The sequence below is a fragment of the Paenibacillus sp. FSL L8-0708 genome, from assembly GCF_038009325.1.
Lineage (GTDB): Bacteria > Bacillota > Bacilli > Paenibacillales > Paenibacillaceae > Paenibacillus_AQ > Paenibacillus_AQ odorifer.
Genome location: NZ_JBBPBC010000001.1, coordinates 575,960 through 632,395 on the forward strand (window position 1 = coordinate 575,960; position 56,436 = coordinate 632,395).

A 56,436-nucleotide genomic window follows, 5' to 3' on the forward strand; every position below is an offset into this window, starting at 1 on the left:
CGGCTTGGGCGAAGGTCAAGCGGAGAGCTGACAAGATGCGGTCCCAGAAGACATACCAAGCTGTGCACTGGACACCAGAGGAAGATCAACGGTTAGTGCAAGTTCTCCGAACCAAGGGAATGACCTATCCGGAAGTCGCCAAGTTGTTTGATCGTTCCGAGGCTGCGGTGAAACGCCGGTTGCATGACTTAGGCGTGAAGGTGCGTCCAGTCCGGTTGGAGAACCATATCAAATATACAAAAGAGGAAGTACAGACGCTACTTCGGATGGCCCAAGAGGGATACAGCTACGAAACGATTGCCTTAACGCTTCGGAAAAGCGCTCTGGGTGTTAGAGGTAAGCTTGAACGTATTGGGTTCGATTTTAAGCGACGTAAGCTTCGAGAGGGATGAAATAATATGATGAAAAAGCCCCTTACGAATCGCCAGGCAGAAACATTGGAGCTTATAAAGGGCTTCATTGATCAAAAGGGCTATGCTCCTTCAGTTTCTGAGGTGTCAGATCTCCTGAAGATAAAGTCCCGCTCTACTGCGCATTCATTAGTAAAGCAATTAGTTGACAAAGGGTACTTAGTGAAGAAGGATAACGAAGTTCGGACTTTACGAGTAGTTGAGCAGAATATTAGAGATTCGCTAGAGTCTCAGGAAGACTTAAGGGAGCAAAATTGGAGGTTACTGCTGGAAAATGTGGAGTTACGAAAGAAGCTTAAACAGTTTGAAAAATACTAAGACATACAAAGAACCCCATATCCTTGGCCGGGGCGGGGTCCTTCTACCAAACTATTCCTCTTGACATTATAGCATACAGGGGGAGTAGGGGAATGACGATGGCATGGGGGATTTTCAAACAAAGTGAACTCTTTCCAAAAGCATCTGAAGAGGAGATCCAACAAACAGAATTCTACCTCGAAAAATACAAGATGATGCGCTTATTTATGCAGGATTTTGAAGATCACGAAAAGGAAATGGCCCAGGTGGCCATTGATGGAGAAGCAGCTCGGAGGATTGATCAAGATGAGCTACACGCTGATAAAACTGCGAACGCCGTAATTCTGCAGGATAAGCAAAAATGGGTTTACTCGCAGTATAAGCTTTTCACGATGCTGATAGATCGGGCTCATAGTCAGGTCATTGATCCGGAGGCGAAGGAAGCAATTGATATTCGCTTCATCCAGGGATATTCAAGAAAGGAAACGATCATGTTTATGCGTAGAGGTGTGGCATCCAGTACCGTGGACCGTCGCATCGAAGCCGGTATTGAATCTATCGCATTCTCTTTAAAATTGACTGGATTCTATGATTATATAAAGAACGAATTTTGACGACATTCTGAGGACAATGCGGTGCATTTCGGTGTATTATGAACACCACTTGACGAGTTTTCCCTGGTATATTGGTAATGTGGAAATCAGGCGAGAGTGACACGCACGGCCGCACATGCGGCGCTTAACCGGGGCGTACCTCCTCTCGCTTTTCCTATTTCGAATAGTGATCTACGATGAGCCCGCCGATCCATCCTATTGAAACTACAATAACTATACGGATCAATGCTTTCTTCATCACTTCTCGCAATGTTTTTGATTCCTCCCTCAGATTCTTTTTAACAGTATAATCCACTGATTGGCATGTGGATATGAAAGAGTTAGAGATTTTGAGGATTCGAGAGTCCGCGCATAAGGAATGGTCAGAAATCGTTTCTAGTCCTTTTGACTCTCGTTTAATGGGCTCAGTAAAATGGTCTTATCCTCCTTTGTAACAATGGAGATAAAGACTTTAAGCAAAGAGCGCAGCGCATTTGCTGCGGATGCGGAGCAAACGCCACTGATCTGGCCAGGATCCAAGCACGAATTAATTTTATACATAATCGAAGTCGCTCATTATTGGGCGGCTTTTTTTATTATGCAGAAAGGATGATCATGGTGGAGATATCTAGAGAACTTAAGGACCTAGAAATGACCTGTGAAGAGGTTGTGTCTGAAATTGCAGGACCCTATAGGCTCAACAAGAAGGAACAGCGCCTACTCGCTTATCTTCTGGATGATAGCAAGAGTAAGAATATTGGTGATATCTGCAAAGCGCTTAAGACAACAGCTCGGACACTGATAGGTAAGACGAAACCTGATCTAGAACGGAAGATTGATGCCGTTGGTTCTGAAGCATGGAAACGAGATCTGGAGGCGGCGCTTAAAAACAGCTCAGTATCCAAGCACGAATTCAGCCAGTGGATATATCTGTTCTCACGAAAGGAAGACGATCATGGCGAGAAAGAAGAATAGCATCCGGCCTCCACTAGTGAAAGAGCATCCGAATCAGCCGGCGAAGTGTGTGCGTTGTATGTGGGGTGAGTGGACAGGGACAAAGCAGTTTTGTTCCAGAGTGAAATGCCAGAAAGTAAAGCCTTCCTAAATATGGTATTGTTAATATTCAGGGGGTGTTGAAGATAGCTTCTCAAGTACTTATGAAGAAGGCACTTGGAATAATTAAGTCCAAAAACGTTCGTAAGAAATGCAAACACTGTCATTATTACAATGTTAATCGTATCTGCTCAAAGCACTTCATAAAAGTCAGACTGGATGAAACGTGTAACCAATTCAACACAGAAAAATTCAAAACACATATTGTTCGTGGTGGTGGAGTATCACCTAAGTAAATACAAGTGGTTGAACAGCTCAAAGGAATTTTTCTTTTAAAAGGAAGAATATCCCTAAACGTCGAAATATGATGTCGAAGGGAGGAATTCAAATGTACGCATTAAAATTAATACGTGATATAAAAAAATTCACTTTGGAGAATTATGACGTACTCAAAAAACCCATTTATGGTGATTATCCCGGACTAAAAGCAGTGGTATTTATGAGTAGAACTCTTTCTTCGCATGCAATTAACGGTGGAGCTGGAGATAGGGACTTGGATCAAACTATTGCGATCAAAGATGGGGAATGGATTAAAATGGAGTTCGAAGCAGAAATAAGCGGAATCGGAGCGCCATTCAAATTAACAAAAGAGCGTGAGGATGTACTTAGCGATGAAGATGTAGAGGCTTATTTGAATGCTTCTGATACCCCTATCGGAGAGGTAGTGCAATTTTTCAAAAAATATACAGAGTTAAGAAAACAATTTGAAAATAACATTCCGAAAATCGACGTCTTTTATGGAAAAATCTAAGAACACCTTCGGGTGTTTTTTTTATGCTCTTATGTGGCCTTCTGTGAGCCATTTTTAGGCTTTATATAGAGCAACGTGTGTTTGTGTGGTGATGTGCAGAAAAGAGAAGGGCGGGCAGGTTCTCTTCGTCTCCTGCTGAGTTTCCGCCTACCCAAAGATGGGAAACCAACTCAACTCAAAGGAGGGTCCTTATGGACATCAGAATCATACCAATTGACCAGCTTAATGCAGCCACCTATAACCCCCGTGTCGACCTTCAACCGGGAGATCCGGAGTATGAGAAGCTTCGCCACAGCCTGGACGAATTCGGATATGTTGACCCGATCGTATGGAATGAACAGACGGGGAATATGGTCGGTGGGCACCAACGATACAAGGTGCTGGTGAATGAGCAAGGCTGCACGGAGTTGGCCGTATCGGTAGTCAACTTGGACCCTGAGCGGGAGCGGCTGCTGAATCTGGCGCTGAATAAGGTGTCTGGTCGGTGGGATGATGAGGCCTTGGCGCAACTGTTGAGTGAGCTACAGGAAGGCGGGGCTGACCTGGGGTTGTCCGGTTTTGATCCGGAGGAGATAGAAGAGCTTATTACAGAGTTTGACGGCATGCCAGACACTGAGATTGATCTGCCGGTTGTTGAAGATAATTTTGACGTCCAGGGAGCTCTCGATCAGATCAAAGAGCCTGAAACACGCCGCGGTGATGTGTGGCAGCTCGGCCGGCATATCCTCATGTGTGGCGACTCTACGGATGCAGGTGATGTTGCCCGCCTAATGGATGGTGTGAGAGCGGCTCTGGTTGTGACGGACCCACCTTATAATGTAGCGGTGGAGAGCGATTCGGTTCGTCTGGCAGAAGCCGGCACCAGCTCAATAATGAACGACGATATGCCCGCAGAGGAGTTTGCGGGTTTTTTGCATGCTGTCTTTGAACAGTATGCTGTAGCCATGGAGTCTACTGCAGCAATCTATGTTTTCCACCCTTCATCCTATCAGCGTGAATTTGAGGACGCGATGAATGCCGCAGGGATTATAGTGCGCTGCCAGTGCGTTTGGGTCAAGAACGTGGCCACTTTCGGCTGGGCACAATACCGCTGGAAGCATGAGCCGGTCTTTTATGGTCATATGAAGGGCAAGGCCCCGGCATGGTACGGCGATCGTACTCAGACTACGGTCTGGCGGTCCGGTTTACCGGCAGAAGATCCTCTCCCAGAAACGGTTTGGGAGGTTTCAAAGGGGGATGTAACCAAGTATGTTCATCCTACACAGAAGCCGCTAGAGCTCCTAGCCATTCCGATCCGGAACAGCAGCCGGCGCGGAGATATTGTTGCTGACTTCTTTGGCGGCAGCGGCTCCACCATGATGACCTGTGAGCAGCTTGACCGCTCCTGCAGAACAATGGAGCTTGATCCAGTTTTTTGTGATGTGATCAAATTGCGCTACCAGGCCGCGACCGGCACAGAGCCGCTGCTCCTTCCTCGTGCTGATCCCGTTGCATAATTAAAAGGAGGACGCGTGAACGTCCTCCCCTTCACCCAGGGTATCCCCCGGCTGAGACAACGGCGCGCCACGCGTGGCATTTCCAGACATCCGCTGTCTCGCATTCCATCATAACGGAAAGTCGAGGGGTACGTAAATGGGAACACAAGATGAAATTTTATTGCAGCATGAGCTCGAAGTTATGGCCGGTATTCTGGAAAGCAAGGCGCAATACCGCAAAATTATTAAAGCCGGCATAGCCAAGTGGGTCAAGGACTTCCAGGACGGCCGGATTGAAATTAAGACGGTGGACGATCTGAAGAAGTTGATTGAGATAGATATTGAGCTTCAAAAGGATGAGCTGTAAGTTCATAGATGCGTTAGAAAAACTACTCTTCTTCCATATACTAGGTTTAGAGACTCAAAGATGGTCTCAAGTATAAGGAGGATTATGATCTATGCACAGAAGACAAGTATCATGTTTCTTAATTGCAGACCACGATAGAAAGATTTTCAACGTGATTGAGTCTGCCAATGGCCACGGATGGCTGCAAGATAGAATCGGTGAACAGCAAGCCAAAGGAAGGGACGTTAGGGGCTATCCCTCGACTAAACCTGCGAGTGAGGTCAGGGAAGACTATCAGAAGAGTTTCGGATACGAGTATTCGAAAGATACTGTCTTGTAGCCTTTGGCGAGAAAGCGTCAGATATCTATTGTTGGGGGTGGTGACATGTAGCATGGCCAGAGAACGCAGTCCCGAGCGGGACAAGGCAAAGCAAATGTGGCTTGAGAGCGGCGGAAAGATGAAGCTTAAGGACATCGCCGCCGCTCTTTCTGTTCCTGAGTCCAGAGTCCGAAAATGGAAGGCTGTGGACCGCTGGCAGGATGATTTGAATGGGAGCGTTGAGGATTCTTTCAAAGGGAGCGCTCCAAATGGAGCGAATGGGAGCGTGCCGAATTCAAGGGGAGCGCCCAAAGGGAACAAGAACGCTGTCGGTAATCGTGGGGGTGCTCCCCCAGGTAATCAGAATGCGAAGGGAAACAGCGGCGGGGGCGGTGGGCCGCCTGGTAATAAGAAGGCCGTCACCACCGGTGAGCATGAAACTATCTGGCTGGATACCCTGACCGAAACCGAGCAGCAGCTTATCGATCAGGTGGACACTGATCCGATCATCCAGGCGAATGAATCTCTGTACCTTCTGACGATCCGGGAGCGGCGTATGATGCAGCGGATCAAAGCTTTGATGGACGGGCTGACCGAAACTGAGCGCAACGTCTTTTATGAGTTGAAGGCTATCAAAGAAGTCGCTACTATCCATGATGAGAAGACTGGCATCACGAAGAAGATCCCTCATGGCCGTAATGAGATGATGGAATCCAAGATCGAGGAGAAGGGTTTCCGCAAGCTTGACGACATCGTGAAGCTAGAGGAAGCACTGACCCGGATTCAGGACAAGAAGATCCGGGCCATTGAGCTGAAGAACCGTCTGATGGACGAAGAGAAACGCGTCCGGATAGAGATGCTGAAACATGAACTGATGATCAAGCGTGGCGGCGCTGAGCCTGACAAAATCGAAGATGACGGTTTTATCGATGCGTTAAGGGGAAGAGCTGCGGAGGTGTGGGCTAAAAATGGCGAACCTGAAGCTTAAGCCCTCCACGTTTAAGTGGAAGCCTTTTTCCGATAAACAGGTGCAGGTATTGACGTGGTGGATGCCTGAAAGCCCTCATCATGATATGGATGCACTGATCTGTGATGGGTCAGTCCGCGCAGGCAAGACAGTGGCCATGTCATTTAGCTACATCGTGTGGGCGACCGAAACATTTCACAGTGAACAGTTCGGCATGGCAGGTAAGACAATCGGCGCGCTGCGCCGGAATGTGATTGGGCCGCTCAAACGAATGCTGGCCAGCCGTGGGTACCAGATACATGACAACAAGACGGAAAATGTCCTGACGATATCCAGAGGGCTGGTAAGCAATCAGTTTTTCCTCTTCGGGGGTAAGGATGAGCGTTCCCAAGAGTTGATTCAAGGTATTACGCTTGCAGGAATGTTTTTTGATGAAGTTGCTCTAATGCCAGAATCCTTTGTAGAACAGGCAACTCTCCGCTGTTCCGTCGACGGGGCTAAGATGTGGTTTAACTGTAACCCTGCCGGGCCGTATCACTGGTTCAAGCTTAAGTGGTTGGACAAACTGTTTGAAAAGCGTGCTGTGCATCTCCACTTTACAATGGACGATAATCTTTCACTGTCCGAGCGTGTCCGAGAGCGGTATCGCAGAGGGTATACCGGAATATTCTATGACCGTTTTATCTTGGGGTTATGGGTTATGGCCGAAGGTGTGATCTTCTCCAAGTTCAACGATGCTCTTCATAAAAAGCTACGTGACTGGTTCCCAGTAGAATTTGACCGTAAGTTCATATGCATTGACTATGGGGCAAATAATCCAACTACGTTCCTGAAATACGGAGTCCTGGGCAGCGTGTATTACGAATTGGATGAGTATTATCACGACATCAAGAAAAAGGGAGAGCGGACGAACGGCGAGTATGCGGATGATCTGCAGCAATTTATTGATGGTGATGAATATGCAATCTTTATTGACCCTTCTGCTAAAGCCTTCATTATTGAACTGAAGAGAAGAGGTATCAACCATATCAAGGCTGCTGTTAATGATGTACTGGATGGCATACAAACCGTGTCCAATCGGTTTCAGAACAACGAGCTGTATATCTGTGCTGACAACACCAACTCACTTAAAGAATTGGTGTCTTACGTATGGGACGAAAAAGCCGCTCAGCGTGGTGAAGATAAGCCAGTCAAACAAAATGACCATACCTGTGACGCCAGGCGTTACGGCATCCATACGGACTATCTGCTACAGCGTGTGAAGCAGCGTAAAAAAGAAAGAGAGGAGCGATCTGATCATGATGTGGGGTGGGTGTAAGGCATGAGTGGCGAGGCACAGTGGTTTCAAATGTCCAAAGCAGAGGACAGGCATATTCCATCGAGCGCACAGCTACCGGATAGCTTTGAAAACCTTTATGATCAGCACGGGTTACTTGCGTTTCCACCAGGCAATGATCCTACCTCCTGCAAACTGCTGGTTAAGAACAGTAACATTATTCCGCAGTGCATCGAGGCGTACAAGCGAAACATTGCTGGATACGGTATTGCTTTGGAGTATCTCCCTGGAGAGAGTGATCAGACCGCGCAGGAGGAGTGGAACAGGGCAGAAAAGTTTTTGGAGACGTGTAATCTGGAGGATACACCAGATGAGATTATCAGCTCATTGATTGAGGATATTGAAAGTAGCGGAAATGCAAATGTTGAGGTTGCTTGGCCTGCCGGTAGTGAGTTTCCGACACTCTACCGGATGAATCCCAAATATGTACGCTGCACTCGGGAAACTGATAAGGTGACAATCAAGAGGAAGCGACTTATCCGGTCATCGAAGAAGGTCGAAGAGTTCTCGCAGGATGTGTATGCCCGGAAGTACGCCATGAAGCGTGGACAGTCGGTGGTGTGGTTCCGACCATTTGGATCCGAGGGTCAAGGCAATCAGATTATTCCCCTGAAGCTAGGTAATGACGGTCCGTATGGGGAGCCGCGTTGGTTTGGGAATGCCCCGGGCGTGGTTGGAAGTCGAGAGGCAGAGGAACTGAACGTTTCTTATTTCAGTAATGGCCGCATGCTCTCCATGCTATTGACGGTCACGAATGGCCGGCTGACCAAGCAATCCATGGAACTGCTACGGAACGTCAAGGGAGCGCAGTCACAGGGCGGCATCTTGTACTTGGAAGCGATTGGGGAGGAGACCGGTGGGCCGCTGGATGAGAAAGTCGAGAAGGTGGCCATTAAGCTGGACAAGCTGAATGATTTGCTCCAGCAAGATGCTTTGTTCCTGGAATACGGAAAGGACAAGAAAGCCGATATCCTCTCAGCGTTCAGGCTCCCGCCGATTCTGGTGGGACAGAGCTCCGACTATAACCGTGCCACGGCACAGGCCGCGCTACGGTTTGCCGAGGAACAGGTTTTCGAACCCTACCGCAAGTGGATAATGGATGAGATCTTTAATAAGCGCTTATTCCCAGCTATGGGCATCTTTCGTGTACGTGCGACATTACGTGGACCTCGTATTATTGATCCAGAAGACCGGAAGGCATTGCTGGACTTTATCGCAGACCGCGGTATTATGCTGGTCAGAGATTTAATACCGATCGCTGAGGAAGTGCTGGATACCACTATTGATGAATCCAAGTACAGTGCAGAATACCTCGATACACCAATCGCCCAACTACTGAGTAGCCAACCAGCATTAACCGTGCCTGGTTCTGACACCGATGTAAACAATCTGCAGGAGCAGGTGTCCGTCATCGCCAAGCGTTTGCTGCGGCAGAGTCATGATGAGGTAGCTGGTCATGTGTAAGGAATGCTGGGAGCTCATCGCCAAAGCGGACGACACTGATTTTCTGGACAGCTTGGAACTGACCAATGCAGAGCGCGCGGTGCTGGAAGAACTCTACAAGCAAGGAGAGAATCGGATTGTTGAGATTCTTGAGCTTCAGGGGAAGGCGCTGCATGATGCGATTCTGGAACTCAGTGAGGAGCTGCTGCTTGATATCGGGGAGCTGGGCAAGGTTATACAGTCCGTACAGTCCGGTGATTTGTTCACTGTCCAGTTTGAACAGGCCGTGTATGATGCTTTCCAGCCGTTATATCATCTGGCAGGTGAAACAGAGCTGAATGCGCTCGATCCTGACAAAGTGTGGTCCGTTGAAGACAAGGCAGCTTCACGTTTTGCCAAGAAGCTTCAAAAGCTGGTGCCTGATATGAACGGGACCAGCAAGGATGTCATGACTCGTGCCTTTCAGAAAGCCATCGATGAGGGCAAGACGAACGGGGAAAGGGCAGTGCTTATACGAGATATCAGCGCCGCAGCAGCTAAAGGCGACGCTGGACCGTTTACCATGGAGCGTGCAGTTACAATAACCAGAACAATGAGTACCGCAGCAGCTAACGGTGGGAAAATGGAAGGTTGGAAACAGTCTGAGATGGTAACCGGGAAGAAATGGCGATCTGCAGGGGGAAACCGCACCCGGAAGACACACAAAAAAGCGAACAAACAGGTGCAGCCACTTGATAAGCCGTTTATTGTTGGAAAAAGCAAGTTGATGTTCCCCGGAGATCCCAGTGGGCGACCAGAGGAAATTATACAATGCCGCTGCACAATGCAATCTGTAATGGAATGAAAAAGGTGATCAACTGATCTTCTTCTTTTAGTTAATATGAATTACAAAAAAAATGGAGGGGATTATTTTGAATGAGGAACAGAAGGCTGAGTAAATAGAGTAATAGACTGATGATCATTAAGCTAACGTGCAGGATAACGGAACAATTTCTTGTACACATAAAACAATTCCAACTGGGGAAATTATGGGTAGGTGATGATATGAATAGAAAATTTATGTCCATACTGGTCCTTTCCATTGGTACTATACTATCCATTCAGTCAGCAAGTGCTGCTCCAGCGAATGGCGAAGCGTCTAAAGAAAAAGATTCGATTGAATGGGTCGCTTTATGGGGATTTCCTCAAACAAGAGAAGAACAACTGGAACGTATGTTAACAACAGAGTTGCAAAGAAGGACACTTCTAGCTCTACAAGAAAAAGGGTACTTGAAGACAGGAAAAGAATACGTTTACTGGTTTGACCCATTTCATGTAACGGATATGAGAGAAGTCGAAGGTGGTTTTATGGAATTAGATATATTGGCAACGGTCCAAAGAGTTATAGACAATAAAAGAGACAAGAAAATCAAGACGTTTACAATCACATTCAATCATTATTACGAATCAGGATTTATCGTGACTAAGGTAAGTGAATTATAACGAGACACATAGTTTGAGCTAACGGGGAACTATAGCTCAATAACACCAGGACGAAGCTGCCGACATGAATCGGTAGCTTCGTTGTGCTAACGGGCAGGATTGCTAAACAAGTCCGTCCGTTGATAAAGACACCATTCTTGGGAAACCCTACACGAATAAACGCATGCGGGGGTGCTAATGATGGTTCTGAAGAAACTGGTCTTAATTTTGTTCTTAACAACAATATCGTTGTTAAATCCTATGAAAGCTTTTGCAAATATTGGATTGGATCAATTAAAAAGTGCAACGGATTTTAAGCTGTTTACCCCACATTACTCCTTAACGAGTTGGAAACTTGAAATCAAGGAACCGTATCCTCTTGATACTGACCGACTAATTACGAAGGTTAGACTCCATTACTTCGATAAATCGGGAAGCGCGTATATGTTTGGGATTGAACAGCATAAAGCAATAGGATACAAAAGCAAGCGATTTGAAACAATAATCGATGTTCGTAGTAAAACAAGTGCGACCAGAGTTATAGAAGAGAATTTTAAATTTGATACGAGTGGTGAGATTGTTAAATTGAACGGAATTGAAGCGAGGTTTGATTATGGAACACTAGGGGGATGTTTGCGGTGGGTGCAAGATGGTACTTATATTGAGATGGATAGTAGCCAATTGTCCAAGAAGGATATGATTGAGGTAGCCAAATCAGTAAAATGAATGGTAACTTTAGTTCAATAAACCAACAGTAGTCTAGGACTTTATTTTTTAGTTTAAGGCAACTGTTAGTTTTTATATTGGAACCCTCAAAACGAGTTCTTTTGGAATTCGCTAGTAAGCAGTATGAGTCTACTGCGATGTATCTACGTACTGCAAATGACAATGGAAAGTGATTAAACTATGGGCAGAATAATTCAATCATTTATGCGGAAAATAACCCAAACATTTATAGGGCGATTCTGTTCAATGTTACGGAGAGGCGTTTTGATTTTTTTAATCTTGTTAAGCGGCATTAATGTAATGAGTATAGCCACAGCATCCACCAGTTCAGGGATCACATTAGTAGACGCTTTCCAGATCGGTCTTACAGAAGCAAGAAAATGGGATGCTCAGGCGAATCTAATCTCAATCACGAGTGTTGGTGACACAGGCTCAACACCGCCATCTACTCTTGGTAATGATGGCAAAAGAGAAGTTTGGAATTTGCTCTTTGGAAATGGTCAAAGAAATCAAATTTTAATCATTAACATAAAAAAAGGTAAGATTGCGATTATGCGAACTGTACAAGAAGACATTCAAGATTTTGAAATTATTCCACAAAGTGATCTCATACTTGACTCACCTAATATGGTGCAGATTGCGATTAAAAACGATGTCAAACCAGGGGAAGGATGGGCTAAAGGATATCATTTCAACGTTATAAAAGACCATCAAGCCTTGTTTTTTGGAGTGATTGGGCAGAACAAGTGCGGTATGATGACAAAACTGTACATGGACAAGATAGGGAAGGTTCTGGGTTCCGAAACGAAAAATGAAGGTCTGAAATAACTTTTCCTCCATGAACTCATTGAACTAACGGGGAACGTTAGTTCAATGAAACAGCGACAGTCTAGGACATTATCTTCTCGTCCTTTGCTGTCGCTGTTTCAATTTCTAGGTCAGTCTATTATTTAACGAATTTTGGCGCCATTACAATTCAGAATCTGCAAGGAGTCTTTTAATTTAGCTTTTTTTATTGAAAGGAGGTGAGAACAGAATATGAGTTACAAACTGAAAGACGCTAAAATCACACATATCTCCCTGGTAGACAAGGGAGCGAATGGCGTTCCGTTTGCCATCATCAAGTCTGCAGGGAAGAACGCCATCCAGAAACAGGTGCAAATCGCTAAGATTGATGATGACAAGCGGATTGTGAAAGGCGTGGTGTATCAGCCGGATGTAGCAGACGCACATGACGATCAAATGGATGAAGTCGAGATCGAGAAGGCAGCTCATCTCTTCATGGAGAAGCAGCACACCTACAACATCGACAAGCAGCATGATCTCGAAGTTGATAAGGGGTTTGTAATTGAGTCTTACATTGCTCCTTGCGACATGACGCTCGGTGAGCAGCAGATCGTGAAGGGCTCTTGGGTGGCAGCTGTGAAAGTGACGGATGAAGATACCTGGGAATCCATTAAGAAAGGCGAGATCACCGGATTTTCGATGTGGGGTGTGGGTAAGCGGGAAGAGATTGAGGAGGAAGAGGAGGTATCCAAGGGAATCTTGAACAGGATAGCCAAAGCGCTGGGCCTGATTGAGAAGGGAGCCGTCGCAGACAAATATCATAAGAATCGGAAGAACCGAGAATTTTGGGCGGCACAGGATGCCCTCAACTCGGTTCTTTTTAATTGGGACAGCTGGCAGAGTGGTCTGGAGACTGACCCAGAGACCATCCGGGAGGCGCTACAGGATTTTGTAGATATTGCTGAGGAAGTGCTGACCAAGGAGGATATTGTGAAAGCCATCGGTACCCCGCTTGAGCAGATTGCCAAGGCTGGGAAGAAAATTTCCGCAGGTAACTTGAAACATGTGGATGATGCGATCGCCGCATTGACCGAACTTAAAAATAAAACAGCTCCCGTAGAAGAGGAGCCCGAGGGGGAAGACGATTTGAAAGCTGAAGATATTGCCAAGGCTGTAACGGCCGCAATGGCTCCGATCGCAAAGCAGGTGGAAAGCCTGACATCAGAGATTGCGGAGCTTAAGAAAGATGAGGGCGTTGAAGGTGACCAACATACAGGCACTGCTGCTCCGGCTACTAATTCAGAAGAGACTGCAATCAATGACGCAATTGCCAAGGCTCTTGCGCCATTGAGCAAGCAGATGCAGACGCTGGCAGCAGATGTGCAACTGGTAAAGAACAGTCGTGGTGCTTCCGCACAAAGTGATGAGGAAGAAATCAGCAAATCAGAGAGCGCCGTTAGTTTCGGACGCTTCCTGTAATCGAAGGAGGAATGTAAAACATGAGAACAAACGGTAACATCGCCAGAACTAGTATTCAGAAATCCACTATTGTGACCACAATGGATCAAAACGCTTTGAATTATGAAGAGGTAGAAGCTTTCACCGATATGGCGTATGAGGCTAACGGTTTTCTAAAAGGGATTCGTCATGAGAATCGGAAGAGCTCCAAAGGGACCATCGATAAAGTCGGAGTACGAGGCCGGAATATGCGTAGTAAAAAAGAGAATATTATGGCTTCCAACACGCCTGGTCTGACCTTTCCGCAGATCCCTTATTCAGTTGAGCCTGTAATTATTCCATTTGATATTACCGAAGAATTTATTCGCCAGACTCAGCGGGTACGCGGTCAAAATGCCGAAGAAATTATCATGCGGGCTATGGCAAACAACTATGGTGAAAATATGCAGGATATCGGCTTTAATGGTGATACTGCTACCCTGGACACCGATCCAGACTATGAATTTTTGAAAATTAATGACGGTTGGTTGAAGAAGGCTCGTAACACTGGTCATTACTTGGACTGGGCAACCCTTTCAGCAGCTGAGAAGAAGGGAATATTGTTTGAGGTAGAACGGGCGATTCCAACCCGATACAGAGCCGGCGGCGTGTTCAAATATTTCATGCATCCCAACACCTTCAGCGAACGTCTACAGATGCTGGCCGAGAAAGACACTAGCGCATCAATTCAGCTACAGATCATGGGCGGCGTGAAGAAGATAAACGCCTATGATGTCGAAGAAGTCTGGAGTATGCCAGAAGGTGCGATCCTCTTTACGTATCAGCCTAACTTTGCAATGGTTCACACCTACGATATGCAGATCCGGAAGACGACTGAGGGCAAAGAGGCAATTTGGACGGATAAGCGTTTCTATGCGATTCACTCCGATTTCGATGCTATCTTCGAAGAGCCGCAGGCACTGGCTTACGTGGAAGGGGTGGAATTCTAATGCCATACGTAACCTATCGGGGCAATAACACCTCCCTGCGCCTACACAGTATCCGGTTTGAACCAGCTAAGCCAGTGCTAGTGGAAGATGAGACGGCACTGAAGCATTTACTTGAGCACCCTGATTTTGAGGTCAAAAAGGAAAAGATCATTCCACTGGAGGATTTGTATCTACCACAACTGAAGGACAAGGCGAAGAAAGCAGGCGTTGAAGGCTTCGCGGATATGAAGAAGCCCGAGCTCATCGCTGAATTGAAGGCGCTGGAAGGCGGCGGTGTACCGGATGCTGGTAGCGACACTCCTTAAGAAACGTAGCCGTGTCAGTGCTGTACAAGAGGCAACTGACGATCAGCTTGAGCAGTACATTGATGATGCAATGACACGAATCGAACTGTATCTGCCCGTCCCGTTCCCGGAGGTGGCGGACAAGCAACTCATGTTGGCCTGGGTAAAGCTTGCGGAGTCACTCGCTCTGCAGGACAGCGAGGAATACCTGGCTTCAGTCGCCCGTGGATACTCAGCGGAGAGTGATGGAGCTTGGACATACACCCGACAGGCAGTTGAGGGTAAGACCACGGGTAATGCTGATGTGGACTCTATCCTCTTCCTGTGGGTCAAGAAGCAGCAGTCTGGGCCGGATGATGGGAATATCATGGCCTATTTGCTATGAATCACCGTATGAATACCCTGCTGGAGGTATACCGGGTCGGACGGCAGAAGGATGCGGACGATCTGTTCAGCGATCGTAAATCCGGAAAAGTCGCAGATTTAAAATGTTTTGTTGTTAAGACCCAGACCGATGCCAAGGCAGAATCAACTCCCGTCATATACATTGTCAAAAAGACAATTGGTGTACCGAAGAATGCAGACGTCCGAATTAGCGACGAAGTGTTACTGTTCGGACGTAAGTATCTGGTGATAGACTCTAATCCACGCCGTTATTGGCGTGAGTTATTGGTGACATGCGAGGTGAAAGGTAGTGAGCGTGCATGATTTTGACGGACTCGCTAAGAAATTCAAGAAGCTGAGCGATGAAGGTATTAACCAGATCCTTAAGAACATTGCTGAGGCTGTGGGTGAAACCCTTTTGAACCTGGTCATCGATGAGATTGATAAACAGGATCTGATTGACACTGGATTGATGTGGAACTCTTTTACTCGAGGAGCAGACAGTAACGTCTGGGAATGGGATGTTGATCGCAATTCTATTACTATTGAAGTTGGTTCCAACCTTCCTTATGCGCGCCACCTCAATGATGGATACACCATCCGTAAAGCACATTATGTTCCTGGATTCTGGAAGGCAAATGGTCAGTTTGTATATGATCCGGCTGCAAAGACAGGGTTTATGGCTCGACCGCGTTCCTTTATCGGTCGTCATTATTTTGATATCGCTGTGAAGGAACTGGAAGGTGGTATGAACGCATTGATTACGAAGCGGTTGGAGAAAGAGCTGGGGAGGATGCTGTCATGATGGATGTGGGATTGAAAGCCTGGGCTGATATTGTGAAGCGGGTGTACCCTGACTTGCCGATCCTGCGGGAAAAGTCGAAATGGTTGGCAGGTCAATTTGATCGTCCTAGCGTTTTTATTGAAACAGACCTTGTGTCTGATAAGACGCATACACCCCAATCGAATCGGATCATCGAGGATGTGGGCCTAGTCTTTCATTACGATATCGAACGTATCGGGGATGAGGACAAAGGAGAACCGATCCCTTTAGATTTATCTCCTTTCTTTCTCTTCCTTCGCCAGCGGCGGTTCTGTGTGGTTTCAGAGCGCTTTGGGGTGATGCTTGTCGTTGAGACACCGCGCACGCGGCCTATGAATGACCAAATGGAAGTTACATTTCGGTATTCATACCTGCTGCATGTTCCTAAGCTGCTTGTAAATAGTGATGGTAGTCCAGTATCTAAGATTAATGATTTTTATTCTGATTACGAAGGGGAGGAACATCAGGCATGAGCAGCAACAAGCGATTGCAGCGTCTGTTACCGTCAGGCTCGCCAGCGGTACCGGACGATGTAAACAAGAGAAGTAAGCAGGAATGGATTGAGAGCGCAGTGGTTTTGAAGCGGGAACGCTTTGAGATCGCTGGCGCTCTTTTTGATTGTCCGGATGATGCCCTGTTGTCACAGCAGGAAGTCATTCAGAAAGTGGAGGCCTATTTGGGTCTCACAACAAAGGAGGAAACAGTAAATGTCGATACAACGGAGTAGATCCGGCGCTTATGTGGAGCTGCAGGCGGTAGCCGAGTCCCGCGTCCTGTCGGTATCCGGTCGGGTGTTGGTGCCGTACCAAGCGGAGTGGGGCCTGCCGAACAAAGCCGTGGATATGGCGGATCAGTCAGAACGGTTCAAGGAGAGCGGTCTGCAGGTTGATGAGCTGGAACTGGCAGCGGAGAATGGGGCGACCGTTGTCGGGTACCGCGTTACCAATGGCAATGAGGTGGAAGCTTCCGTTGCAGTGGCCAGCAGCTACACAATTGAGGCCCGTTATCCCGGAACGCGGGGGAACGATTTCGAATATATGATTCGGGCGAGCTTGGTGGACGCCGCGAAGAAAGAGATCTTGATCCGGGACGTGAAAGGAATTTATGATACCGAGACCTTCCTGGTAGCTGATAAAGCAGAGGCAGTGGAGACGCTGAAAAAGTCTAATATGGTGCGGTTTAAAAGTACCGGATCAACAGCGTGGGCTGATGTGGCTTATACCAAGCTGGATGGTGGCGTTACCGGCACTGCTACAATCACCGCCGCTAATTGGAGCAGCATTTTCAATCGAGTAGATGGCCTGGTGTTTGATGTTGTGTCTCTGCCTTCCTCGGACGCAGCGGTACAAGCTGCTGCTAAGCAATGGCTGCTAGATCGGCGTAGCAAGGCTCGCAAGTTAGCGCAGTTGGTCATTGCAGGAGCACCGGGATCTGATGATGACATTGAAGTTCATAACACGCGTAGCCGCGCTGCTAATGCTCGTTTTATCATCAATTGCTCTTTGGCTGGCGAACATTCCAACGGAAAGACTTATACTTCCCTGCAGTGGGGAGCATGGGTAGCTGGTTTAGCCGCTGGAACACCTGCTAATAAATCCTTTACGGGTGTTAAGGTACCAATGACTGAAGCGCTAGTAGATTGGAGCCATAGTGAGGTTTTGAAGGGTTTGGCTGAAGGTACCCTGATGGCTACACGGGATGGTTACGACTATATTATTGAGTCCGCAGTGAACACATTGACCACGCTTGGTGCAGGGGAGCGGGAGGACTTCGGCAAGATTCGAGTTTCCATGACGATTGACCAAATCCTGAATGACATCTACGCTGCTGGCAAAGCAAACAAGGCTAAGCTGGATAATGACAAGGATGGTCGGGGTATGTTTATCGCAGCAGTCGTTAGTTATCTGAAGACTCGTGCTGAACAAAAGGCGATTGGCTCAGAATTTACATTTACCGAGCATCCAACAAAGAAAAGTGACATGGATTATGCTTACTTCTCTCTGTCGGCCAAACCGCTCGATGCGATTGAAATCTTCAATATTGATTGGGAGGTGGCGTAATAGATGGAACGCGAACTTATTGGCCGTAATTTATCCGTGCAGGATGACAATGGCGACTCGATTCAGACCATTAAAGAAGTAGAGGTTATTCTGAAACCAGAGACATTGGATATTATCCGTGCGAGGAAGATGTCTAAGACGAAACAGATTGTCGGGTATGAGATCACTGTAAAGCTGGTTATGTCAAAACTGGAGTCCTCTCTTCGTTACAGGCTCTTGGCTGATTTCAAGGCAGGTAAGACGATGTTCCTAGACCGGATCACAGGCTCTCTTGAGGACATGCAGACTGGCAATGTAGAACGGGTGATGATCAGCGGTGTGCATATTCATGATGAAATGGATTTGCTGGTTGCCAAGATTGACGACAACAATGGCATCGATATCACGCTTTCTGGTACGGCGAATGATTTTGATTTTATTGAACAGTTCCCGGATTATATGGCATAGGGACGGGTAACCGTCTCTTTTTCTTTATTTCATATCAATAAAAAAATTGGAGGAAGAATCACTATGAGCGATAAATTAGAAAAATACCTATCCAAAGGTAAATCAGGTCGTAAAGACGATACCATTACTGTGCCGGCAGACGGGGAAGAATGGTCTGTGCGCCGCCTGACCACTATTGAGGTACGCCGAGCATATGAGTTGGCCTATGAGGAAAATGGTGATCCGAAAGATTCCTATAACGAGATCGACGTCATGATCGTTAAGGCAACCGAACATGAATTTGATTGGAACAATAAAGATTTACTACTCGCCTTCAATTGCACCAGTAAATATGAGCTGCCACCGCGTATTCTAGACAATCCTGCTGATTATTCGGAGCTTAGCAAAGCTGTGCGTAATTTCCAAGAAACAAAGGACGAACTTATGAAAGAAGCAAAAAACTCATCAAGCAAGACGGAGAAGCAAGCTGGGTAGCATCCTTTTGGATTAACCAGAAGCGGCTGCCGGCTGAAATCCTACCGTATGAGGTGGATAAACAGCGGCAGTATTATTTCTGTCTTGCCGCGGGGATGATTGCTGAAGAAGAAGCCAAACGCCTGGCTAACAAGAAATAGGCAGGATGGAGGTGAACAACCATAGCAGCGACAACAAAAGTGACGGTCCCGTTCGAAGCGCAGGACCTTATTTCCGGTGCTGTCCGGAATATACGAACAGCACTCCGTGGAGCCACAGATGATTTGCTCGACTTCAGGCGTGCCGCAGGACAGATGGGGAATAACCTGGTATCTGATCTTCGGCGTTCCCGGAGCGCAGCGGATGATTTGGGGAGCCGGGTCGGTAACGCATCAGATGAGGTACGTCGACTGGGACGCGCAAACGTTGATGATATCTTTCGCCGCGCTCAATCAGGAGCAGATGAATTGCGTCGCTCAGCATCTCGTGCGGATGCTGAAATCCGCGGTATGAGCGATTCGCGGGTGCATATACAAGCGCAAGATGGGGTCAGTCCAGTCATTGACGGAATTTCCTCAAGATTAACCACTTTGGCGGCAACAGCTGGCGCAATTCTGATCGGCGGCGGAATCAAAGACGCCTTATTCGGAAATGTCATGGACTACTATTCCGAGGCCTCCCGCAGTGCATCGGTCCTACCTGAAAAGGACCGGATCAATGCTCTTCAAGTAGGTAATCAGCTGCATGCCAAAGGACTTGTGGCTTCGCAAGCTCAGGCAGCTGGAATGCTGGGAGATTTAGCACCAATGGTTCGGGATAAATCACAGGCGGGTGACATGTTGACCTCGGCTGCACAACTCCAATTTCTTATTCCAGATGCTAGTGTTGAGGAAATTGGGAGAGGACTCTCGCAATCCGCGAATACCTTCAAAGAATCTTACGCTTCTGTTGCAGACAGTATGGCATACGCCTACAGCCAGGTAGGCGATCCACAGAAAGATCTCTTCGATACATTCTGGGAGTATTCCGGATATTTCAAAAATACCGGAGCGAACTCCGGGCAGATGGCCAACTTCTTGACCCAAAGCGTCAAGGAGGGAGCTTTCAATTTTGACAAGCCGGCGGACTTCATTAAGGAGACGTTTGGTGTCAAAGCACTCGACTCGGGTGATATGGAGAAGTACTTCACTTTGCGCGGAGCGGGTAAGAACGATGCAGCGAAACAAGCTGCGGCATTTACCAGTGATATAAATTCTGGTGATGAGCAGCGGGCGAAGGGCGCTCTGATGGCTCTGGTCGGGGACCTGGCCAGTCAAACACAGAGCCAGTTGAAAGCTTCGTTAGTTTCGCTCGGCTCAGCTACTGCAGAGGACAACGGGAATGCTATTCTGAAGACCTTTCAGGTTCCATTTCAGCCGGCTCCTGCAGAGATTGCAGGAACTACCGATAGGATGGTCAAAGCTCAACAAGATGCCAACCCAATGACCAGTATCATTCAGACCCGTGCAGAGATTGATCAACAGATGCAGGATTTGGGGGCAAACCTTTCGACGGCTGTCCTACCTGTACTGAAAGAATTCAATACTCTTATTACTGAAAATAAAGACGAAATACAGGATATGGGTACGAAGATAGTCGGCTTCGTAAGTAAGGTGACTAGCATCTATAGTGATCATTTTTCAACAATAAATGGTGCTTTAGGAGTTGTTGCTGGAGGGTTAGTAGCAGTGAAAGGAGGGAAGTTACTCCAAAAGGGCTATACAAGTGTAAAAACAGCAACAGAGTGGATTGGTCAGAGAAGAGGACAAACAACAACTCCAATCGACGAAGTAGGCACTCCTACCCGTCGTAGATTTACACTCCGACGTGGTACAACGGGTGGATCAAGTGGAGGTTTGGGTGGCAGCCTGAACTCTTTATCATCCATGACTGTAAATGCCAGTGTGGTATATCTCAACGAGGCTGGAGGGCTCGGTGGGCAAAATGGCGGTGGAAGAAATAATAGAGGTGGTCAGAGACGGGGGCGACGCGGACGATCTGGGAGCGGTGGTGCAAATGCCCGACGTGGCCGTAACTCGAATGGATCTCTCTCTGCACGTCGTAGGACGAGTACACCGAACCTCCCTGATATTGATACTCCAGATGTTGGGCAACGGCGCACAGCCCGTGTAACCTACCGGAACACTAATAGGCTTCCAACTGGCTCACCGATCCCAGATGTTATTCCTGACGCACCGGGCGGCAGGGGGATCAGGGGGTTATTTAAAGGTGGAAAGAAGGCTCTTAAAGCTGCCGGTATTTTAGGAACTGTAGCCGGGGTTGGTCTTACTGGATATGATCTCTACCAAGCTTCGAAGGAAGACGGTTTAAGGGCAGGGATATCTTCGACTGGCGGATCAATGTTAGGTGGTACGGCTGGAGGGGTAGTCGGAGGAATAGTTGGATCTATCGCCGGTCCGCTTGGAACCGTATTGGGTGCAACAGCGGGCGGATGGGTCGGCGATAAATTGGGTTCTCTAGCCGATTCGAGCGGGGTTACCAAGTCCGTTGTTGATGGAGTGGTTTCGGCTGCTGGCGGTATTAAGGATGCGGCAGCTTCAATAGGTGGTTGGCTCGGCTTCGGTAAAAAAGAAGAGAAAAAGCCAGAGGTTAAGCCTCCGCCTGAATCCAAGGTAACCTTTGGGAACTTGACACCGGAACGAGAAAAACAATTACAGGAGACCTTCAACGCTTTCCGGGCCAATGTCGCCAAAGATGGATTAAAGACCGCATTGACCAGTGCTGTTAACGAGAGCGGTGTAAAAGAAACAGTCGATAAGATTAAGAATACATTTGTTGGTGCGTGGAAAAGCACAGAATCGGGCAATGCTCAGCAAAATGTGCAAGCTGTTGGAGTAGTTGCACAGAAAACAGCTGGACAGACCCAGCAGTTGGGTGTGACCTCGAAAGCCAGTACTGCTAGAATTGTTCAGGGTGCTGGTTCAGCGGGAGCGAGTATGCTCGGGATCGGGACTGCAGTAAAGACGGCGACGGATGAGACGAAGCAGCAACTGCTATCGATAGAAACGGTTACGAGTCAGAGTGAAAGCTGGGGCAGTACCATTATTACAAGGATTTCCAAGGGTATGCAGAGTAAATTCCCAGAACTTAAGTCGACAGCAATCGGTGCTATGGGTATTCTGAATACCCTGACTGGAGCAGGGTCTACGAAATCATTTGGTACACCAAGTCTTTTGAAATCCAGTGGTGGTGCCGCATATGCAAACGGCGATATTATTACTCGACCTCATATCGGTTTGGTCGGTGAGGCGGGACCGGAAGCTATTATTCCTCTCTCTGCAGGGCGCCGGCAGCGCGGGGTGGAACTGTGGGAACGAGCTGGTGCGATGCTGGGTGTCCGTGCGTATGCAAATGGAGGCATTGTTGGCGCACAGCCTTTGCGAACTCAAGCTTATAAGGCTAAAGCCTACATCGATGATAATAACGACAGAATAGGTTATGGAGCCGGCTATGCTGAAGGCATCCATGGCTCACTTGAAATGGTGAAGAAGCAAGGTTTGAAGCGTTACACCAAGGCCATGAGTAAAGCGAGCAGCCTCACTGATGCTTATAAGATACGCTCAACGGGTCATCAATTGCGTAGGCAGGCTGCCAAGATGAAAGCCTTTGCCAGAAGTACGAAACTACTTGGCAAAGTGGTTCGACCTGTTGGCTACGCCATGGATGCTTGGGATATCCTCTTTGCTGGCAAAGGAAAGCGCGGGCGACAGACTGCTAAAGTAGCTGGTGGAATTGGAGGCGGGATCTTAGGTGGCGCGGCAACAGGTGCAATGCTTGGTACCTTCCTCATGCCTGGTGTAGGAACAGCCGTTGGCGGTGCAATCGGGGGGCTGTTAGGAACAATCGGCGGTGAGAAGTTGGCCACGAAAATGTATGATGGCATTTCTGGATTCTTTGGCCGTCGAAAAAAGCGCAAGAAGAAGTACGCTGATGGTGGACTTATCAGTGCTCCACATATGGGACTGGTCGGCGAAGCTGGTCCAGAGATGATCATTCCACTTTCGCGGCAGCGGAGTAAACGAGGAAGAGCATTGTGGGAACAGGCGGGGAGCCTGCTTGGTGTTCGTCCCTACGCAGATGGTGGTGCGGTAGGTATGAGATCTTCCAGTATCCCGGTAGCGAAGACATTAGCGCAGGCACCTGCAGCGATCCGCGATATCGTAATTGAGAACATCAACATCGATTTTGGTGAACTGGCCAAGGGAATTACCAACTTTGCTGAATTCGCTAAGATGCTGACCAGCCCGCAGGGAAGAGCGTTGTTCCGCAAGGTTTTCGGCGAAGAGTTGTACAATGCTCTGGAAAGTGGGGGATAAATCATGCTGACCATGATACGTGATAAGAATCGCTTCGCCTTTCCAATTACACCGGCAGAGATACAGATCACTAGCAGCAATGAGATAGATTCCTTTGTTGTAATTACAGGTGAAGAGAAGACAAGTAAGAGACTCACTTCGAAGCTGAAGCGAGTCTCTTTTTCAGTCATTTTTCCGCGGGCCTGGCAAGAGCTTTGGGAAACTGGCAAGGAGACGGTGGCTTACCGATCCCCGGAGCAGGCTTGGAAGCTGATGGAGGAATGGAAGCTCAAACCGGTTGTTATTAATTTTGAATCACTCTTTTCGCAAACAATGTGGTTTGAGAGTTTCGAAGCCACTTATAAAGATGGCCAAGCTAATTTACACATCACATTTAATTTCGTTGAGTTCAACCCAGTTAAAATTGTTTCGTATTCCAATACAAAGCAACTCTTAAAGCCTGGTGTAATCATAACCAAGTCATCCAAAAGTCGACCTAATACAACCGGGAAAACGGATAAGAAGAATGAGACAAAGAAAAGTGAAAAATTGAAGAAAGCGGAAGAAAAAAAGAAGAAAAATGAGGAGAAAAAGTCCACAGCTAACGCTAAAGGAAATTTTGATTATCTGGCTCAAAAGGAGCGGATTTTGGATAAGAACTCTAGTGTTAAATAAAAGGCGGGATTAAAATGGATAACTTTGCGATCATTTACGGAAAGGAGAGTAATCGGCAACTGTTGACGGATGCTGCTGTTGAATTTTCCTGGTCTTCAGCACGAGATGAAATCGCACGTAGTGCCACTGTTCGACTCCGTGGTGCTACTGATCTAAAAGTAGCCGGTATGCTGATGTGCTTTTCACAACGATTAAAAGGTGTGGGTGTGCTTCATCACAAGAACCAATTCTTTCATGGTCCCATCATCAAATATGAACAAAATGAGTTCACGGATGAATGGGAGGTTGAAGTTCGGGAGATGAGTTGGTATTTAGCGAAGAACAAAGGCACACGCCCATACCTAAAGGGTGAGGCCGGTGCTGAGCTTCAGCGTTATATCAAAACTACCGGAATTGATTTTCGATGTCCTGCATTAGGGTTTAACCTAGATGAACGTTATGGCACGATGTTCCATTCAGAAGTTATCTTGGATGTGCTGCAAAAGGCATATGAGCGTAGCGGCTACCGTTATCATGTAGATGTAGTCCGGACGGATACTAGTTTCTACCTGCAGGTAGTTCGGGAGGGGACGAACACCCTTATTCCAGTCTTCATTCCGGAACAGATGGAAGCCAGCACCGCTGGTTATAGCATTGAGGAGACTTACACGGTTGTTACCGCACAGAAGTATAAGGACGATAAGTTGGCTTCCTCCGTTACCAAAATAGCAGCAGGTGCAGTTCAAGCCATGGGCAGGATGGAAGAGATCATTGAAGTGGAAGAAGATGAGGATCCGGCCACGATTGCTACGCAGCGCCTGAAGGCCTTGTCGCAGGCGAAGCAGATTAAAAAAATCACTGTAAAGCATGAAGACCATACGTTGACAGGGCTTCGGGCTGGATGGATGGTGTTGATCAAAACGGACCATACCTCCAAGTGGATTGTAGAGTCTGCAGAAAGCAGTTTTAAGAATGGGTTATACACTGTGAAGCTTGAACTGGAAAGGAGGGAATAACGTTGCTAAATGACGCATTGAATTTGTTGAAGGAAAAGACGAAAGGTCATATTGACTCTCGAGATACCGAACGAGCGACATTATTGAGTTGGCCAGGTAATCCGAAAATTCAGGTAGAAGGTGACCCGGAACCTTATCTTGCAGATAAACTGGTCTTTGCAGAATATCTGCAGGAACGCCGTATCGATGCAGTCTTTGAGGTTGAGCAACTTGAGGTTTCAAAGTTAACCGGTGTCCTAACGATCCCCAGCCCTCTGAAGGTTGGAGATCAGCTTATTGTTTCTCGGATGACAGGCCAGCGGTATTATGTGCTCGGGAAGGATGTGGGCAGTAGTGGCGGATAGTTTTTTTCCTGAGTTAGATATATCGGACATTGGAGAAGTCGAACTTACTGAATCTGTTGTATCGGCTACGAAATGGACGTACTTAATCGATTACCGTAATCGGCGCGCCGTTCTTACTGAAGATGGTTACCCGAAGAAGACCAGCACTTATGAAGAATATCTAGTTCAGACAGCACTCAAGATTCTGAATACTGAGCGTTTCAGGTATGTGTTATACGGCGAGGAGGTTGGCGTGGAGAGATCGGAGTGGTCTACTTGGGAGGATGTAGAGATCAAACGAGATATGGAGGAGGCTTTGACTGCTCATACCGAGATTGTGCGTGCTGAGGTGCGATCGATGATTCGAGAAGGACAGGAGATGCATCTTAGAATATTGATAACTGGCTTAGCGGGTCAAGTGGAACTGGAGGAGGCGATTAGTGTATGACCATTAAACTGAGTGATTTACCGTCACTCCCCTACATGCCTATCCTAGAAGAAGAGCCGGAGGAAATCTATCAACGTTGGGTTAACCGTGCCATAGCCTTGGCGCTTGAACGAGGGCTACCACCGCCGCCAACAGGAGAAGGAGAATACTTTTATGATCTTTGGTATCCACTTGCGTTAGAGCTTGCGGAGCAGCAAATGCTATGGACTTATGGATTCGTTCAAGGGTTTCCAATTTGGGCAGATTCCGAGTATCTTGATGGTCACGGATGGGCTGCAGGTCTTATCCGCAAGGATGGGGAGAGTGACGATACATTTCGCCTACGGATGTTGGAGCGTGCTGCTACCGAAATTGGGAGCGGACGTCGCAAAGATTATGAAACCTGGGCCACGGAGATGGCCGGTGTTGGTGGAGCGATAGCGCGTGAAAAAGAACGCCATGATAACTCCATCGATCTTTATTTAACCAACCTGGATGGACAGCCCATCACAGAGGATTTCGCTGAGATGGTCAAAGCATGGATGTGGGAGGAGCGGCGGATCGCTGGGCATGATTTATTGGTACATCCGGCTCCGGTCTTTAATGTACGCTTAGAGACACGCTTGCTAACGTCTAGCGGTACAGATCTGACTGTGCTGGCGGCAACCATTCAGCAACGTGTATTGGATTACGCAAACGGACGCTCCAAACTAATATACAATTACGTGGCTGCCTTGCTACTGCTGCCAGGCGTGGATGATTACGAGAGTTTGACCCTCAATGGGGATGAGGAGGATATTGTTCTCCCCTTGTCGTCTGTTTTGAGAGTGGAAGTGATCCTGCTATGATTCCGCTTAGATACCGCGAAATGCTGCCACCGTATTGGTATGAGATCGATATGGCAGACCGTCATTTTTCAGTTTTTGAGAAGGAAATGGACGATCGTTTGCAAACTATAGACGATCTGAGTAATCAGTTTATTCTGCGAAGATCGACCTGGGCGTTGTGGATCTGGGAATGGATGTACTTCCGGAAGACTCAAGAGGGAAGTGATGATGAGCGTAGAGAGGCGATACGCCGGAAGCGCTGGGGCGATAGACCTTTTAAGCTACCTCTATTGCGGGAACTGGGAAATCAGCATGGAAAGCTGAAAAATGTTTCAGAGGACTTTTTAGCAAAAGAGATCCACTTTGAATTTTCCTTAGTTCAACCGTTTAACATGGCAGGTCTGCAGGCTGATTTTGAATACGTGCATCCGGTTCATATTCGTCGAGCAGTATTTAGTTCAGCAGTTCCGACGCAAGTTATTAATATAAAAGGTACTGGCTACTCGCATGGAGTGGACTTCCCGATTTGCGGGTTTGAAGTTCCGTTTGGAGGAGGGGAGTAATGGCAGACGTTATTAAGCAGTTGCTTCTGGAGAAGTTGATTTTGAATTTGAATGGCCACATCGTCAGCGCGCGGGTAAATATAGGAGGCGTTCAGACGACGTATCCTATTTACAAAACAATAGTGTCTGGTATGTCTGTTCGAAAGTACATTTATATAACGGAGACTCAAGCCATCGGCAAACAACTTTTAGGCGCATCCTTGCTGGATGCTGAAGGTAATATACTGGCAGACCAACCCCTTACCGTTACAAAAAACGATAAGGGGTTTTTGATTGCCTTTGAAATAGTTTTGAGATTGGAGGCGAATGTTGGTGGCGTATAACAAGCAGCAATGGAGGGACGAGATTCCCGATCTGACCAAGCCGATTAAGGATGCCTCAGGAAAGCAAAAGACTGATCCACAGACAGGGCGCCCGCTTTATGAATTAGTCCAGGAGGGTACGAGGATTACATCGGCACGCTTGAATCATATTGAGGATGGTATTGAGACCGTCAATGAGCTTGTGGATCAAAATACTGCAGATATTGATACGCATAAAAAAGATGCGGTTAAGCACATAACGGCTGCTGAAAGAGCGGAATGGAAAGCCAAGGAGACACCTGCAAGTGCTCAGACTAAAGCAGATGCTGCTCTATCATCTGCCAAAACCTATGTAGATACTGCACTACTTGCAAAGGCAGATAGATCATCCACTTACAGCAAAACAGAGACTGACCAGCGTATTCAAGCTGTGGTCGGTGCTGCACCGGATGCTCTCGATACACTTAAAGAAATTGGGGACGCACTGAATAATGATCCGAACTTTGCAGCCACGGTCACCAATCAACTCTCAGGCAAAGTGGACAAGGTATCAGGCGAACAACTTTCAACAGAGGATTATTCTTCTGCAGAGAAGGCGAAGTTGGCCGGGCTCACTCCTGGAGCTGGTGCTGCGGGATCGGCTACAGATGCAACGATAGGTAACCGTACAGCTGATCCTTCGATTACTACTCCCTATAGCTTGACGGGCACTATCACTCAGTGGTTTTCCTGGCTTACCAAGTATCTCAAAGCCATTACAGGCAAAGCTAATCCATTCGACACACCTGACATAACACTCTCGCAAACTAAGACCCACGTTGATAACACCGTAGTACACATCACAGCATCAGAACGTACTGCCTGGAATGCTATGCCAGGTACTGCTGACGGTAAATACATTCCAAAAACCGACAGAAATGTGGCTAATGGTGTTACAGCTTTAGATGCGAATAGAATGGTGGTTTCAGATGGTAATGTGTTATCTAGTAGAATATCTGAACGCGTTCTTGGATTTTCATTCTCAAACAGCGTAGCTAATCAAAGAATTGACTTATTTACAACTGGTGCATTGTCAGGCTACATTGAGGTGACTGTGACGGCTAGTTGGAATGCAGTGAACGCAGCTGGTAAAATGACGAAGCGTTTTAATGTGGTTGCTGCTGCTGCTACTACCCTAAACTATCAGAGCACGCAATACCCAGAAGTAACGGGTCTTATCAATCAGCACATATCTATATCTGATATTAGTTGGGACGCCACTAACTCTCGTTGGAAAATAAGTATAGAAGCACGACATGCGCCAGGGGCTGCTATTGCCTTTGCTGTATCTGTAAAGCATGCGAGCCCTACTGCGCCACCAACGTGGAATCTGAGTGCTGTTTACAGCGGCGCAGCACCTACTGCACTACCTGTAGCAGTACAGACAATTCCCGACGACACCGTGCTTCAGTCCGGGCAGGAGTTCCAGAAGTACAAGCTCACTGATAACGCAGGTAAGGTCATCCGCCTAGCTCCTAGTACAGACCTGAACACAGTTAACCGTAACGGTCAGTACGATGGGTACCCTCTTATAAACGCACCGGGTAACAACACAGGTGCTTGGTTCTTTATCGAAGTATTCGCACACTCACAAAACCCTGACTCTATCTTTTTCCAACGAGCAACTACGTTCTCCACTGTCCCTCGCACTTACATTCGAGAGTGCTATAACAGCGTTTGGGGTGAGTGGAGAGAAGAAGAAAACGCTAGCCGCAAGAACGTGGCGAGCGGATACGCTGGGCTGGGTTCGGATGCTAAGTTTATGGATGCTCAGATTCCTCTGTACTTGGCGCGTAAGGCGGTCACGCTTGCTGACGCTACGGACTTGAACACTCTAGGAGAAGGAGAGTACTGCTGCCCTAGTAACGCCAGCGCGGCGACTATGTTAAACCTCCCAGCAGCAGTTGCTGGGCAGTCCTTTTTCCTGAAGGTCACCAAACACGCAGGGTTTAACCAGACATTCACGTCGTACTCACCCGGTGTTAATATGCGTGTGTTCACACGTAACATCTATAACGGGACCATCTCCGAGTGGTACGAGCTAGAGCATTCCGGCAAAAAGAACGCCAACAACGGGTATGCGGGACTAGATAGTAATGGATTTGTAAGTGCGAATAATCTGCCATACGGTGGGGTTGTAAACTTGCTTGGGGATTCCGGTAGATTTTTCGGTATAGATGGAGACCCTAGATCACTTTATGCTACCACTAACTTTGCAAACAACTCCTTTTTCTCTCCATATAACGGTACTAGTGTAGCTAGTGGAGGTAAGTTCTATCACGATAACTCTACTAACGGTGGAGCTTCTGGAGCATTAACGGAAGATGTGTCTAGCCTAACAACTGCTATGGGTCTTGGTAATTTGAGGTACGGCACTGAATTTAACATAGCCTCTTTTACAATGGGTTCTGGGGTAGCTACTGCGGGAGCCCTTGCGGGAACATATTTAATGACTGTGAACAACAACTTTCCTGCTGGCGGGGTCGATAAATTATTTACCGTGTCCTTCTGGATAAGGGTCAAGTCCGGCAAAAATGCCGTCATAACCAAAGAGGCAAGGTTACGAAAAAATGGTGTTGCCTTGTCCGCTAATATTACTTTGACTCCTGCTGATGGATGGGTACACATCGAAAAAACATTACCCTCAGGGAATGGATATAATAATGCCGCACCGAATATTTTCGCAACGTCGGGGGACGTAGTGCAAATTGCTATGCCCGTAGTTATTGCGGGCGGTATTGGTGTTGGCGTCCACACTGCGCCTGTTATGGGTTCTTCGTTAGGTTTCGTCCCTTTGCCAGCGACTTCATACACTGCTGCTGATATTTTATTAAAGTTGCTTACAGTGGATGGGGTAGGTAGTGGGCTGGATGCGGATTTACATGCTGGAAAAAACATGGGGGAAATCGCAAACGGTACCTTAACCTATGCTGGGTTAACTAAAGGTACAGCTCCAGCATTAACGGCAAGTATCGCGGGTGGTGTCATAACATCTCTTATAGCTGGAGATCGAATATCTTTTAAAGCACATGCAGCTACAACAGGTCCGGTTACACTCAATGTAAATGGTCTGGGCGCTAAATCTATCAAAAAGCCAAATGGCAATAACCCGCCTTTGGCTCTTGGTGGTGTCTATACGGTTGTATACGATGGAACGGCTTTTATCTTACAGGGTGAAGGGGGTGAATATGGAACAGCTACAGCAGCGGAAGTCTTGGCGGGAAAAACGATAGGAACAGAAAACGGACTGGTGAACGGGACGATGCCAGACAATCGTTCCGTCGCTAAGGATGCGGCGGGCGCAACATTAAGCGGGTATGATTTGTACCTAAATACACCGGAGGGGTACTACAATACCACTTCCTCTATTCGTGTAAGGGAGGACAACTTAGCCAATCCTAGTAATTGGAGAAGCGACAGAACGATGTTCGGAAAACAGGGGACTATGCCTGTTATAGCTGGGGTTGATGTAGCTTCGGGTGTGGGGAGATGGGGAAACGGTGATCTAGCTGTCTACCCACTGGAAGGTTATAGAAAAGGCGGGATGGGTGCTGGAGAAATAAAAGTGACTGTAGCCCAACTGAATTCTGCTGGACTACCACAAGTTGCCTCCGGCACGATTGAATCTGGTGATCTTGAGACGTACACAAGGGCTGATGGTAGCACAGTTATAGCCGCATCACTAATCGTTTCGGGACTAACCTTCAAGCCCACAGTGATCATTATAAAGAATGGTAATGCATCCAACACAAACAAAGACCATATCGTGTATGACGCTAGAATGGATGCGAACTACAGAATCACAACACTAGGTGGAAGAACATCAACTCCAGACCTTAACATATTCAGGGAGGCATCACCTGTATATGTGAACAGTACGGGTTTTAAACTACCAGTTATAAACGGATACTATCCTTATACATGGATTGCAATACAGTAGACAAACCGCTAGATATTTTATTGGGAGGGATTATGATGGAAATTGGCATGAAAATATACTTTGAAAAAGCAACAGGAAACGTGGTAGTAAATACGGGTGAACAGGTAGGTAGGTTGGTAGTGGAGACAACCGAGGATCAGGACTTTGCAACATATAAGGCACTGGCTGAGCGGGTCCGCGATACCATTGGAGTAGTTAAGCTTAAATACGGTCAGTTTCGGCGAGAGTTCGCTGAGTGCAACGGCTACCGCGTTAATCCAGATACGGAGGATTTGGAGTTTACCTATCCTGGGGAAGTGCCGGCAGATGTGCTAATTAAACGAATCGAAATGGTAGAGGGAGAAAATGCTAAAACGGTTCAGGAACTAGAACAAACCAATAAGAAACTTGTAGAGACCTTGGAAAGACTTGATCAAACCGAAACACAACTGCAAGAAGCACAGCTTGCTCTTACAGAAAATTATGAAGAGTTACAGACTGCCAAACAAGAGGCGGCAGACGCACAATTGGCACTCACAGAGCTTTATGAGCTGGTACTTGCCGGACAACCCGTAGCACCTACAGAACCTGTAGTGGGAGGTGAAGAAGTCAATGCCTAAAGTATATGCAAGCTTGATTCGTAAAGGACTTAAGAAGTTAGAGCAAGTACCGGAGATTATCCGTGAGGATGTCGCAGCAGAGCTAAAAGAATAGATTAAATTGCTAGCGCCACATAGTAGGCGTTTTTATTTTGCCCTCGGATCCCCGGGGGCTATTTATATTGGGGGGGAATTGCATTGACTAAATCTCAAATCGCTGCGTCAACGATAGGTGCAGTACTTGTTCCGACATTTGATTTTTTATATGGGGAGGCGGACGCGGTCGTAACCATCATGGCTGCACTTTTATTTTTTATTATCATGGATTGGTTATCTGGTATTAGAGCCGCCAAAAAGGATAACACATATGCCAGTAAATATGGAATTGATGGAGTCTTTCGTACGTTCTTCATGTTGCTACTACCCGCAGGTGGACATCTGCTTGATATGGTGTTTGGGTTGCCTGGAGCGATATTTGGTGCATTATCTATTGGAACCTTGTACCACGTTTTGCAGAGTATGACAGCAAACTCAATACGGGCAGGTTGGGGGGATTCACTCCCATTGCCAGTCTTGGATGTAGTACTTAAGTGGGTGGGGAGTGAGCTGGATAAGAAGGTTAAACGCGCTGCCAACAGAAAGGGGGACGATGAGTAATGTCTCTCACGCTGGATCAAGTAAAGAGTAAATCATCTACGAGAATGATAGGATTGCACCCGGTAGTAATGGCTGCTGCGACAGTTTTAATTGAGCGCTGTTACACTCGGGGAGTTCCTATCTTGATAACTCAGGGGTTGCGGACAATAGCTGAGCAGAATGGACTACTTGCTCAGGGACGGACGCAAGCAGAGCTTAATGTAGCTGGATTATCGAGCGTTAAGGCACAGCCGGACAAACCAAAGGTCACCAACGCCAAGGGCGGGACCAGTTATCATAACTTTGGACTAGCCATCGACTTCGCATTATTACTACCAGATGGGAAACAGGTATCATGGGATTTAAAACGTGACGGTGATGGTGACAAGGTAGCTGATTGGACGGAGGTAGTTCAGGAGGCTAAAGCTCTTGGTTTTGAATGGGGCGGTGATTTTGTCTCAATTAAGGATGCACCGCATTTTCAAATGACTTTTGGGCTGACAACCTCACAACTACGTGCTGGTGCTAAGCCGTCAGAGATCGCTATGGCAGAAGCATCGGCTGTTATAGATCGACTAAAAGGGGAGGCAGATGAAAATATGAGTAGAATCGCAGAACTGGAAGTACAAGTAAAGGAACTAGCGAAAGTAGTATCTGGATTGACCAATAGCAAAGATGTACTTAAAGAACAGTCTCTTAAGCAGGCTGCAGATATTAAGGAACTGAGGATTATACTGTTGGAATTGACGAATACCAACCCTCCTGTATGGTCCAAGGAGGCTTTACAGGCGTTTGCATGTACGCCGTCAGTCCTCAATGGTAAGCCAGTTATTGATACACCGGGATCAGCAACATATGCTGAGGCGCGGTTTATTACAATCCTTCATCGTCTCGGGTTGGCATCACAACAAAAAGGGGACAAGTAAAGTATGGTCAATCAAAACTTAACGGATGTACTGGCGTTCGCTTCGGTGATCGCCGTTCTTACTACGGTTTTGGCTCAAAACGGAATCGTCGATGTGGATAATGAACACTCGTACCGTGTAGATGAAATAAGCGATTGGAAACCCTCTGCGATGTGAAGTCTTAAGATATACAAGAAATAAATCTATGAAACTTGTATAAATTATTTAATTATTGTAAAGTTATTACATAGAAAATTATGGAGGTGATTAGTATATTTTCCTTATAAGGAATGATTAGAGGGCAGGATTCGCTTCTTCTACCAAAAGTAAGTATATTATTATCATTTATAGGAGGAATATTTTATGAAAAGAATTAAATTATTAACTTCTATTGTTTTATGTGCTTCAATGGTACTTCCATTTTCAGCAAATGCCAGTTCTTTAACTCCTAATGATGAGAACATTCAAATTGAAGGCAAGAAGATAGCAGATGCATATAGCGTTGGAGATAAGCTCTCTGAAGCAGATCTGAAATTCATTCTTGATAATGCTTATTCGGTAGAAAATACCGCTAGTAAAGCTGAATTTTCAGTGGCCTCTGCTGATAGTTGGAGCATTTATGGTATGAAACGGAATAGCAATAATACTGTGGAAGGCGAAGTGGGTGGCAGTGTTACGGTTGATGTTGGATTGATATCAATTAATGTGTATGGAAGTTTGCAGGCTAATAAGGTTCGCGGGTCTGTTGATTCGACAGTAGCTAATTATAGATTTGTAGCCTACGGTCCAATATCAACGGAAGCACCATATGTCGGGAAAGTTGCTGATTGGACTCAAACAGCAAGTGGAACTAGCTCGGCGTCCTTAGGTATTTCAAAACTCACATACGCAAATGTTGTAACTTATATGATGTATCCGGAAGGTATCTTAACTTATTCTGGCGGGACTCTTAATGTAACCGGGACTGCTACGAAACAATAATAACAAAATTCACTACGTAAACAGCTATGCCAGAAAAATAAATTCTGGCATAGCTGCTTTATGTGAAGAAGGATGAGTGCTTTGAGCAGAAAAATTATACTAGCTGTTTTATCCTTGATGTTTATGTTCTCTACATCTGCCTGTGATTCTTTAAATCCCAATAATAAACTCGTAGAAACTCTCAAAGATACTTACTTCGAGGATAATCAAGTATCTGGCTTTATAAGCACACTTACAAACCAAATTGATATTTCATCCACGTACTATACTTTCGAGATTAATCGCTTTTACGGAAATTTAATTCAAATAAATAAAGAAAAACTCAAAATATTAGTGTTAACAAAAATTTCGAGTATGACCCAAGAAAAAAATCTTAGTAGAGCACTTATTGAAGAAAAAGACACGATCTCTCTTGCAAAAGAGTTAGAGATTCAATTAGACGAAGACTTTAAAAAAAATATAATTAATTCTTTGGAAAAGCATCTGAAAGATGAATCAAAGCAAACCCCAAATACAGATCAAACCACGATTAATATTAATCAACAATATAAACTGCAGATTCACTTTAATTTTTTATCTATAATTAATTCAATGAATATGAAAATATCTCCATCTATTAAGGAGCTTATAAAGAGTAATTTAACAATGGTTGAGAGGAGTTTAACACTTTCAGAGCAAAAAAGTATTAAAGCTATTTACTATACCTACTTTGTTAAAAAGTGGTTAAGTATACCTGTAGATGAGCAAACTGTAACTGAAAAATTAGATCTTTTAAGACTCGCCGATCACAGCTATCTTTTTCTTCCGATCAAGGATCAGATGGAATTAAAAATTAATGGTAGCGATAATGGAGATATTTCGTCTACAAGATTAGCAAATGAAATATTGGTAGATCTCTATGGGATTAAGAATTTGAAGAATAAAGAGGGAACGCTAAAATATATTAGTGATTATATTGAAAAAATGAATAATTTGACTTATGAGAGTTCAACTATATATATTAATGATATGTACGAAGTCGTTTATTTATCAGGGGTAATGGGATATCATGAATTTAGAAAACTTAAACGCTGAGACGGAGGAATAAGTTTGGAAATAGTTTGGACTAATTTAATATTAACTGTGATTATTTCGGGGATACTAATATTTTTAATTATTAAAGGCATCAGTTCATTAGTAAAGAGTTATAAATCAAAGAAATAACTTTATAGACGAGTATAGTATGTCATGGTTATATTTGCGAGTCTCTGACTTTAAAAAAAATTATCAAAAATTGTTGACAAAAAAACTGAATTTCAAATCACTTACCCTGCTGCTATGGTGGGGTATTTCTTTGTGATAAGGAAAATTTTCCTTATCAGTGTACATATACATGATGTTCCAAATGAATTAATCATATACTTATGAATAATGAAAACTATCAGTATAGAGAGACTTACTTTTACGTGGGGAATCCAGTAATTCTATGGATCACCATACTTGGCTTGGTGTTGCTGGGATTTGTTTTGTTTTATTTGATTAAGAAATACATAAAGCAGAGAAAATGAGAGACAGGTATTTTATTCATAGGAGTGATCATGTTGAGTAGTGTATACAAGGTCCTAAAGACAGACTCTGAATTCCTTACGGCTGCTTTGTCACAGTCACAGGTAGATATACTTGAACGCCGTGGTGATCTGGCAGGGTGTATAGTTGATTGTGGTGGCTCGATTCAGAAATGGAGTCCTGTTAGTGTTAAAGTTGCTGATTCTTATTATATGAGAAGTGAATTTGAATTTAGGATGGTTTTAGCATAATCGACAGTTAGTAACGACAAATTTAAGTAATAACCCGCCAGTCTTCTACCTGGCGGGTTTCTTGTATTTATATTTCAATGCCTAACTCAATTAATTGGTTCTTAACTAGGGGCATTCTTTTTAATCGTTCAACCTGACCTCGTAAAGGTTGTTCTAAAATCTCTGTTTTCAAAACTAACTCAGGTTTCTGTGAAATAGTTTTCAATAAAATAAACAAAACAATTAAGCCCTTTTCACCAAAGTTTCGAGACTTAACTAAATCCGCTGGAGAAGTATTTACAACATCATCAATTGTCATATAGTTATTTTCTTGAAGTGAGTTGAGAATTCTGGAGATACTTTTGCTAGATGGCTCTGGGGCAGCGATTCGTAAGAAATGAATAGGAAATGGGTAGAAAACTTTAGGAACGGGGAATAAAAACTTCAATGTTGCATTTTGCTTCATCTCAATCCTCCTGATGTGTAATTATGTGACACTTAAACACGTATATATAGATTAAAACTTTAAGTTTAGATTTAAATCAGATATTAGGTCGGAAAATATTACAAATTTGTACATACGGGAAGAATGTCTGATAGGTTCAAGCAGATAGTAGATTACCGTAAGTTTAGTATTACGCAAGGTTCGGTCGACCTTAAGAGATCGATGGATATTTTTTTACATTGATTTACGAACGCATGTTTGGTTATAATACAAACAAACGTTCTTATTTTTGGGAGGTTATCAACATGCAAATGCAGATTGGTCAAACCGTTGAAATTGTTTACTTAGATAAAGTCGGCAAGATTACTCAGCGTAAGATCGAGGTCCATAGTATTTGTGACGGTCGTATCAGGGCTACATGCTTGACCGCCAACTCGCCCCGAGTATTCCTAGAATCCAGTATCCTGTCATGGCACCCCATACAGGAGAGACGCTATGCTTAGCGATACGGCCCGCAAGCTGCTGATGATTATGCGGCATTGCTCGGTGCATCATGGATACATGCCTACGCTAGAGGTGCTGGAGACAAAGAGTGGGCGAAAACCAGAAAAGATCCAGGTCGGGCTTCAGGAATTGGCAGAGGATAACTACATTCTGTGGGAGTTTGGGAGACCACCAGAGAGTGTAGTTGTAATTGAGGGATGGGAACGAACTGAGGAGCGATCTACATCAGTTACATGGGGCGTTGATGGTGGCCATATAGATTATTGGACAAATTACTAGGAGGATAGGCATCATGGTAAAGAAATTAGGGAGTATATTTGATTGCAGTAGAATGATGCTGCCAGAGCACAAACAGAGAATTATTACTGATGAGCGTATGCAGAGTCTGCGTAGTAAACCAGTGCTGGATGTACAAGAGTGGGAGCTGATTGATCATGTCCTTACTTATTCCTAGCGATATAATGAGCAGGAAACAATAACGCTCTTTGACCCAAGGCATGACATTGAGATCAGAGGCATTGTGCTAGCTGTTGATCGACAACTACGACAGATCAAGTTCCAGATGGAGCATGATTGCGATTTGATAAAGATAGACAATGTAATTCAGGTCATTTCATAAAAAATGCCCGCCGGATTTATTCTGACGGGGTTTTACCTTATGTAAATATGATGAGATCCAATATTTTTTGAGGGGATTACTTTTTCAGGAGGTCGTCTAAGCTACCTCCCTTTTCAAATAGAAACTACTCTACCCAAACCATAAATAATGTTTTTCCGTCAATTAGTTGCTCATCTGCGAAGATATTAGAAAACCGTTGATTTTCTCTATTTTCTCTTACTAAGTGAAAAACTAAAGAAAAGGCTAGTTTAGGATCTCCTGTCATGTAGCCATCAAATTCGGTTCCGATCTTATTATAAGCATCACCGTTATAAACCCAATGTTCTGCTTCTCTTAAGGTGTCAAATGTAATCATTTCTTTAAACCAATTAATTTTTGAAAGATCAACTTCTTTAGATTCATCGTGAGTGGTATCTTTCAAAAAAAAATACTCCGAATGAGTATTTTGCTTATCGCCCATTTTGATCCCCTTTCTATAGGAATTTATTATAGTATACTCCAAAGAGTTTATATAAAACAAAAGAGAGGCTTCTCCTCTCTTTTGTTTTATATATTTATTTATGGAACTATGCAAGAAACAGTGACTAATGCACCAGCTTTAGGGCTATCGAGGTTGAATGTAATACTTAGAGTGTCACCAGATTCAAGATATGCGTTCCCCCCGCCTGAGATATTGTATCTTGAAAGGCTTCCGTGAAAAAGATAATTCGAAGGTTGATTGTGAGGTGCATAAATACTTGCTCCAGGAATACTTACTGGAAACCCTGAACCAGCTAGAGTAACTGTTCCACTCAGTGCAGAGACTTTAACTGTTGGTCCAAATGCTAAAATTCCCGCTGGTAAAAGTTGTAACCCCCAGGATAGTGTTTTATTAAATGAATACTGTGAAGTGAATTGAGTGAGACCATAAGTACCCCAGGTGCTTGCACCACAAGATTTTATATCATTTGCGTTGAAATTTTGAATTTGAAACGAATCATTTTCTGTATTGGCATTGTCTGTCTTATCATTGAAATTTTCCAAATGAGCGTCCGTCTTAATATTCAAAATTTCTAAATGAGTACCAGTTTGTTCAATTGATTCTGCTGAAGCTGAGAATCCAAATGAAGAGAAAATAATTGCAATCGTCAAAAATAGAGAAAAAGTGTGCTTCAAAATTCGCATAATAACCTCCAGTAATTTGGTTTTTATTTCCTTGTTATGGGATAATTAGAACACAATTAATTCTATTAATCAACAAATTTAGATATAAATAGGACTTTGATAATAAGAATTTAAATTTAAGGACTTTATAACTATAAACGTAAATAAATGGGGATTATGTGTTCTTTTTTTGGTATATTCTAAGGGTTACACAAGGGGAGAACTTAGGCTTTATATTTGGATAGCTATATAGAAAAGAGTAGAAAACTATATTAACAATGAGAGTCAGTACCAAATTAACAATGTTTGAGTCTCGCCCTTGCTTCCGCGAGCTCGAACGGGCAACCGATGAGCTCAAGAACAAGTATGATGATGCATTGATCTGCAGGGCAGCATTCTTTTCAGATGCCGGATTGCTCAAGGATCGGTCGGTAAGATCGGAGTACACTAAAAAAATGCCCTGCGGATCGTAATGATCTGCAGGGCATCTTTTTTTACTATTAATACTTGAAAGGAACTTGAGTTTTACTGGAAGATAATATCAATAATTTGTTGTATTTAGGGTTGAATTGTTTTCCTTTACTTCTCTCGGTTACCCGATTACTTTTTATTCGGTGTCCTCCTCATCCTTTGTATATTCAATTAATTCTGAGATATGGGTTAGATTAAAAAATTTCAAAAGAGTTTCCAAATGCCCCGGAGGCCAATGCTTTGCAGTGTTCTTCTCCATATCGCTTAATGTGTTCCATCGAATACTTGTGGCTTCACTTAATTGGCGTACACTCAGCTTTTCCGCTTCTCTTAATTCTTGAATTTTTAATCTCAACATACCTTCTCACCTCACCATAACTATACAATAGCTTGCAGATAAGCTCAACGTTTTTAGTTGATATTCAACGATATTCGTTGTATAATTATAAGTGTAGAGGGGAGGTGAACAGAGCTTATGAAAGATTGGGCAAACTTAGCAGTCTCCATTGTGAATTTGGCAACAGCACTAGTCCTACTGAGGAAAGCGACAAAGGAGACAAAAGAAAAAGGAACCAAACGCCGCCGGGCAGGCAAACGTAAATAGGTTCCCGGAGAGCAGGGGTTGCGCCCCCTGCTCTCCGCCCAATCATAACATAAACGGTTTGAACGATACAATCAGCCGGCGGGCATACGCGGAGGGGTACGATGAATAAGAGCGAGACAGAAAAAGCGGTAAAGTCAGCCAATGGGCTGAAGGTGGCATACCCATTAGATGAGATTGAGCAGCTATTTGAGCAATACGAAGAAGCGGCCGATGCTCTGCAGGAAAAGATCGACCGCTTGGAAGGCATGGAGGAATTAGGAGAAATGCTTCAGGAACGACTTGATAAATACAACGAGCGAATGGAGGCGCTGGAACGTGCAAAAGAGGCTCTGGAAAGCTTACGGGATACATTCTCAGAGTTTGAAGAAGCTTTAGGGGATTTAGAGAATGCAGTATAATATGGGGCTATTCCCCGTCAACATGAAGGAGGAAGTGAAAATGCTGAATACAATCACCTATATCATTATTGGTGCCGCACTAGTCGTCTCTGTGGTTGCACTAATTAAAGCACGCGGTCGGCGCTAATGTCGCCCGCATCCGCCTTGTTGATCTGCAGCTTGTTCTTACAAGGGACGGACTGGTACAAGACCAATCATTTTCTTCTAACATTTCTTCTAACCAAACTTCTAACGGCTACTAAATATCTACAAACCCTTATAAGTATCTAAACAGCATTTCTCGTATATAATTCAGTCTTGCAAACCCTTATACTACCTTATAAATACTTGCTTGGTCGCACTCGTAATGCGTAGGCCGGGGGTTCAATTCCCTTCACCAGCATCCCAAAAAACCATACGTGGCGCGGATTCTTGAAATTTGGAGAGTCGCGCTTTTTTGTTTCTTCTACCATTAATATTACAAAGTGATTTTACAAGTGTTTGGGAATATGAAAAACCCCACCAGTTTAAGGTGGGGCTTTTGTTACCAAGTATTATAGTTCGATTGATACTTAACTTGCTTATTCACATAGCTCTCATTGGGGTAATCACTTCTGACAGACTGCAAGTAACCTGAAATTGCAAATGCTGCAATAAGCCCTCCTATAATTCCTGTGATGAAGCTGAATGTTGAAAATCCGAATGTGGCAACTACTCCAATGGAAGACAATGCTACAAGCAATAGACTGAATATTTTCATCTTTATACACACCTCCATTTTGTATATGTAGTAATTTGGAAATTAAGATTGATACGTTACCTTGTTTGATCGGTTTCGATAAAAATAATAAAAATTCAGCAAATCTTTAGACGGGCTTCATACTTATTTAAGCTAAGAGGATTATAGTAATTACATAACCCCCTTATAATATAGATCTAGACCCTGCCGGAAGTTGGTGGGGTCACTTTTTTGCACAGAGTAATTTTATAAATATGGTTGCCCAATATAGAAGAGAAACAAGAAATATAAAATGTAGAGAATGGGTAGCTTTATTTTTAATTTCTTGCAGGAATTTTTGAATTTTTCTGAGGTCTTGGACAGATTCTTCATCACATATCCATAAATGAGGAATTGTCCAATAATAAAGAAAATGAGCTTAAGGGGAAAGTTGCCCATTTTTATCTCAGTGAAAATAATAGTGAATGTGACACTCACAAAGGTTAGTGATACAACTTTTAAAAACTGTTCATAACGATCTTGTGGTTCTTTGATAGGATCCTGCTGCCCCCATTTTCTCTCATCAATTTCTGTCATGGTAAACCTCCAATCTACTGAATGTTATTAGTATTTCACCAGATTGAGATGCTTTTTGAACAGGGAGAATTAATTGGGAAACCATTATGAGTATAGTTGTCTGTTGCATCTTGTTGAAAGCTTACTTGTTGTGGAGATAGTACATTGCCTGAAGTTATAAGCTCCTATAGTTGTTACATCGTAAGGTTTCAGTAATTCCAACAAAGAGTGAACTCCCAAATGCTTGGGATTATGCCCACTGGCTTCGGCTGGTGAGCTTTTTTTCGTTTACAGAATGTCCCGGAATTATTATATTCAGATTATGTAAATGTTTAGTCCGGGATAGATTATTCATAGTAAATATTCGGAAGGGTATTTCTGCTTCGGAAATTCCCGTAACAGAGATGTTGAGAGTATATAATATTCCATATTATATACTCTGATTTCTCTTTAAATCTACTATAAAGAAGCGCCGTCCCTTTTGGAGACGCCGCTTCTTTATAGTAGATTCTATTCTTTTTGCTCAATTCTTGATTTTGGTGATCTTTTTGGCGGTAACTTGTGCAGGGAATGAATCATCACTTACTTCAAAAAATACTTTAATCTCATCGCCTTTTTTATATTTAGAAGGTGCAACTTTATTTACCCAAATGGCTTGAGAGTACTCATTAGATTCGAGAATCTCCTTGTATTCCTTGTTCAAGTCTTCTTCTTTTAATTCAGAAATTACTAAAATTCTTTTATTTTCTACATCTATTGTGTGTACAATTCCTTTCAAAACTTCATTATTCTTACTACAGGCGGTGACGAATAACAAAAAAACAAAAATAAGAGTCCATTTAATAGTAGTACGTGGTTTTTGAATCATGGACCTTCCCCTCCAGTGGTTACGACATTAGTTTAAAATCGGTTGCACAGGCATAGCATTTAGTACATTACCAATATAAGAATAAACAGCAGCCTTTCCATTATGACGACCTTTATTGATTCTGGGGAGTTACAGGTGAATGTCTGTAGTATTGATATTTTCATAAGAACTTTTGTTTGTATATAATAAAAATAAATGTTCTTATTTTAGAGGCGATCAATGATGGAAATGAGTATCGACCAAACGGTTGGGATTATTTATCAGGTCAAGGTGAACAAGATTACACAACGCGAGATCGAGATCCGTGGCATCCGTGAAAAACGTCCAACATAAACAAAGGGGATAAATATCATGCGGTGTATAACAATACGGCAGCCTTGGGCGACCTTAATTGCTCTTGGTGAAAAAGAGTTTGAAACTCGTTCATGGAGAACAGCCTACCGCGGCGAGTTAGGCATCCATGCCGGAATGAGGATTGACAAAAAGATTTGTGAACAGGAACCGTACAAATCAGTATTGGCGAAACATGGCTATACAGCGAATAATTTGCCGACAGGAGCTATTATTGCTACAGGTCAGCTCGCGGGATGTTATGTGGTTACTCCAGAGGTGGATTTAAGGGAATGGATCAATGGGAATGAATATGATTTTGGCGACTATAGTGAAGGACGGTTTGCCTGGAAGCTTGAAGGGGTTCATCCATTAAGCCATCCAATTCCAGCTAAAGGTCGGCTAAGCTTGTGGGAGCACTCTAATCACTTCTGAACGGCGAACAATATTTTTAATGTAATTTTTATGTGCCTATCAGCTATTTTTCAGGTTCGAGGTATATATTAGAGACACCAAACACCCCCCAGTGTTTTGTGGTATATCTCTCTCAGGTCTTGCCAACTCCCATGGTAAGGCCTATTTTTTTGTTCACTAATTGATTGGGGGGAGAGAGCGCAGCGGCTTCTATACAGCTTTACTTAATCTGGTACTGTTCTTCGTAACTCTTAAAAGATGAAATATCCAGCCCTAGGTATCTGCACATATGGATGGCAGCTTGAGCCGCAACAATGTCATTCAACAGCAGCATTCGTTCATGATAGCCACGACATATATACTTGGCTTCAATTCCAGTATTAAGTCTGTTTTGCTCATACACCTTGATTCCCCGTCTTCTCATTTCTGCACGAACATCCCTTAGATCTGTTGTAGCTACTGCAGCAGCTGTTCCAAGCACCTCCAGATAAGGGGCGGGTGTTCGTAAGTGTGTAGATAAAATGGCGGAGTCCCGTTCGAAAGCTGATAAAATCATCGGAAGCAATAAATAAGATTTCACCAGCATGTTGTCCCTGCTTTCTGCTCTATGCATGAATCTCATCACCTCTAATAGGAACGTATATTCGTATTCTACCCCGATATTCCAAAAATAATCAATGGTATTTCTAAACAGCTTATCCAATGTGATTAAATTCACAACTAAATAACGAAGAATAAATTATATTAAAAATTGTAATAATAAAAATTAATGTATCGAACGCAAATAAAGGAGAATTATGATGGAAAAAGAGGGCAGCCTCCAGCGTGGATTGTTTTTTGGTTTAATTCTGAGTATTCCCTTATGGATATCCATATTGGGCTATATACAGTTACTTTAAAATTTAATGAAAAACCTTATGCGAAGCGCCTTCAGGCGCTTTTTTTGTGTGGTACTAATGCGGGGAATTATCGAAAGGAATTGATTGACAATTGTGGGTGTCGGGCGCTAAACTGTTATTAATTCAAAAGTATTAAAAGTCATAGACTGTTATTGGATAGAATGCTTCAGCTACCAGTTCTGGACTTGCAGTGTAATACATATATATAGTCATGATAATAGCAAACCGTCTGAAAGGGCGGGACGCAAAGTCCAGGAGTCTAAAGTGTCTTAAAGGCACAATGACCGTCCGACTGCCATGAGAAGGGAATTTCACTTCTTTTTGGCGGTCTTTTTTGTTGTTAGGTCCTTTAGAGTTTCTGGTAATTATTCTGATTAATATAAATCATAGTTTTAGGAGGTGTGCCATTTGAAAAGAAGAATAAAACCGTTACTCTCGCTTGTATTAGCTGGGATTTTGACGGTAGGTAGTGGGCTTTCCTCATTGGGAGCTGGAGTTGCTGGAGCTAGTAGTTCTTCTACATTGGGAATTGCAGCGGTCTACAACGTGTTTATTCTAGGGGATATAACAACAGTTTCGGATACGGAAGGAAGGTTTGCTGCTGGAGGTAACGTTAACTTAACCAACTATAGTGTTGGAGATAGGTTGACCGCTGCAGAGGTTTCCCTGACTGACACACTTGTTGTTGGAGGGAATCTTACTTTCAACGGAGGTACTGTTTATGGGAATATCGTGCACGGGGGAGATTTTTCAGGGAATGTAACGCTCCTCAAGGGTGGTACAAAAAGACAGGGGAGTACGATTGACTTTTCAGCAGTAGGTCAGTCTTTGAAGGACAAATCAGCAGAACTTGCAGCATTGCCGGCGAATGGAACAACAGTGTACCAATATGGCAACCTTATCCTGACAGGTACAGATCCTGCGGTCAATGTTTTTAATGTTTCAGGAGATAACGTCTCTAATACCTACGGAATTACAATAAATGTTCCTTCAGGATCTACTGCAATTATTAATATTGATGGTTCTAACGTAAAAATGAAAAACTTCGGATTTCTACCTAATAACGTGTTGAACAGCAAGAAAATTTTGCTTAACTTTAGCCAAGCTGCGTATCTTGATATGGCAGGCATAGGTGTAATGGGAAGCATACTTGCCCCCTATGCTCATGTTGATTTTATTAATGGTCAGATTAACGGTACTTTAGTGGCGGCTTCACTCAAAGGTACTGGTGGTGGTGAATTTCACCACTATCCATACGATGGTGATGAACCTGGACCAACACCGACACCAACGCCGACAGTGACGCCAACACCGACACCAACGCCAACAGTGACACCAACGCCGACACCAACGCCGACACCAACGCCGACACCGACGCCAACGCCGACGCCAACGCCAACGCCGACAGTGACACCAACGCCAACACCAACGCCAACGCCGACAGTGACACCAACGCCGACGCCGACAGTGACACCAACGCCGACACCAACACCGACAGTGACACCAACACCAACACCGACAGCGACACCAACGCCGACACCGACGCCAACACCATGTCCGACGCCAACACCAACGCCGACAGTGACGCCAACACCGACACCAACACCAACGCCGACGCCAACGCCGACACCGACGCCAACGCCAACGCCGACAGTGACACCAACGCCAACACCAACGCCGACACCGACGCCAACGCCAACGCCGACAGTGACACCAACGCCAACACCAACGCCGACGCCGACAGTGACACCAACGCCAACGCCAACGCCGACAGTGACACCAACGCCAACGCCGACAGTGACACCAACGCCGACGCCGACAGTGACACCAACACCAACGCCAACACCAACACCAACGCCGACGCCGACAGTGACACCAACGCCGACACCAACACCGACGCCAACACCGACGCCGACAGTGACACCGACGCCAACGCCGACAGTGACGCCAACACCGACACCAACGCCGACAGTGACGCCAACACCGACACCAACGCCGACAGTGACACCAACACCAACGCCGACAGTGACACCAACACCAACGCCAACAGTGACACCAACGCCGACAGTGACGCCAACACCGACACCAACGCCAACACCAACGCCGACACCAACACCAACGCCGACGCCGACAGTGACACCAACGCCGACACCAACGCCGACAGTGACACCAACGCCGACACCAACGCCGACAGTGACACCAACACCAACGCCGACAGTGACGCCAACACCAACACCAACGCCGACGGTAACGCCTGAGGCAACACCGACACCGACGGTAACACCAGAGGCAACACCAACGCCGACGGTAACGCCTGAGGCAACACCAACACCGACGGTAACGCCTGAAGCAACACCAACGTCGACACCAGAGACTTCGGTGTTCCCGACACCAACGCCATCATCCGTAATTGGCACTATAGTTCTTGCAGAAGATCCTGTGCCGCTTGGGCCTGTAGCTTCGCCGACACCAGCGCCAGTACCAACACCGTCGAATAGCACAGAAGTACTTGTTGATGATGATGAGATCCCATTAGGTCCGGTACCGGCAGTGACACCAACGCCAACACCAACACCTGATGAAATCATCGTAGTGGACGATACGATCCCATTAGGAAAGCCACCTGTGAAGGAATTGCCAAAAACGGGTGAATCAAGTCCTGCACCTTACTATGTAGCAGGTTTAGGTTTTGCACTTATCGGATTATTAATGAGAACCAAGTTCTCCAAAAAGAATAAATAATAAAGGGTAGATCAACATAGAGTCGCTTTCGGGAGTGTTCCGATGGCGGCTCTATTTGTATGTCATGATTGCGATAGTTTGGTGCATTCTAAGTAGATGGTATACTCTTGTTGCAAAGGAAATGAAGAGGGGATGGCGAAGGCGAATTGATATGGTTCATTATTAGCGCTGTAATCATCATAGGGATTCTAATCTATGTGGGATTTTTCTTCTATGGTATTGCTATTAAACGAGCGCCAAAGGTATTTCTAAGTAATAATCCTAATCTGAAGGCTGATCCTCCGGTTGCCGGAGCTTCTTGGGGGGAGGGGAAGGATTGGGTCTCTCGCCAGAGCTTCGAGAATATTGAGATCGTATCTGCAGATGGACTTAAACTAAGAGGTTACTTACTCCGATCTAATCGTGCTGCGGGACGCACAGCCATTCTAGCCCACGGTTATTCAGGTAAAGCAAAGGATATGGGGGCGTACGCCAAAATCTACTACGAGAACTTAGGCTTTAACATCCTAATTCCCGATGCAAGAGGGCATGGAGATAGCGCAGGGGATTACATTGGTTTTGGTTGGCCGGAACGAAAAGATTATTTGCAATGGATTGAATACATGATTAAAAAGACTGGGCCTAGTGCTCAAATTGTGCTTCACGGTGTCTCTATGGGTGGTGCTACAGTGCTAATGACCTCAGGGGAAGATCTTCCGCCGCAGGTAAAAGCTATTGTTGCGGACTGCGCTTATACCTCAGTAAAAGCACAATTATCTTACCAACTACGACGCATGTATCGCTTGCCAAGTTTCCCTTTCGTTCAAAGTGCAAGTCTAATCACCCGCTTGAAGGCGGGGTATGGCTTTGGTGAAGCCTCTGCATTAAAACAAGTGCGGAAAGCGAAGGCTCCGATTCTTTTTATTCATGGGGATGCGGATAACTTTGTACCTTTTGCTATGATGAATGAATTGTATGAGGCATGCCAGAGTCCAAAAGAGAGGCTCATAGTGCCGCAAGCGGGGCATGGATTGTCTTATGATACGGATAAGGCGGGGTATACAGATGTAGTAACAGCTTTTATAAGTCGATATGTAAAATAAGTCCTGAACGTAGACAGCGCCCGATATCCGCTAGGTAGCGGTTATCGGGCGCCTATATTTTTCCACACATGACGTAGTCCTTGAATAAGGATCGTACCGTCATGCTTTCTCGTTATATTCATCCCCCGCCGTTCGTGAGTAACGGGTGTCTTGATTCCTTGTTATTTCCAGCAGCCGTGTGGCGAGAATAATCCTTCCAATACGACAAAAGCCCTACCTCTCTTTTGCCCTTGCGGCTCCATTGACCGCGCCAGTGTGAATCGGAATGCTATATTTCGAATTTAATCTCATAAAAAGGAAGAGTACTGCAAGAAAACATAAAGCCTCTTTGTCCAAAATGCCGATGTGTATAATAGTCGGCCTGACATCTTCTTGGTGGGGATATTCAATATATCGAAAAACAAATACCATATAAATATAACACACTATTGTTTAAAAGGCAAATATAATAATGAATTCCAAGATAAGGTTTATTTGATTCTAGAGAGGAACAAACCTCGATAAGGGGCGCTTAGATTTTGAAAGTAACTTAAATTGGGTTAATTGTGAATTATTCCGGAAAAGCTAGTAAACCAGAGGAGATGGGCGATCTCGGTGCAAATGGGCTAAAATGTAAGTTGGATTTTTTTGCAAACGCTACAAACTTCAACTGAAAATGCCAGAGACGAATGGGTTGTGTCTGCTGGGGTTATTTTGCGTGCCTATTTTGTGAACAGCTCTCTAAAACTGACAATAAACTCCAACATTGATTGAAGGATTGAGGGTAGACCGTTATAATTAATAAGTCTGGATTTTAATTAAAAAATAAGGGAGATTTTTATGAAACGCGCAGATGTGTGGCTGATTTCCATCGTATTGATTGCTGCGCTCGCTTTTCTCGTACCGAGATGGTTTTCGGACAATGATGACAAAGGTGGGGCCGGTAAAAATCTCATAGCCAATGTAACGGTGGACGGTGAGTTATTTAAAACGGTAAAGCTTACAAAAGAAGAACAAACCATTGAGGTCCGCACGGAACGCGGCTATAACATTTTGAAGGTGCATGATTACGGGATTGAAATGTACGATGCCGATTGCGCTGATAAAGTTTGCCTAGGTTTTGGTTTTATTACCCTGCCCAAACAGACGATTGTCTGTCTACCGCATAGAGTATTAGTCGAAATCACCAGTGCGTCGGGGGAGGATGATATAGATGCCTATGTCCAGTAGTGAATCTGCAACAGCTTTAAAAAGAACAGTGATTATTGCGATTTTCGCCGCAGTGGCAGTAGTGTTAAGTTTAATAGAGGCACAGATTCCGTTATCCGGGATGGGACTGGTGCCGGGTGCTAAGCTCGGACTGGCCAACATTATGATTTTGACTTGTATTTACTTTTTACGTGGACGGGATGCTTTGCTGCTTGTCATCCTCAAAACACTGCTTACTGCATTTCTGCTAGGTACCTTCTCAAGCTTGCTGTTTAGTTTATTTGGTTCACTTTTTAGCTTTGTTGTTATGTTTGTGCTGATGCTGATTAGTGGCAAAGGTAAGAGTATAAGCTTGATCGGAATTAGTATAGCCGGTGGGATTGCGCATAATATCGGTCAGCTGCTGGCAGCTTCTATGGTATTTGCATCACTTAGTATTTTTTATTATCTTCCCATGCTGCTGATCACTGGGGTAGTAACAGGAATTGCCGTGGGCTATGCAGTCCGTTATTTGGTGGCGTCATTGTCAAAAATATCGCTGTTTGAAGAATTTTTGGACTGATTAGTCACATCAGCGGAAGGATGACTAACATGAATGAATCATACGAAGGTCAAGACTTAGAGGGAGAGGGACAAGCAGTCATCTCTCTGGATGGGGTATCGTTTGGCTATGATCCCGAGCATCCGATTCTTCAAAATATAACGTTATCTATCTCTCAAGGACAATGGGTCAGCTTGGTTGGTCCTAATGGCTGCGGGAAGTCTACGTTGGTCAAGCTGCTCAATGCTCTGCTGCCTAAGGGGGCTGGTGAGATTGTGGTTAGTGGCATGCTGCTTAGTGAGGAAACGATCGGAAGCATTCGGCAATGTATCGGAATGGTGTTCCAAAATCCGGATAATCAGTTTATTGGAGCCACTGTAGAGGAAGATATCCTATTCGGCCTGGAAGGGCTTTGTTTGCCGTACGAAGAGATGGCTGAACGTTTGCACTCCTATACGACGAGACTAGGAATAAATCATCTGTTGTCCAAGCATCCGGGTGAGCTGTCGGGAGGTCAAAAGCAGCGTGTTGCTATCGCTTCCATTCTTGCTATGGAACCAGGCATCGTCATTTTTGACGAGGCCTCTTCTATGTTGGATGAAGGAAGCAGAAATGACCTTCTCGGTATTCTGCAGGTTATGCGGGCAGAAGGGAAGTACACAATCCTCATGATTACGCATGATGCAGATGAGATTTTGGCATCGGATCGGGTGCTTGCGCTGCATGGAGGTGGTTTGGCTGCAGATGTTACACCGGCGGAGTTGTTCCGGAACGAGGAGCTTCTGGAAAAATGCCATCTGCGTGAACCTTATCCTTGGCGCCTTGCACGCGAGCTGCAGAACCAGGGTATTCATGTGGATGTTCCGACCAGTGAAAAGGAGCTTATAGACACGTTATGGCCATAGAATTACAGCAAGTAAGTTACACCTACGCTGACCGAAGCCTCTGGAAGCTGACGGCGCTCCGGGACATTAACCTCAGTGTACCCATTGGCTCGATGGTTGGTATTGCGGGGGCGACGGGCTCAGGTAAATCGACGCTTCTACAATTGTTTAACGGGATACTGAAACCAACCGAGGGTACGGTAAAAGTGCTTGATGTAACTATTCAGGCTGGTGAGAAGTCACCTAAGCTAATGCCACTGCGCCGCCGAGTCGGATTGGTATTTCAATTTCCGGAGCAGCAGATGTTCGAAGATACGGTCGAGAAGGATCTCATTTTCGGTCCCCTTAATTTCGGCATGAGTCTCGAAGAGGCAAAGTCACGTGCACGTCAGGCCATGTCAGATATGGGGCTGGATCTCGCACTGCTAGAGCGGAATCCTTTCCAATTGAGCGGTGGACAAATGCGTAAGGCGGCTATCGCTTCCGTGCTAGCTATGGACCCTGAGGTCATCGTTCTGGATGAGCCCACGGCAACGCTTGATCCCATTAGCCGTGCAGAGCTAATCAGCTTGCTGGAGAGATTATGTCGTGAGCAGGGCAGAACGATCATTATCGTCACGCATCGGATGGATGAGTTATTGCCCTATGCGGACAGCTGGGTTGTACTTAAAGAGGGCAGCACGGCGTTTCAGGGCAGTGTAAAGGCACTTGCAGATGATCCTTCAATTCTGGAACAGTGTGGTTTGACGGTTCCGCAGTCCCTTCGTTACTGGCGTGCAGTTGCTGATCATTTAGGTCTTGTGGATGAAGCCCCCCGCTTGACGGCTGAGAGTCTGGCAGAGTTTATAGCTTCGCTGCCAGCGGAATCAATAAGCACTGGTAAGCCCGATGGAAAGAGGGATGACCATGAATGAGAAACTGATCTTAGGCAGGAGTATTGAGACCGGTTCGTGGGTGCACAAACTGGATGCTCGTGCCAAAATCACTGGCATGCTATTATACGTAGCTGTTATCCTGCTCTCACGTTCGTGGATGGCCATGGCTGTGCTGGCTATTTTTTCGATAGCCGTTATGGCTTCAACGCGGATTCCGCTTAAATACTTCCTGAAAGCAGCTAAGCCTTTACGTTATTTAATGTTGTTTATCTTTATTGTGCAGGTGGTGTCTGTAAAGACAGGGGAGGTAGTGCTGACTCTTGGTTCCTGGTCTATCTATGAGGGAGGGCTAAGATTAGGGGCATTTTCGGTCATCCGCATGTTCTTTCTTATCACCTTTACAGCGCTTCTGACCTTCACAACAACGCCGGGGAAGCTGAATCAAGGGCTGGAGGGGATCTTGACACCCTTCAAAAAGCTTGGCTTATCCCCTGACCGTATCACGCTGATGATCAGCATTTCACTTCGTTTCATTCCTACGATTCTAGATGAATCGCAGATCATAATGAAAGCGCAGGCCTCAAGGGGAGCCGATCTGAAAGAGCTGCCTTTGAAGGAAAAGGGACGGATGTTAGTCTCCCTGCTGGTCCCGATTATCGCCAGTGCTTTTAGGCGTGCTCAGGATCTGGTGTATTCCATGGAGGCCCGCGGTTTTCGCATGGATGCTCCCCGCAGTCGGTATCACCGCCTAAGGTGGGGCAAATTCGATACTGTTTTTATTGGGATGTTTGTGGTCATGGGAATTGCAGTAGCTTTGTTATAATACTCATTCCCTATTAGTAGTATCAACTTGGGAGGGAACTTGAATGGCACGTTATTTTAACGGTAGAGAAGTCGAATTACTCGCACCCGCAGGAACGTTTGAAATTTTCAAGGAAGTGATCCAATCACGGTGTGATGCAGTTTATTTTGGTGGACCTGTATTGAATATGAGAATGATGCGTAAAGGTTATAATCTTACTCATGAAGAGATCGTAGAGGCACTTGATATCGCACACCGTCTAGACAAAAAAGTGTATATCACTGTGAATAATCTTTTTAGTGAGGAAGATGTGGAGGAAGCTAGAGAATACTTGCGTTTCCTTGATGGTGCTCGGCCAGATGCCTTGATTGTTCAGGATATGGCAGTGTTGGAGCTTATTCGGGAGATGGAGCTTAACCTTCCTATTCACTCTTCCGTAATGATGAATGTTCACAACCTGGAGATGATCTATGCGCTGCGTGATCTGGGTGTAACTCGTGTAGTTACCCCGCGGGAAATGGACCTGCAGACAGCTAAGCTGCTTGGTCAGCGGAGTGGTATGGAGCTGGAATATTTTATTCACGGGGATATGTGCTCTGTGCATGGTGCAAATTGTTACTTCAGTTCCCATGTTTTTGGCATGAGCAGCAACCGGGGAAAATGTATGAAGCCTTGCCGCTGGGATTATCGGGTTAAAAAAGACGGATATGTATATCCTGCTGAATATCCACTGGCTGTCAAAGATATGTTTATGTATGAGCATCTTCCGGAATTGATTGAATCAGGCATTACTTCCTTCAAAATAGAAGGCCGTATGCGTGATAAGGATTTTATGGTGATGCTGGCGAATAGCTACGGCGAAGCCATTGACCGATATATCGATGATCCGATTGGCTTTGATCGTACGGTTGATACTAAAGAGCTGTACAATAACCGCAAGCGTGACTTTTCGACAGCTTATGCTTTTGGTAAACCAGGGTTAGCTAACATTAACCGTCGTTATGAAGGTACGGGCAAATTCTATAGCACTGGAAAAGTTTTTAGCACCCCAACCGCAGAACGTGAGCTATCTGAAAAACGTGTAGAGGAATTGCGGGAACGTTTGGCACAAGAAAAGAAACCAAAGACAACAAAAGCTAAGCTGGCTGTACGTGTGAATAATATGGAACAGGCGCGCGTAGTATTGGAGCTGGGTGTGGATAGTTTATACTTGCCGGGGGATGTATTTGAACCGGATAGACCTTTTACAAAACGTGATATTAAGGAACTTGGTGAGCTAAAAGGCGATAGCAAAATCTATTTAGGGTTGCCACGCATGATGACCGAGCTGCATTTCGATCAATATGATCAATTGCTTGGTGGAGAACGCTTGCCGATCGACGGTCTAATCGTTACTAATTTGGGAGCGATTCGCAGATACAGTTCTACAGGTTATCCGTTAATTGGAGATGGTAGTTTAAATGTCTACAATCATCTTTCAGCCCAATTATATGCGAAATTAGGTTTAACTCAGCTTTCGGTTTCACCGGAAATGACGCTGGGTCACTTTGCTACCTTTGCCTCACGTTGTGACACGCCTTTGGAAGTTGTTGTACATGGTACACCTGCACTAATGTATATGGAACATGATCTTTATGAGAATACTGAAGTAATGGAGCCTATCGCTGAAGAGGATAATCAATATGTGCACAATAATGTATTGGTTCTAAAAACAGACAAAGGTGAAAATCCGGTATATCGTGATCAGCACGGCCGTTGCCATCTTTTGTTCGCGAAAGAGCTCTGCTATTTACCGTTGCTTGGTGAGATGATTGATCTAGGCATATCTAGTTTCCGTATTGAAGGAGCGACATATAGCGCTCAGCAGTTGCGTGAAATTATAATTTCTTATCAACAAGCTATGAATCGTACTGAAGTGAAAGATGATATGCTAGGTGGTCTTGAGCCCATTTATGCGGGTTATACTCTAGGTTCGCTGCAATTTAACTAATTCTATTTTTTGGGGTAAAATACCGTCTGCTAGTAAGAAGAATGCACAGTACTCTATGAATAAGTTACTATTTTCACAAGAAGAGAGGGAATCAATCATGGAACAACAAGAATTCATCGGAAGAGAAGCCGTAGCGGCAAAGCGTAAGCAATATTTCTATCCGTGTACACAGCATTTTTACCGCGATGCGCCTCAGCTTGTGCGAGGTTCGATGCAGTTTGTGTATGATGAACATGGCAAACAATATACAGATTTCTTCGCAGGTGTATCTGTAGTTGCCTGTGGGCACTGCAATCCAGCCATAACTGGACGTACGATTGAGCAACTGCAGCAGCTGCAGCATACGTCTACGATCTATTTAACTCAGCCAAATGTGGATTTGGCTGAACGTCTGGAAGAGGTTATGCCAGGCGGTCTACGCCGAACCTTTTTCGTGAACAGCGGCTCAGAGGCAAATGAAGGCGCACTGCTGCTCGCTCGGATGTATACAGGACGCAAGGGGTTCATTGCACTGGAAAGTGGTTTACACGGCCGTACCAATCTAACTATGAGCGTGACAGGTCTGCCGATGTGGCGTACCGATAAATACTTGGATCATGACGTTGAGTTTATTCCTCGCCCATATCATCCAGAACTATCTCTGGAGGAAGCCGCTGCACTATCCTTGGAATCTCTGGAGCGAGTGCTTGAGGAGAAGGGGAATACTATCGCCGCAATGATCGTAGAGCCAATCCAAGGCAATGGTGGTATGATTATGCCAACGCCAACCTATTTCAGTGAGGTCAAAATGTTGCTGGAGAGATACGGCGTGCTTCTGATCGCTGATGAAATTCAAACTGGATTTGGTCGTACAGGCAAAATATTTGCTATGGAGCATTTTGACGTAGTGCCCGATATTATTAGTATGGCCAAGGCACTGGGGAATGGAATTCCGGTGGCAGCCTTTGCGACAACGGATGAGATTGCACTCGCGCTGAACCGTCCGTCGGCTTCCACCTTTGGAGGTAATCCGGTATCTGCTGCAACGGCGCTGGCTGTGCTTGATTATATTCGCGATGAACGGCTTCCTGAACGCTCAGTGCTGCTCGGAGAACGATTGAAAGCAGGGCTAAAGACCCTTCAAGACCATTATCCTTCGCTTATTGTGGATGTACGGGGAATTGGGCTTATGTTGGGAGCGGAGCTTGCTGGTGAGGATGCAGAAGGCTCTGCGGCGCTTACAGATCAAGTACTGGAAGCGATGAAAGACAGAGGATACCTGATCGGCAAAAATGGCATAGGACGCAACGTACTAGCCTTTCAACCGCCGATGATTATTACGGAAGAGGATATCGACGGGCTGCTTAACAACCTGAATGAAGTCCTTGCGGAGCTTAATGACTAATATAATGAATTTCAAGTAGCGAAGAAAGAGGAAAACGAATGGCTATTCTAAACATTTTTAAAACTGCAGGCCTAAAGCTTAAAATGTTCAGTGAACTGGTGATGTTCTCTCATACGCTTTTTTCGCTGCCGTTTGCCATTATCTCGATGGTGTGGGCTGCTGGGGGCTGGCCATCAGGGCATGTGATGATCTGGGGTCTGATTGCATTGATCGGTGCCCGTAATGGCGCTAATGCATTCAATCGGCTGGCAGACCGTACGTTTGATGAACAGAATCCTCGTACGGCACATCGGCATTTGCCACAACGGTTATTGGCAGAAAAAGAAGTGGTAGTCTTTGTTATTGTCAATTATGCCATCTTTATTGTGGCTTCAGGCATGCTGAACTTGCTCTGCCTGCTCTTATCGCCGGTAGCAATCGTGTTAATATCGACTTATTCTTATACAAAACGTTTTACCTTTCTAAGCCATTTATATTTAGGCTTTGTTATTGCTTCCGCACCGATTGGTGCATGGTTTGCCGTAACCGGAAATATCGCATTTACCCCGTTTGTGATCGGGACGGTAGTTATGCTCTGGATTGCCGGATTTGATATTATCTACGGCACTCAGGACATTGAATTTGACCGGCGGCATGGGTTATGGTCTATTCCGAGCTTCTTTGGATTAGAGAATGCGCTGCGTATCGCCAAAGGTCTACATTTCATTATGATTATGCTGCTATTATTTCTATACGTAT

The 56,436-nt window shown here is 45.1% G+C and carries 67 protein-coding genes and 1 riboswitch (2 of these 68 only partly in view); of the genes, 59 read left to right on the forward strand and 8 right to left on the reverse strand.

The annotated features are described in order from the left end of the window. From NYE58_RS02630 to NYE58_RS02835, 42 genes are all read left to right on the forward strand, one after another. A protein-coding gene (locus NYE58_RS02630) for a sigma-70 region 4 domain-containing protein (protein ID WP_076138561.1) crosses the window boundary here: on the forward strand, positions 1-392 show its 3' portion. Its footprint begins 385 nt before the window's first position; the window shows 392 of its 777 coding nt (coding positions 386-777); the start codon falls outside the window, past its left edge; its stop codon occupies positions 390-392. A gap of 6 nt (positions 393-398) precedes the next feature. Continuing rightward, on the forward strand, positions 399-728 hold the full coding sequence (locus NYE58_RS02635; protein WP_076138562.1) for a LexA family protein: 330 nt from the start codon (positions 399-401) through the stop codon (positions 726-728). A 92-nt stretch (positions 729-820) separates the two neighbouring features. Then, positions 821-1,321, forward strand: coding sequence for a hypothetical protein (locus tag NYE58_RS02640; RefSeq protein ID WP_076138563.1), 501 nt, complete (start codon positions 821-823; stop codon positions 1,319-1,321). Positions 1,322-1,915: 594 nt separating this feature from the next. Beyond that, complete coding sequence (locus NYE58_RS02645; RefSeq protein WP_076138565.1) at positions 1,916-2,275, forward strand: hypothetical protein; 360 nt, start codon at positions 1,916-1,918, stop codon at positions 2,273-2,275. Positions 2,276-2,741: 466 nt separating this feature from the next. Further along, a complete protein-coding gene (locus tag NYE58_RS02650; protein ID WP_076138566.1) occupies positions 2,742-3,164 on the forward strand; it encodes a hypothetical protein in 423 nt (140 codons plus the stop codon). A 191-nt stretch (positions 3,165-3,355) separates the two neighbouring features. Next, the gene (locus NYE58_RS02655; protein WP_076138567.1) at positions 3,356-4,660 is read left to right on the forward strand and encodes a site-specific DNA-methyltransferase; all 1,305 of its coding nucleotides are present in this window, start codon (positions 3,356-3,358) and stop codon (positions 4,658-4,660) included. 136 nt (positions 4,661-4,796) lie between these two features. Further along, entirely contained in the window at positions 4,797-5,006 is a 210-nt protein-coding gene (locus tag NYE58_RS02660; RefSeq protein WP_042188687.1) for a hypothetical protein, read from the forward strand. Between the two features lie 371 nt (positions 5,007-5,377). Beyond that, complete coding sequence (gene terS / locus NYE58_RS02665; protein WP_076138569.1) at positions 5,378-6,292, forward strand: phage terminase small subunit; 915 nt, start codon at positions 5,378-5,380, stop codon at positions 6,290-6,292. Further along, positions 6,273-7,589 carry a PBSX family phage terminase large subunit gene (locus tag NYE58_RS02670; protein WP_076138570.1) on the forward strand — a complete coding sequence of 439 codons (1,317 nt, stop codon included), beginning with the start codon at positions 6,273-6,275 and terminating at the stop codon, positions 7,587-7,589. Before terS ends, NYE58_RS02670 begins: the two co-directional genes overlap by 20 nt. A gap of 3 nt (positions 7,590-7,592) precedes the next feature. Continuing rightward, positions 7,593-9,071 carry a phage portal protein gene (locus tag NYE58_RS02675; protein ID WP_076138571.1) on the forward strand — a complete coding sequence of 493 codons (1,479 nt, stop codon included), beginning with the start codon at positions 7,593-7,595 and terminating at the stop codon, positions 9,069-9,071. Next, a complete protein-coding gene (locus tag NYE58_RS02680) occupies positions 9,064-9,894 on the forward strand; it encodes a phage minor head protein (protein ID WP_076138572.1) in 831 nt (276 codons plus the stop codon). Before NYE58_RS02675 ends, NYE58_RS02680 begins: the two co-directional genes overlap by 8 nt. 110 nt (positions 9,895-10,004) lie before the next feature. After that, positions 10,005-10,532 (forward strand): hypothetical protein, encoded by a 528-nt coding sequence (locus NYE58_RS02685; protein ID WP_076138573.1) that lies wholly within the window; start codon positions 10,005-10,007, stop codon positions 10,530-10,532. A 177-nt stretch (positions 10,533-10,709) separates the two neighbouring features. Next, entirely contained in the window at positions 10,710-11,237 is a 528-nt protein-coding gene (locus tag NYE58_RS02690) for a hypothetical protein (protein WP_143766787.1), read from the forward strand. A 264-nt stretch (positions 11,238-11,501) separates the two neighbouring features. Further along, the gene (locus NYE58_RS02695; RefSeq protein ID WP_076138575.1) at positions 11,502-12,065 is read left to right on the forward strand and encodes a hypothetical protein; all 564 of its coding nucleotides are present in this window, start codon (positions 11,502-11,504) and stop codon (positions 12,063-12,065) included. Positions 12,066-12,275: 210 nt separating this feature from the next. Beyond that, on the forward strand, positions 12,276-13,502 hold the full coding sequence (locus NYE58_RS02700; protein ID WP_076138576.1) for an XkdF-like putative serine protease domain-containing protein: 1,227 nt from the start codon (positions 12,276-12,278) through the stop codon (positions 13,500-13,502). A 20-nt stretch (positions 13,503-13,522) separates the two neighbouring features. Continuing rightward, complete coding sequence (locus NYE58_RS02705; protein WP_076138577.1) at positions 13,523-14,470, forward strand: major capsid protein; 948 nt, start codon at positions 13,523-13,525, stop codon at positions 14,468-14,470. Continuing rightward, positions 14,470-14,775, forward strand: coding sequence for a Rho termination factor N-terminal domain-containing protein (locus NYE58_RS02710; RefSeq protein ID WP_076138578.1), 306 nt, complete (start codon positions 14,470-14,472; stop codon positions 14,773-14,775). The genes NYE58_RS02705 and NYE58_RS02710 overlap by 1 nt, the downstream gene beginning before the upstream one ends. Next, complete coding sequence (locus NYE58_RS02715; protein ID WP_341001011.1) at positions 14,753-15,139, forward strand: hypothetical protein; 387 nt, start codon at positions 14,753-14,755, stop codon at positions 15,137-15,139. Before NYE58_RS02710 ends, NYE58_RS02715 begins: the two co-directional genes overlap by 23 nt. Then, a complete protein-coding gene (locus NYE58_RS02720; RefSeq protein WP_076138580.1) occupies positions 15,136-15,462 on the forward strand; it encodes a hypothetical protein in 327 nt (108 codons plus the stop codon). Before NYE58_RS02715 ends, NYE58_RS02720 begins: the two co-directional genes overlap by 4 nt. Next, positions 15,449-15,943 carry an HK97 gp10 family phage protein gene (locus NYE58_RS02725; RefSeq protein ID WP_076138581.1) on the forward strand — a complete coding sequence of 165 codons (495 nt, stop codon included), beginning with the start codon at positions 15,449-15,451 and terminating at the stop codon, positions 15,941-15,943. The genes NYE58_RS02720 and NYE58_RS02725 overlap by 14 nt, the downstream gene beginning before the upstream one ends. Further along, positions 15,940-16,434 carry a hypothetical protein gene (locus NYE58_RS02730; protein WP_076138582.1) on the forward strand — a complete coding sequence of 165 codons (495 nt, stop codon included), beginning with the start codon at positions 15,940-15,942 and terminating at the stop codon, positions 16,432-16,434. Before NYE58_RS02725 ends, NYE58_RS02730 begins: the two co-directional genes overlap by 4 nt. Continuing rightward, positions 16,431-16,688: a hypothetical protein gene (locus NYE58_RS02735; RefSeq protein WP_326046242.1), complete on the forward strand. Its 258-nt coding sequence runs from the start codon at positions 16,431-16,433 to the stop codon at positions 16,686-16,688. The genes NYE58_RS02730 and NYE58_RS02735 overlap by 4 nt, the downstream gene beginning before the upstream one ends. Further along, complete coding sequence (locus NYE58_RS02740; protein ID WP_076138583.1) at positions 16,669-18,021, forward strand: phage tail sheath subtilisin-like domain-containing protein; 1,353 nt, start codon at positions 16,669-16,671, stop codon at positions 18,019-18,021. The genes NYE58_RS02735 and NYE58_RS02740 overlap by 20 nt, the downstream gene beginning before the upstream one ends. Positions 18,022-18,024: 3 nt before the next feature. After that, entirely contained in the window at positions 18,025-18,468 is a 444-nt protein-coding gene (locus NYE58_RS02745) for a phage tail tube protein (protein WP_060622117.1), read from the forward strand. A 63-nt stretch (positions 18,469-18,531) separates the two neighbouring features. Further along, on the forward strand, positions 18,532-18,942 hold the full coding sequence (locus tag NYE58_RS02750) for a hypothetical protein (RefSeq protein ID WP_076138584.1): 411 nt from the start codon (positions 18,532-18,534) through the stop codon (positions 18,940-18,942). Between the two features lie 179 nt (positions 18,943-19,121). Then, a complete protein-coding gene (locus tag NYE58_RS02755) occupies positions 19,122-23,297 on the forward strand; it encodes a hypothetical protein (RefSeq protein WP_341001012.1) in 4,176 nt (1,391 codons plus the stop codon). 3 nt (positions 23,298-23,300) lie between these two features. Continuing rightward, positions 23,301-23,951, forward strand: a complete 651-nt coding sequence (locus NYE58_RS02760) for a hypothetical protein (protein WP_076138586.1) — start codon at positions 23,301-23,303, stop codon at positions 23,949-23,951. 14 nt (positions 23,952-23,965) lie between these two features. Next, positions 23,966-24,946 (forward strand): XkdQ/YqbQ family protein, encoded by a 981-nt coding sequence (locus tag NYE58_RS02765; protein WP_076138587.1) that lies wholly within the window; start codon positions 23,966-23,968, stop codon positions 24,944-24,946. A 2-nt stretch (positions 24,947-24,948) separates the two neighbouring features. After that, positions 24,949-25,290: a hypothetical protein gene (locus tag NYE58_RS02770; protein ID WP_076138588.1), complete on the forward strand. Its 342-nt coding sequence runs from the start codon at positions 24,949-24,951 to the stop codon at positions 25,288-25,290. Next, positions 25,280-25,717, forward strand: coding sequence for a contractile injection system sheath initiator (locus NYE58_RS02775; protein WP_256715244.1), 438 nt, complete (start codon positions 25,280-25,282; stop codon positions 25,715-25,717). The genes NYE58_RS02770 and NYE58_RS02775 overlap by 11 nt, the downstream gene beginning before the upstream one ends. After that, positions 25,714-26,544, forward strand: coding sequence for a baseplate J/gp47 family protein (locus NYE58_RS02780; RefSeq protein WP_076138589.1), 831 nt, complete (start codon positions 25,714-25,716; stop codon positions 26,542-26,544). The genes NYE58_RS02775 and NYE58_RS02780 overlap by 4 nt, the downstream gene beginning before the upstream one ends. A 20-nt stretch (positions 26,545-26,564) precedes the next feature. Then, positions 26,565-27,086, forward strand: coding sequence for a hypothetical protein (locus NYE58_RS02785; protein ID WP_341001014.1), 522 nt, complete (start codon positions 26,565-26,567; stop codon positions 27,084-27,086). Next, the gene (locus NYE58_RS02790; RefSeq protein ID WP_076138591.1) at positions 27,086-27,409 is read left to right on the forward strand and encodes a hypothetical protein; all 324 of its coding nucleotides are present in this window, start codon (positions 27,086-27,088) and stop codon (positions 27,407-27,409) included. The genes NYE58_RS02785 and NYE58_RS02790 overlap by 1 nt, the downstream gene beginning before the upstream one ends. Next, the gene (locus tag NYE58_RS02795) at positions 27,399-31,367 is read left to right on the forward strand and encodes a pyocin knob domain-containing protein (protein WP_341001015.1); all 3,969 of its coding nucleotides are present in this window, start codon (positions 27,399-27,401) and stop codon (positions 31,365-31,367) included. The genes NYE58_RS02790 and NYE58_RS02795 overlap by 11 nt, the downstream gene beginning before the upstream one ends. A 35-nt stretch (positions 31,368-31,402) precedes the next feature. Further along, on the forward strand, positions 31,403-31,966 hold the full coding sequence (locus NYE58_RS02800; protein ID WP_076138592.1) for a hypothetical protein: 564 nt from the start codon (positions 31,403-31,405) through the stop codon (positions 31,964-31,966). Then, the gene (locus NYE58_RS02805; protein ID WP_254848733.1) at positions 31,959-32,060 is read left to right on the forward strand and encodes a CD1375 family protein; all 102 of its coding nucleotides are present in this window, start codon (positions 31,959-31,961) and stop codon (positions 32,058-32,060) included. Before NYE58_RS02800 ends, NYE58_RS02805 begins: the two co-directional genes overlap by 8 nt. 83 nt (positions 32,061-32,143) lie before the next feature. After that, a complete protein-coding gene (locus NYE58_RS02810; protein WP_256715245.1) occupies positions 32,144-32,602 on the forward strand; it encodes a phage holin family protein in 459 nt (152 codons plus the stop codon). After that, positions 32,602-33,507, forward strand: coding sequence for a M15 family metallopeptidase (locus tag NYE58_RS02815; RefSeq protein WP_076138594.1), 906 nt, complete (start codon positions 32,602-32,604; stop codon positions 33,505-33,507). The genes NYE58_RS02810 and NYE58_RS02815 overlap by 1 nt, the downstream gene beginning before the upstream one ends. A gap of 3 nt (positions 33,508-33,510) precedes the next feature. Further along, positions 33,511-33,663, forward strand: coding sequence for a hypothetical protein (locus NYE58_RS02820; protein WP_179088958.1), 153 nt, complete (start codon positions 33,511-33,513; stop codon positions 33,661-33,663). Between the two features lie 186 nt (positions 33,664-33,849). After that, a complete protein-coding gene (locus tag NYE58_RS02825; protein ID WP_076138595.1) occupies positions 33,850-34,467 on the forward strand; it encodes a hypothetical protein in 618 nt (205 codons plus the stop codon). A gap of 81 nt (positions 34,468-34,548) precedes the next feature. Continuing rightward, positions 34,549-35,541, forward strand: coding sequence for a hypothetical protein (locus NYE58_RS02830; RefSeq protein WP_076138596.1), 993 nt, complete (start codon positions 34,549-34,551; stop codon positions 35,539-35,541). 503 nt (positions 35,542-36,044) lie between these two features. Then, the gene (locus NYE58_RS02835; RefSeq protein ID WP_256715246.1) at positions 36,045-36,263 is read left to right on the forward strand and encodes a hypothetical protein; all 219 of its coding nucleotides are present in this window, start codon (positions 36,045-36,047) and stop codon (positions 36,261-36,263) included. A gap of 67 nt (positions 36,264-36,330) precedes the next feature. On the opposite strand, the gene NYE58_RS02840 is transcribed toward NYE58_RS02835, so the two are convergent. After that, positions 36,331-36,708 carry a DNA-directed RNA polymerase subunit alpha C-terminal domain-containing protein gene (locus NYE58_RS02840; RefSeq protein WP_076138598.1) on the reverse strand — a complete coding sequence of 126 codons (378 nt, stop codon included), beginning with the start codon at positions 36,706-36,708 and terminating at the stop codon, positions 36,331-36,333. 474 nt (positions 36,709-37,182) lie between these two features. Here NYE58_RS02840 and NYE58_RS02845 point away from each other — a divergent pair, with 474 nt between their 5' ends. Beyond that, the gene (locus tag NYE58_RS02845; protein WP_076138600.1) at positions 37,183-37,470 is read left to right on the forward strand and encodes a helix-turn-helix domain-containing protein; all 288 of its coding nucleotides are present in this window, start codon (positions 37,183-37,185) and stop codon (positions 37,468-37,470) included. 13 nt (positions 37,471-37,483) lie between these two features. Further along, a complete protein-coding gene (locus NYE58_RS02850; RefSeq protein ID WP_143766788.1) occupies positions 37,484-37,645 on the forward strand; it encodes a YolD-like family protein in 162 nt (53 codons plus the stop codon). 289 nt (positions 37,646-37,934) lie between these two features. On the opposite strand, the gene NYE58_RS02855 is transcribed toward NYE58_RS02850, so the two are convergent. Continuing rightward, entirely contained in the window at positions 37,935-38,270 is a 336-nt protein-coding gene (locus NYE58_RS02855; RefSeq protein ID WP_076138601.1) for a hypothetical protein, read from the reverse strand. A gap of 98 nt (positions 38,271-38,368) precedes the next feature. Next, positions 38,369-38,974: a hypothetical protein gene (locus tag NYE58_RS02860; RefSeq protein WP_076138602.1), complete on the reverse strand. Its 606-nt coding sequence runs from the start codon at positions 38,972-38,974 to the stop codon at positions 38,369-38,371. Positions 38,975-39,255: 281 nt separating this feature from the next. On the opposite strand from NYE58_RS02860, the gene NYE58_RS02865 reads away from it, so the two are divergent. Beyond that, on the forward strand, positions 39,256-39,426 hold the full coding sequence (locus NYE58_RS02865; protein WP_341001016.1) for a hypothetical protein: 171 nt from the start codon (positions 39,256-39,258) through the stop codon (positions 39,424-39,426). A 134-nt stretch (positions 39,427-39,560) separates the two neighbouring features. On the opposite strand, the gene NYE58_RS02870 is transcribed toward NYE58_RS02865, so the two are convergent. Continuing rightward, positions 39,561-39,782 carry a helix-turn-helix domain-containing protein gene (locus NYE58_RS02870; protein ID WP_076138603.1) on the reverse strand — a complete coding sequence of 74 codons (222 nt, stop codon included), beginning with the start codon at positions 39,780-39,782 and terminating at the stop codon, positions 39,561-39,563. A 117-nt stretch (positions 39,783-39,899) separates the two neighbouring features. Between NYE58_RS02870 and NYE58_RS02875 the strand changes: the two genes are divergently transcribed. The 3 genes from NYE58_RS02875 to NYE58_RS02885 all read left to right on the forward strand — a co-directional run bounded on the left by NYE58_RS02875 (position 39,900) and on the right by NYE58_RS02885 (position 40,553). Beyond that, positions 39,900-40,028, forward strand: a complete 129-nt coding sequence (locus NYE58_RS02875; protein ID WP_256715247.1) for a hypothetical protein — start codon at positions 39,900-39,902, stop codon at positions 40,026-40,028. 101 nt (positions 40,029-40,129) lie between these two features. Beyond that, on the forward strand, positions 40,130-40,426 hold the full coding sequence (locus tag NYE58_RS02880; protein ID WP_076138604.1) for a hypothetical protein: 297 nt from the start codon (positions 40,130-40,132) through the stop codon (positions 40,424-40,426). Next, the gene (locus NYE58_RS02885) at positions 40,416-40,553 is read left to right on the forward strand and encodes a hypothetical protein (RefSeq protein ID WP_179088959.1); all 138 of its coding nucleotides are present in this window, start codon (positions 40,416-40,418) and stop codon (positions 40,551-40,553) included. Before NYE58_RS02880 ends, NYE58_RS02885 begins: the two co-directional genes overlap by 11 nt. Positions 40,554-40,949: 396 nt before the next feature. On the opposite strand, the gene NYE58_RS02890 is transcribed toward NYE58_RS02885, so the two are convergent. From NYE58_RS02890 to NYE58_RS02900, 3 genes are all read right to left on the reverse strand, one after another. Continuing rightward, positions 40,950-41,165, reverse strand: coding sequence for a hypothetical protein (locus NYE58_RS02890; RefSeq protein ID WP_076219989.1), 216 nt, complete (start codon positions 41,163-41,165; stop codon positions 40,950-40,952). A gap of 225 nt (positions 41,166-41,390) precedes the next feature. After that, positions 41,391-41,720, reverse strand: a complete 330-nt coding sequence (locus tag NYE58_RS02895; protein WP_076219990.1) for a hypothetical protein — start codon at positions 41,718-41,720, stop codon at positions 41,391-41,393. Positions 41,721-42,222: 502 nt separating this feature from the next. Further along, the gene (locus NYE58_RS02900; protein ID WP_076142087.1) at positions 42,223-42,567 is read right to left on the reverse strand and encodes a DUF3221 domain-containing protein; all 345 of its coding nucleotides are present in this window, start codon (positions 42,565-42,567) and stop codon (positions 42,223-42,225) included. A gap of 351 nt (positions 42,568-42,918) precedes the next feature. Between NYE58_RS02900 and NYE58_RS02905 the strand changes: the two genes are divergently transcribed. Then, positions 42,919-43,332 carry an ASCH domain-containing protein gene (locus NYE58_RS02905; RefSeq protein WP_076179467.1) on the forward strand — a complete coding sequence of 138 codons (414 nt, stop codon included), beginning with the start codon at positions 42,919-42,921 and terminating at the stop codon, positions 43,330-43,332. 199 nt (positions 43,333-43,531) lie between these two features. On the opposite strand, the gene NYE58_RS02910 is transcribed toward NYE58_RS02905, so the two are convergent. Beyond that, a complete protein-coding gene (locus NYE58_RS02910; RefSeq protein WP_341001017.1) occupies positions 43,532-44,029 on the reverse strand; it encodes a hypothetical protein in 498 nt (165 codons plus the stop codon). 390 nt (positions 44,030-44,419) lie between these two features. Next, a riboswitch (cyclic di-GMP riboswitch) is annotated at positions 44,420-44,510 on the forward strand. A gap of 108 nt (positions 44,511-44,618) precedes the next feature. Between NYE58_RS02910 and NYE58_RS02915 the strand changes: the two genes are divergently transcribed. From NYE58_RS02915 to NYE58_RS02960, 10 genes are all read left to right on the forward strand, one after another. After that, the gene (locus NYE58_RS02915; protein WP_341001018.1) at positions 44,619-46,952 is read left to right on the forward strand and encodes a choice-of-anchor A family protein; all 2,334 of its coding nucleotides are present in this window, start codon (positions 44,619-44,621) and stop codon (positions 46,950-46,952) included. 146 nt (positions 46,953-47,098) lie between these two features. After that, positions 47,099-48,034: an alpha/beta hydrolase gene (locus NYE58_RS02920; protein ID WP_305954094.1), complete on the forward strand. Its 936-nt coding sequence runs from the start codon at positions 47,099-47,101 to the stop codon at positions 48,032-48,034. 819 nt (positions 48,035-48,853) lie between these two features. Continuing rightward, positions 48,854-49,243, forward strand: a complete 390-nt coding sequence (locus tag NYE58_RS02925; RefSeq protein WP_036681022.1) for a NusG domain II-containing protein — start codon at positions 48,854-48,856, stop codon at positions 49,241-49,243. Then, complete coding sequence (locus NYE58_RS02930) at positions 49,227-49,784, forward strand: Gx transporter family protein (RefSeq protein ID WP_076124520.1); 558 nt, start codon at positions 49,227-49,229, stop codon at positions 49,782-49,784. The genes NYE58_RS02925 and NYE58_RS02930 overlap by 17 nt, the downstream gene beginning before the upstream one ends. 29 nt (positions 49,785-49,813) lie before the next feature. After that, positions 49,814-50,668 carry an ATP-binding cassette domain-containing protein gene (locus tag NYE58_RS02935; protein ID WP_341001019.1) on the forward strand — a complete coding sequence of 285 codons (855 nt, stop codon included), beginning with the start codon at positions 49,814-49,816 and terminating at the stop codon, positions 50,666-50,668. After that, on the forward strand, positions 50,659-51,561 hold the full coding sequence (locus NYE58_RS02940) for an energy-coupling factor transporter ATPase (protein ID WP_076220113.1): 903 nt from the start codon (positions 50,659-50,661) through the stop codon (positions 51,559-51,561). Before NYE58_RS02935 ends, NYE58_RS02940 begins: the two co-directional genes overlap by 10 nt. After that, the gene (locus NYE58_RS02945) at positions 51,554-52,345 is read left to right on the forward strand and encodes an energy-coupling factor transporter transmembrane component T family protein (protein ID WP_036681014.1); all 792 of its coding nucleotides are present in this window, start codon (positions 51,554-51,556) and stop codon (positions 52,343-52,345) included. The genes NYE58_RS02940 and NYE58_RS02945 overlap by 8 nt, the downstream gene beginning before the upstream one ends. A 43-nt stretch (positions 52,346-52,388) precedes the next feature. Then, positions 52,389-54,314 (forward strand): peptidase U32 family protein, encoded by a 1,926-nt coding sequence (locus NYE58_RS02950; protein WP_341001020.1) that lies wholly within the window; start codon positions 52,389-52,391, stop codon positions 54,312-54,314. Between the two features lie 97 nt (positions 54,315-54,411). Continuing rightward, entirely contained in the window at positions 54,412-55,698 is a 1,287-nt protein-coding gene (locus NYE58_RS02955; RefSeq protein WP_076276035.1) for an aspartate aminotransferase family protein, read from the forward strand. 38 nt (positions 55,699-55,736) lie between these two features. Next, positions 55,737-56,436: the 5' portion of a UbiA-like polyprenyltransferase gene (locus NYE58_RS02960; protein ID WP_076276036.1), read on the forward strand. Its footprint extends 185 nt past the window's final position; only the first 700 of its 885 coding nucleotides appear in the window; the start codon lies at positions 55,737-55,739; the stop codon falls past the right edge of the window.

What these genes read in the sequence shown, in the direction of transcription:
- NYE58_RS02885 (WP_179088959.1), top strand. Translation starts at nt 40,416, where the DNA reads ATGCAGTATAATATGGGGCTATTCCCCGTCAACATGAAGGAGGAAGTG.
- NYE58_RS02745 (WP_060622117.1), top strand. Translation starts at nt 18,025, where the DNA reads ATGGAACGCGAACTTATTGGCCGTAATTTATCCGTGCAGGATGACAAT.
- NYE58_RS02880 (WP_076138604.1), top strand. Translation starts at nt 40,130, where the DNA reads ATGAATAAGAGCGAGACAGAAAAAGCGGTAAAGTCAGCCAATGGGCTG.
- NYE58_RS02680 (WP_076138572.1), top strand. Translation starts at nt 9,064, where the DNA reads ATGTGTAAGGAATGCTGGGAGCTCATCGCCAAAGCGGACGACACTGAT.
- NYE58_RS02925 (WP_036681022.1), top strand. Translation starts at nt 48,854, where the DNA reads ATGAAACGCGCAGATGTGTGGCTGATTTCCATCGTATTGATTGCTGCG.
- NYE58_RS02675 (WP_076138571.1), top strand. Translation starts at nt 7,593, where the DNA reads ATGAGTGGCGAGGCACAGTGGTTTCAAATGTCCAAAGCAGAGGACAGG.
- NYE58_RS02870 (WP_076138603.1), bottom strand. Translation starts at nt 39,782, where the DNA reads ATGTTGAGATTAAAAATTCAAGAATTAAGAGAAGCGGAAAAGCTGAGT.
- NYE58_RS02780 (WP_076138589.1), top strand. Translation starts at nt 25,714, where the DNA reads ATGACCATTAAACTGAGTGATTTACCGTCACTCCCCTACATGCCTATC.
- NYE58_RS02730 (WP_076138582.1), top strand. Translation starts at nt 15,940, where the DNA reads ATGATGGATGTGGGATTGAAAGCCTGGGCTGATATTGTGAAGCGGGTG.
- NYE58_RS02735 (WP_326046242.1), top strand. Translation starts at nt 16,431, where the DNA reads ATGAGCAGCAACAAGCGATTGCAGCGTCTGTTACCGTCAGGCTCGCCA.
- NYE58_RS02700 (WP_076138576.1), top strand. Translation starts at nt 12,276, where the DNA reads ATGAGTTACAAACTGAAAGACGCTAAAATCACACATATCTCCCTGGTA.
- NYE58_RS02850 (WP_143766788.1), top strand. Translation starts at nt 37,484, where the DNA reads ATGGTAAAGAAATTAGGGAGTATATTTGATTGCAGTAGAATGATGCTG.
- NYE58_RS02800 (WP_076138592.1), top strand. Translation starts at nt 31,403, where the DNA reads ATGGAAATTGGCATGAAAATATACTTTGAAAAAGCAACAGGAAACGTG.
- NYE58_RS02720 (WP_076138580.1), top strand. Translation starts at nt 15,136, where the DNA reads ATGAATCACCGTATGAATACCCTGCTGGAGGTATACCGGGTCGGACGG.
- NYE58_RS02785 (WP_341001014.1), top strand. Translation starts at nt 26,565, where the DNA reads ATGCTGCCACCGTATTGGTATGAGATCGATATGGCAGACCGTCATTTT.
- NYE58_RS02895 (WP_076219990.1), bottom strand. Translation starts at nt 41,720, where the DNA reads ATGACAGAAATTGATGAGAGAAAATGGGGGCAGCAGGATCCTATCAAA.
- NYE58_RS02860 (WP_076138602.1), bottom strand. Translation starts at nt 38,974, where the DNA reads ATGCGAATTTTGAAGCACACTTTTTCTCTATTTTTGACGATTGCAATT.
- NYE58_RS02710 (WP_076138578.1), top strand. Translation starts at nt 14,470, where the DNA reads ATGCCATACGTAACCTATCGGGGCAATAACACCTCCCTGCGCCTACAC.
- NYE58_RS02655 (WP_076138567.1), top strand. Translation starts at nt 3,356, where the DNA reads ATGGACATCAGAATCATACCAATTGACCAGCTTAATGCAGCCACCTAT.
- NYE58_RS02900 (WP_076142087.1), bottom strand. Translation starts at nt 42,567, where the DNA reads ATGATTCAAAAACCACGTACTACTATTAAATGGACTCTTATTTTTGTT.
- NYE58_RS02640 (WP_076138563.1), top strand. Translation starts at nt 821, where the DNA reads ATGACGATGGCATGGGGGATTTTCAAACAAAGTGAACTCTTTCCAAAA.
- terS (WP_076138569.1), top strand. Translation starts at nt 5,378, where the DNA reads ATGGCCAGAGAACGCAGTCCCGAGCGGGACAAGGCAAAGCAAATGTGG.
- NYE58_RS02815 (WP_076138594.1), top strand. Translation starts at nt 32,602, where the DNA reads ATGTCTCTCACGCTGGATCAAGTAAAGAGTAAATCATCTACGAGAATG.
- NYE58_RS02875 (WP_256715247.1), top strand. Translation starts at nt 39,900, where the DNA reads ATGAAAGATTGGGCAAACTTAGCAGTCTCCATTGTGAATTTGGCAACA.
- NYE58_RS02765 (WP_076138587.1), top strand. Translation starts at nt 23,966, where the DNA reads ATGGATAACTTTGCGATCATTTACGGAAAGGAGAGTAATCGGCAACTG.
- NYE58_RS02930 (WP_076124520.1), top strand. Translation starts at nt 49,227, where the DNA reads ATGCCTATGTCCAGTAGTGAATCTGCAACAGCTTTAAAAAGAACAGTG.
- NYE58_RS02955 (WP_076276035.1), top strand. Translation starts at nt 54,412, where the DNA reads ATGGAACAACAAGAATTCATCGGAAGAGAAGCCGTAGCGGCAAAGCGT.
- NYE58_RS02905 (WP_076179467.1), top strand. Translation starts at nt 42,919, where the DNA reads ATGCGGTGTATAACAATACGGCAGCCTTGGGCGACCTTAATTGCTCTT.
- NYE58_RS02855 (WP_076138601.1), bottom strand. Translation starts at nt 38,270, where the DNA reads ATGGGCGATAAGCAAAATACTCATTCGGAGTATTTTTTTTTGAAAGAT.
- NYE58_RS02645 (WP_076138565.1), top strand. Translation starts at nt 1,916, where the DNA reads ATGGTGGAGATATCTAGAGAACTTAAGGACCTAGAAATGACCTGTGAA.
- NYE58_RS02935 (WP_341001019.1), top strand. Translation starts at nt 49,814, where the DNA reads ATGAATGAATCATACGAAGGTCAAGACTTAGAGGGAGAGGGACAAGCA.
- NYE58_RS02750 (WP_076138584.1), top strand. Translation starts at nt 18,532, where the DNA reads ATGAGCGATAAATTAGAAAAATACCTATCCAAAGGTAAATCAGGTCGT.
- NYE58_RS02835 (WP_256715246.1), top strand. Translation starts at nt 36,045, where the DNA reads ATGTTGAGTAGTGTATACAAGGTCCTAAAGACAGACTCTGAATTCCTT.
- NYE58_RS02715 (WP_341001011.1), top strand. Translation starts at nt 14,753, where the DNA reads ATGCTGGTAGCGACACTCCTTAAGAAACGTAGCCGTGTCAGTGCTGTA.
- NYE58_RS02840 (WP_076138598.1), bottom strand. Translation starts at nt 36,708, where the DNA reads ATGAAGCAAAATGCAACATTGAAGTTTTTATTCCCCGTTCCTAAAGTT.
- NYE58_RS02950 (WP_341001020.1), top strand. Translation starts at nt 52,389, where the DNA reads ATGGCACGTTATTTTAACGGTAGAGAAGTCGAATTACTCGCACCCGCA.
- NYE58_RS02945 (WP_036681014.1), top strand. Translation starts at nt 51,554, where the DNA reads ATGAATGAGAAACTGATCTTAGGCAGGAGTATTGAGACCGGTTCGTGG.
- NYE58_RS02690 (WP_143766787.1), top strand. Translation starts at nt 10,710, where the DNA reads ATGATGGTTCTGAAGAAACTGGTCTTAATTTTGTTCTTAACAACAATA.
- NYE58_RS02670 (WP_076138570.1), top strand. Translation starts at nt 6,273, where the DNA reads ATGGCGAACCTGAAGCTTAAGCCCTCCACGTTTAAGTGGAAGCCTTTT.
- NYE58_RS02760 (WP_076138586.1), top strand. Translation starts at nt 23,301, where the DNA reads ATGCTGACCATGATACGTGATAAGAATCGCTTCGCCTTTCCAATTACA.
- NYE58_RS02820 (WP_179088958.1), top strand. Translation starts at nt 33,511, where the DNA reads ATGGTCAATCAAAACTTAACGGATGTACTGGCGTTCGCTTCGGTGATC.
- NYE58_RS02865 (WP_341001016.1), top strand. Translation starts at nt 39,256, where the DNA reads ATGTTTGAGTCTCGCCCTTGCTTCCGCGAGCTCGAACGGGCAACCGAT.
- NYE58_RS02805 (WP_254848733.1), top strand. Translation starts at nt 31,959, where the DNA reads ATGCCTAAAGTATATGCAAGCTTGATTCGTAAAGGACTTAAGAAGTTA.
- NYE58_RS02635 (WP_076138562.1), top strand. Translation starts at nt 399, where the DNA reads ATGATGAAAAAGCCCCTTACGAATCGCCAGGCAGAAACATTGGAGCTT.
- NYE58_RS02650 (WP_076138566.1), top strand. Translation starts at nt 2,742, where the DNA reads ATGTACGCATTAAAATTAATACGTGATATAAAAAAATTCACTTTGGAG.
- NYE58_RS02790 (WP_076138591.1), top strand. Translation starts at nt 27,086, where the DNA reads ATGGCAGACGTTATTAAGCAGTTGCTTCTGGAGAAGTTGATTTTGAAT.
- NYE58_RS02705 (WP_076138577.1), top strand. Translation starts at nt 13,523, where the DNA reads ATGAGAACAAACGGTAACATCGCCAGAACTAGTATTCAGAAATCCACT.
- NYE58_RS02825 (WP_076138595.1), top strand. Translation starts at nt 33,850, where the DNA reads ATGAAAAGAATTAAATTATTAACTTCTATTGTTTTATGTGCTTCAATG.
- NYE58_RS02890 (WP_076219989.1), bottom strand. Translation starts at nt 41,165, where the DNA reads ATGAAAATATTCAGTCTATTGCTTGTAGCATTGTCTTCCATTGGAGTA.
- NYE58_RS02940 (WP_076220113.1), top strand. Translation starts at nt 50,659, where the DNA reads ATGGCCATAGAATTACAGCAAGTAAGTTACACCTACGCTGACCGAAGC.
- NYE58_RS02740 (WP_076138583.1), top strand. Translation starts at nt 16,669, where the DNA reads ATGTCGATACAACGGAGTAGATCCGGCGCTTATGTGGAGCTGCAGGCG.
- NYE58_RS02660 (WP_042188687.1), top strand. Translation starts at nt 4,797, where the DNA reads ATGGGAACACAAGATGAAATTTTATTGCAGCATGAGCTCGAAGTTATG.
- NYE58_RS02845 (WP_076138600.1), top strand. Translation starts at nt 37,183, where the DNA reads ATGCTTAGCGATACGGCCCGCAAGCTGCTGATGATTATGCGGCATTGC.
- NYE58_RS02685 (WP_076138573.1), top strand. Translation starts at nt 10,005, where the DNA reads ATGATCATTAAGCTAACGTGCAGGATAACGGAACAATTTCTTGTACAC.